Genomic DNA, 57,671 nt, shown 5'->3' on the forward strand with positions numbered 1-57,671 from the left:
CGGCGAACGCGCCATGGTGCGCTACACCTCACCGCGGTGGCAGCGGTACGTAGGTGTTGGCCCGAACCCGACAGTGGCCGCACTCACCGATGACTTCGGCCGGGTGGCCCTGCGCGACGCCGCAGAAGGCGACGCGCGCAACGGCAACGACTTCTGGGCCCGTTACTACAACGAGCGCCACCGCGTACCCGCCCTTGACGCGGATCACTTTGAAGACACTGCTATCTCAAAGCTTGAAGACGACTCCCCGCGCGACATCTGCTTCCACCCCGTCGATGCCGATTACGACCCAGAGCTGATCACCTACGCCAAAGCCCGCATCGACGGAAGCTACGACGGATCCCAATACCCCACCCGCGCCGACGCCGACCCGCGAATGTCGGAGATCCGCAGCCGCGAGCCGCAATCCATGGACGACATCACCCAGATGTTCCGGGACATGATGGCTCTCGCGCAGGACCCCACCGTCGACCCGCAGTTGCGCAGCACCATCGAGATCAATTTCCTCTTGGAGGGGCTGTTCCCGGAGGAGTACCTCGGGGACGTCGGCAAGCACGCGCTGCCGTTCGTGGCCTCGTTCGATCCAGACACGGCTATCGAGAAAACCTGTGGCCTGCTCGCACGACTCATCGAGCTCGACGAGGAGGACTCCGGCCGTGCCCATGAGCTCCTCGATTTCGCTGTTTCACTCGCCGCCGCAGAGAAGATTTCCTACCCGCTGCTGCGCGACCTGACGTCCGGCACGATTCAAACAGGGCGCCAAATGGATGCCATCGCGATGATCGACAAGACACTGACTGAACAGCGCGTCCACCCGGACGTTATCGACGACCCGGAGGCTGCCGAAGTCATGCTGCGTCCACTCAAGGGCATTCGGCTCGGACGCCTTGGCAGTGAGCTACGCGGTGCGCAGGAAATCCTCAGCGCCGCCTTCCTCGCCGAACGCACAGGCGACATCACACAGCACGTCGTGCTCATCGGCACCGCGCTCAACCTGCTTATCGACGCCCAACTCGCCTCCGCCGCCGAAAACCTCGCCGGCACCGCCGAACATCTCCTCAACACCACCGCAGACACAGCGGAACCGTGGGCCCGGCTCGAAGCTGCGGCAGCAATGGCACGCTTCATCACACGCACCGGCGACGACTTCTTCGCCCAAGAATGGCCTGCCACCAGTCAGCGCTTCCAATCCCTCACCGAGCAGGTCTTACGCCACGACGAGGACGCCCCGCAGCTCCTGGTGAAAAACTACGATTGGATCTCCGACCTGGTCGAACTGCTCAGCAGCACCGGCCGCCATGCAGAGTCCATCGCGCTGACCACCTGGGCAATCCCCGTGCTCACGGAGGTGGGAAACCCCATGGTGTCCACACTCATTCGCGGCCGCAACGCCTTCGCGCTCGGCAGCGCCGGCCACCACGACGAAGCAGCGCTGGTCTTCGAGAACGTTTGGGAGCGCGCCCGCGACATCGACCGCTCCGACATGATGCTCTGGGTGGAACTCCACCTTGACGAGTTCAGCGACCGCACCGGCGCACCCGCCTACGGCAACCTGCTTGCCCGCCTGCGCAGCGAAGGCAGCTACGGCGGTTAAAGCCGCGTTATTTCTTCCAGCGGCCGCGGTAGGTCAGCCCGCCGGGCAGGTTGACCCAGACGCCGCCGCGCGAGTTCACGGTGACAGGTCCGAACTTCTTGGACAATGATGCGCCCGAGCCCGACGTGTTCACCCAGGTGTTCTTGTTCAGCTTCTTCTTGCCGCGGTACGTGATTCCCATGGGTCATGATCGTACGAGACGTGGCGGCCACCGCGCCCGTCAACCCGCACTCTTTCTCGATTTTCCAGCGGGCGCGTAAGGGGCCTAGCTAGGATCCTGGAGTATGACGCATATTTTCCCTCGGCTAAGTTTCAAGGCGGCGGTTGCAACTGCTGCTGCGGCGGTGGCGCTTGCGGCAACGGGTGTGCCGGCGGCGGGCGCTCATGCCGCGGTCGACCAAGCGCATCGCGGCCTGCAGCACGCGGCGACCACTCCGGCCGGCAACCCGACCAACACGTATGACCCGTTTTACGACGACCCGGTGCCCGCCGACCAGCTCGACCGGCCCGGCAAGATCCTGCGCACCCAGCCGGCACCACACCTACTGAACATTCTCGGTCCGGAGTTCCCCGGTTACGCCGAGCGGATCCTCTACACCTCCACGACTGTCGACGGCCGGATCGTGCCGGTCAGCGGCGTGGTCATCGAACCGGCTAATCCGTGGCAGGGCGGCGGCCCCACCCCGACAGTCGTGTTCGGCCCCGGCACCCGCGGCGCCGGCGACACCTGCGCGCCGAGCCGTGGGCCATGGATGCTCGGCCAAGTCGACCCCAACCTGCCGGCTGTGGCGACGAACTACGAGATCGCCCACTACCACGCCGCATCCCTGCTGGGCATGCGCGTGGTGGTCACCGACTACATCGGCCTGGGCACACCCGGCGCGCACACCTACGTCCTCCACGACGAAGAGGGCCACGCCATGCTCGATGCCGCCCGCGCCACGACCACGCCCGGGGCTCCGGTCGGGTTCTGGGGTTACTCCCAAGGCGGCGGTGCCTCGGCGGCCGCGGCGGAGATGGCCAGCACCTACGCGCCGGATCTCAACGTCAAAGGCGCCTACTCTGGCGCGCCGCCGGCGGACCTGATCGAGTCCATCCGCGGAGTCGACAACTCCTCCATCGGCGCCGTTATCGGCTACGCGTTGCATGGGTGGACGGAGAGGTATCCGGAGTTTGGGGCGGTCGTCGATAAGCATGTCAATGCGCGTGGCCGCGAGTTCATCGCCACCACCCGCGACTCGTGCATGCCTGACGGCGCGCTGCGCTGGGGCCTGCAGGATTCGCGCACGATGACCACCTCAGGGCGCAGCCTGAGCGACATTGTCACCTCGGAACCGGAGATCCGCCGCGAGCTCGAAGCGCAGAAGCTCGGCCGCCGCAAACCCGCAGCCCCGATCATGGTGTCCACACCCGGCAACGACGACCTTGTGCCCAGCAGCCAGGTAGTGCAGATGGCGCGCGACCACTGCAGCCTCGGCGCGCAGGTCACCTTGCTTGACGACGCCCTACCCCCACTCACCCCGGGCGTGAAACTCGGCGCCAACCACGCCGTAGGAATTTTCAGCCAAGCTCCCCCGTCCATGACCTGGCTCATGGACCGCTTCAACGGTCTGCCAGCCGGAACGAATTGCGGCACATTCTAGATCTCCTGGACCGCCCTAAGGGCTGGGTGAGTCCTGGCGCAGGGTGCGACCGAGGCCCAGATATAGATTGCATGTGGGCGTCGCACGGTGCCTAAAACACCAGGTCATTTTCTCTTGCCACAGTAAGGATGCAATCTATATCTTGCGCGGGGCGTGAAACGCCGAAACCCGCGCTTCCCCTCTCGCGGTGTGAGGGGATGCGCGGGTACTTCGGCTCGGGCTGACGGCCCGACGGCTTAAGGGTTAGGCCTTCTCGCCGTCACCATCGGACAGATCGTCCGGGTCCGGGCCGTCAGTGTTGTCCGGGCCGTCCGTGTGGTCACCGTCATCACTGTCGCGACCGTCACGCGGGCGGTCAAGCAGGGCGGTGCCGGGGGCGCCGTCCTCACCGAAGTTGCTCTCAGAGTCAGCATCGGCGTCAGCGTCAGCCGCAGGGTCCGAGTCCGGGCCGGGCTCGTCGGTCTCATCCGGGTCAACCGGCGTGGTCGCGCGGACCTGGTAGTCCTCCTGGCCGTCCTTCGGAGCGATGTCGCGGACATCATCATCCTCAAGCTCACCGAAGGTGTCCTCCGGCAGCGGCTTCGGCTTCGGGGTGAAGGTGAACTCGGCCGATTCGTAGTCGCGCGGCGAGTCGGTCTTGCCGTCCCAGTTGGTCACACCGACCTCAATGATCTCGCCGGCACCGATCTCGCCGAAGAGGATCTTCTCCGACAGGACATCCTCGATCTCGCGCTGGATGGTGCGGCGCAGCGGGCGCGCACCGAGCACGGGATCGAAACCGCGGGCTGCCAGAAGGTTCTTGGCATCCTCGGACAACTCGATACCCATGTCCTGGGTCTCGAGGTTCTTCGCCAAGCGTCCAGCGAGCAGCTCCACCATCTCGACGATCTGCTCCTGGGTGAGCTGGTGGAAGACCACGATCTCGTCGATACGGTTGAGGAACTCGGGGCGGAAGTGCTTCTTCAGCTCGTCATGAACCTTCTGTTTCATGCGCTCGTACTGGGCATCCGAGTCGGTGGCGCTGGCGCCACTGAAGCCCAGTCCGACAGCCTTGGAGATGTCAGACGTACCCAAGTTGGAGGTGAAGATCAGCACCGTGTTCTTGAAGTCCACGTTGCGGCCCTGGCCGTCGGTGACGTGGCCTTCTTCGAGCACCTGCAGGAGGGTGTTGTAAATCTCCTTGTGGGCTTTCTCGATTTCGTCGAAAAGCACGACGCTGAACGGCTTGCGGCGCACCTTCTCCGTGAGCTGGCCACCCTCTTCGTAACCGACGTATCCCGGAGGCGCACCGAACAGGCGCGATGCGGTGAAGCGGTCGTGGAACTCACCCATGTCCACCTGGATCAGGGAGTCCTCGTCGCCGAAGAGGAACTCGGCGAGCGCCTTGGACAGCTCCGTCTTACCCACACCGGACGGACCGGCGAAGATGAAGGAACCGGACGGACGCTTCGGGTCCTTCAGGCCGGCACGCGTGCGGCGGATAGCGCGGGAGACTGCCTTGACGGCGTCGTCCTGGCCGATGATGCGCTGGTGCAGCTCGTCCTCCATGTGCAAGAGGCGCGAAGACTCGGACTCGGTGAGCTTGAACACGGGGATGCCGGTCCAGTTGGCCAGCACGTCCGCGATCTGCTCCTCGCCGACCTCAGCGATGTCCTCGAGCTCGCCGGCGCGCCACTGTTTTTCCTTCTCAGCACGCTCTTCACCCAGCTTGCGCTCGGTGTCGCGCAGGCCGGCAGCCTTCTCGAAGTCCTGGGCGTCGATAGCCGCTTCCTTCTCGCGGCGCACCTCGGTGATGCGGTCGTCGACATCGCGCAGACCCTTCGGGGCGGTCATGCGCTTGATGCGCATGCGTGCGCCGGCCTCGTCGAGGAGGTCGACAGCCTTGTCCGGCAGGAAACGGTCGTTGATGTAGCGGTCCGACAAGTTCGCAGCTGCGGCGAGCGCGTCGTCGGTGTAGGAGACGCGGTGGTGCGCCTCATAACGATCACGCAGACCCTTGAGGATCTGGATGGTGTTCTCCACCGACGGCTCGTCGACCTGCACCGGCTGGAAACGACGCTCAAGGGCGGCGTCCTTCTCAATGTGCTTGCGGTACTCGTCGAGCGTGGTGGCACCGATGGTCTGCAGCTCACCGCGGGCCAGCTTCGGCTTCAGCAGCGATGCAGCATCAATGGCGCCTTCTGCGGCACCCGCACCGACGAGGGTGTGAATCTCATCGATGAACAGGATGATGTCGCCGCGCTGGTTGATCTCCTTGAGCACCTTCTTCAGGCGCTCCTCGAAGTCACCGCGGTAGCGGGAACCAGCCACGAGGGAGCCCAAATCGAGCGAGTAGACCTGCTTGTCCTTCAGGGTCTCCGGAACCTTGCCGTTGGCGATGTCTAGGGCGAGGCCCTCCACGACGGCGGTCTTACCCACACCCGGCTCACCGATGAGCACCGGATTGTTCTTGGTGCGGCGCGACAGCACCTGCATGATGCGCTCGATCTCCTTGTCGCGTCCGACGACAGGATCGAGCTTGCCTTCCTTGGCAGCGGCGGTGAGGTTGCGGCCGAACTGGTCCAGCACGAGCGAGTTGGAGCGCTCGCCCTGGTTGCCTCCGCGACCGGAGCCCATGCCACCCATGCTGCCGGAGCCAGCACCGGCGCCGGTCAGGCCCGGGCCGCCCTGCTGGCCTTCGGCGATCTCGGGGTTCTGGCCCTCGCCGCCCTCATAACCAGACAGCAGCTGAATGACCTGCTGACGCACGCGCGGCAGATCCGCACCGAGCTTGATCAGCACCTGCGCGGCCACACCTTCACCCTCGCGGATGAGACCGAGGAGCAGGAACTCCGTACCGATGTACTTGTGCCCCATCTGCAGTCCCTCACGCAGGGAGAGCTCCAGTACCTTCTTGGCGCGCGGAGTGAACGGCACGTGGCCGGTGTGTGGCTGGGAGCCGCGGCCGATGATCTCTTCGACCTCACGTCGGACGTCGTCAAGGTTGATGCCCATGGATTCAAGGGCCTTGGCTGCAACGCCCTCGCCCTCTTGGATCAGGCCGAGCAGAATGTGCTCAGTACCAATGTAGTTGTGGTTCAGGTCGCGTGCTTCCTGCTGGGCCAGCACGATCACGCGCCGTGCACGGTCTGTAAACCGCTCGAACATGTGGCAACCCCTTTATGGCTAAAGACAGCTAATTTTTGTTCCACCCACCATAACGCGCAGGTGCGAAACCCCTTCCCTGCTTGCAGTCTCATTCCGCCACGGAGACACAAAAGTCCAGCTCACAGTAGTGTTCGCCAGTAGCGAACAGCCCTCGATTGCCTTTTAGCAGGGATCCAGGGCGAGACGGTCTTCATCGACGTCGACATAGGCGTTGGCGGGGAAGTTTCCGTTGACAAGCGGCCGCGCATTCCCGCCGTACCGCGACTTCGCGTCGCACACCCCGGATTTGTTGGCGCCGTAATCGAGGTAGACGGGATAGATGTCGTACCCGTGGACGCGCGGGCGTAACGACGCACAGTGGCCCGGCGTGGTGAATTCCGCCCCGCTCGGCGCGGACGCGAGCGCGTCGGCGAGACGCTGGCTGGGGTCGCCTAATGACGGATCCGCAACGATCGAGTCGATGATGAGAATGTACCGGCCGTCGCAGTTCGGCTGGGACGCGCGCGTTCCACCAGCCGTGGTGATGTAGTTCCCACCGTCATCGCTCGGCTCGTTGGCCGCAGAAGAGCTGGACGATGGGGACTTCGTTTCCGTCTCCTCCTCTGTCTCTTCGGTTTCACTTCCACGGTCTTTCTTCTCGGTAGCTTCCTTCTTCTCTTCGTTCGCGGACTCAGTCTGCGTGGGCGCCACTGTTGTGAATGCCACTTCGTCTTCAGTTGAGACATCGCCAGAGCATCCGGCCAGACCGGTAGCCAGCGCGAGAATCCCGCACGCCGCAGCAGCGCGGACAGTGCGAACTCCACGGGTAGCGGGCACATTCTGACGGGAACGCATAGAGGTCATCATGGCTCATACCTTATTCCCGCAATCGAGCAGTGTGGGTGAGGCGTGGACCAGTCCCCAGTTTTGCTGTGAGTGAACTGCCAGCAAGCTTAAAGTCTGGATGTACGCTGAATTGAGCACGACAGACAGGATTTTCACATGACTGGCCCTCACGGTGATTGGCAGCCGACTCCGAACTCGGGCGGCAGCTACAACTGGCAACTTCCTCAGCAGCCTCAACAAACCCAGCAAGTCCAGCAACCCCAACAAGCCTGGCAACCCCAACAAGCCTGGCAACCCCAACAAGCCTGGCAACCCCAACAAGCCTGGCCGTCTCAGCCACAACCGGCGCCGGATGGAGGCCCCGCCTCCAAGCGCACCGGAATATCCCCGATTGCGAAGGGGCTCCTCGCTGTACTGGCAGCCATTGCAGTGGCGTTGGCGGGGTTGTGGATTTTCCAGTCCACCCGCTCGGAGCCCATCGGCCCGCTGGGGTGGAGCAACGAGACACTGATGTCCAAGCTCAATAGCGGCATCATCACCGACTGCGCCGTGGGGCAGGATTTCTACGACTCGGTGGGTGTCCATGACGTCACGCGAGATGCGGGTCGGTGCACCGGGTTCATCACGACAGCGGACGGCAGCAGGGTGAAAGCGGAGATCGGAACGACCGATTATCCGTCGGGGGATACCACCGCACCGTCCGATGAAGCCCTTATGAGCTGGGAGGAAACTGCCGACCCGGAAGCGGCGCTTGCTGAGGATGTCTTCTCTTTGGCCAGCTACACCCAGTCCGGAATGCGGTGCACCATGACTACGAGCAGTAGCATGCTCAAGTCTTTGGAGCTGTCCGTCGCTGGCCCATGCGAGGCGCTGTACCCGATGGCGCGGCAGTTCCAGAACTTGCAGACTCAGTTCGACGCAGCGCGGGAAGACCGCGGACTGTTCGATTTCTCCAGCCCGGAGTTCCTCGATGTCGAACCCGCCACGCCAACGGTGCGGGCGGCGCTGTATGCAGAGGAGGACTCGGAACTCAGTGAGTTCGGTGAGGAACTGCCGGTCGACGACGATCAATTCGACAGCTCCTACAGCATCACGGATGCCACAGTGGAGCTCTCCGAAGACGAGGGAGAGATCTGCGTTGAAAGCACTTTCCACTTGCATGAGCAACTTGACAGCACCGCGACAGAGTTCGCCATGCCCATGGAACCCGTGGCACTGTTTCCCAACGGCCAACTGGTCGTGCTGCAGAACCAGGATTCAGGCTATGTCCGCTTGGCGGAAGGTGACTCGATCGACGAGAAATTCTGTGGCACGTTTCAACCGGAAATGCTCGACTCCGAGGTGTTGATCATCTCGGTCGATGCGCTGAGCTACGCCTCGTTGAAGATCGAGAAATAGCTGTTCCTCACTAGCCCGCCGGTTACGATGAGGCGCCAATCAAGGTCGTCTAACGAACGCTTGCTCCAGGCGCGCGCGATACAGTCACCAGATAAGGTGTCCGTTATCGCGTGAAAGGAGTCTGGCTCGTGCTGCCGAAGGGGCATTTGCTTATCGACGACCTTGTCGGCCACGCCATTTCCCTCTCCCCCGACCGCGAACTCACACTCGGCCGGGCCGCGGCATTCCCCGTCGGTGAGGATGACCCCGCTATGCACCGCCGTTTCCTGCACATCTGGAACACCGGTGGTGCGTGGATGATCAAGAACACCGGCTCTTTCATCACCGCCCGGATCATTGCGCGCGGCAGCAACCGGTTCAGTCCCCAACGCTTGGCACCTGGGGCGACATTGCCGCTGCCGCCGGGTGAGGTGTCGTTGACGTTCGACACGAAGAACATGGCCTATGAGATCGCTCTGGTCAACGCTGCTGCTGGTCGCAGCCCGGACCTTGGCCCGGTTCCTGACGCACCGTTCACAGCCGAGCAGTTCGAGCCGTCCTATGAGCAGCAGCGCCTCCTTTTTGCCCTGGCTGAACCGCTGTGGAAGGACCCTTCCGCGGAACCGCACCTAGTCGTGCCCAGCAACGAGGAGCTCGCCGCGGAGTTGGGGTGGACCCCAAAGCAGACCAACCAGCGCATGCAGCGCATCGTCGAGGCTCTTGAGCGCGCCGGTGTGCCCGAGTTCCGCCGCGGCCCCACACAGGTGCCGCGCCGCATCCAACTGGCGCAGTACGCCTCCGAGCACTTCACCCAGCCCGACGCGCATGACGTTCGCCAGAAAGACGTGCGCCGGTGACCGCAGCCGAATACCCGCTGAACTCCGCGGAGTACAACAGGTTCGTCGTCGAACTCGCAGGCCTCGGTTACGAGATCGAGAGCATGATCGGCCGCGGCGGCATGGGCACGGTCTTCCGCGCCCGCCAGCGCCACTTGGACCGCACTGTGGCAGTCAAGGCCATGTCGCGCGACCTCATCGCCGATCCCACCGCCCGGATGCGTTTCGATTCAGAGATGCGCACCATGGCCGCCTTGAAGCACCCCGCTATCGTGCGTGTCGAGTACGGCGCGATCACTGCCTCCGGCATCCCTTTCTTCGTGATGGAGTTCATCGAGGGACAGTCGCTGGACAAGGCGCTCGCTTCTCGACGGGGCCGTGGGTGCGGGGTGGCGGCGACCGTCGATAAGCTCGCGCCGATTGCTCGTGCGCTGGACTTTCTGCACTCTGAGCGCAAGCCCATCGTCCACCGCGATGTGAAACCCGCGAACATCATGATGTCTCCGGATGGGGCGGTGCTGACGGACTTCGGGATTTCCTACATCGCCGATGACACGCGGTTGACGCAGGAAGGCACGATTATCGGGACTGACGCGTACCTCGCGCCGGAACTGTTCTCCGCGGGCGCGTTCCGCAACGGGTCGGCGCCGCAGCCGACCCCGGCAAGTGATAACTACGCTTTCGCGCTCATCGCACTGGAAATGATTTCCGGGGTCACCCTGCGCTCAACCATGTCCGGACAGGCGTGGCGCGGGTCCCGCGATCTGGGGGCGCTGCGCGACGTGCCGGCCGCCGACGTTTTCGCCCGTGCCCTGTCGAACAACCCTGGTGAGCGGTACGATTCCGCGTCAGAATTCCTCCGCGCGCTAGCGAAATCGGGCGGCCGTGGCTTGACCAAAACCATGCAAACGGCGGCGGAGCGCGCTGCTTACGATCCAACCAAGCGCACAAACCGCGTGGCGCGCGCCATTGCGGCGCTAGCGCTGGTGCTGGTTGTCGGAGGGGCCGGTACGGCTGTGTGGTTCCAGACCCAGCGCTCCTGGAGTAGTGCGGACCGCGTGCTTGTCGACGCCTTCCCCGGCCTTTTGCCCAGCCACAACAATGCGGCAGGATGGCGCGGCACCAAGTGCGCTAGCGCGCAGCCCGATGAGGGCCAGCAAGCCAAGATCGTCTGCCGAGGCGACGACCTGGTGTACGTCATCGCGGACTTTGGCACGTCGGAAAACCGCGAGCGGTTCACCCCCTCCGACGACATGGGAGCGTTCGAAGCTGGCTCTTGCCGGATGCGCACCGGCAGTTTGACGGGCAGCGACGGCACATTCGTGGTGGTGCCGTCGGCACCTCGCGACTTCGCAGCGGTCGTGCTCAATGGAGCGGACGCCGATGACGCCCGCTTCCACATCCCTATCTGCCGCTAATCCTGCAACCCTGCGCTAGCAGAGGTTCAGGTATGCGCGATCTTCCTTCGCCGACTCGCCGTAGATGACGCCGAGGAAGGACGCCTTGTCGCCCTGCGGCGCCTGGTAGAAGGCGGGCGGTTCCTCATCGGGCATCTGGTGGGAGTGGATCTGGCAAGAGCCGTCGCGTTCGAGCACATCAAAGTCGGAGTCCGGGAGCGCGGCGTCGCGGTCCTCTGGGGAGTCGTACTGGATGAGCGACACCCCGAGCTCGCTGTCGGCGCAGCGGATCCGCGCCTTCTGGTCGCCCTCTGGTTCGACCGACTGGCAGGTCAGACCGCGCCAGCCCTTTCCGCCATCCTTCTCGGAGACGATGTCCGGGTACGCCTCGGCGATCTCGGCCTCGGGGCCGGACCACGGCTCACCTTTGCCGTTGTTGGTCCACCACCAGTAGCCACCGGCACCAGCTGCGGCGAGAAGCAACAGGCCGGCAAGCGCGAGCGCAATGCCTTTGCCGGGGCCATTTTTCTTCGGCTGCTGCTCCTCTGCCTCGTATTGAGGCTCGTATGTAGCGTCGTAGTCAGAGTCGGATTCCCAGTCGGAGCTGGTGTACGCGAGAGTGCTGCCGCCGCCCTTCTGCACTTCGGGTGCAGTCGTGGACTCATTGGGCACAGCCGCCCACGACGTTGTGGGAACTTCAGTTTGCGCGGCATCACGGCCCCAGTTGTCTCCCTCGGCTGCGTCAGGGGTCGGTTCAGACTGCGCAGTTGCCTGCCACTCTGGGAAGAGATGACGGTTGAGGTAGTCGGCAGCACTCTCGCTTTCAGCGAGCAGCGTGCGGTCCACCGGCGCACCCATCAATTCACCGACGAAGACGGCGAGCTTCTCGCGGTTCTCTTTTGCACTCACGTCACCGTCATCGACCACCGGGCCGACCTGCGCGAGCTTGATCTGGCCGTCGCTCTGCTGGAGCATGTTGTCAGGATCCAGCGCCCGGGACACCCACGATGCTTTACCGGAAGAGTTGAAGGTGTCCACCGCGTCGGCCACGGGACCGAGAAGTGCTGCGACTTCTTCGCGGCTGTAGGGGTTGCCCCACTGCATCCGGTTGGCCACCACCTGCGGCATCGGCGTGCCCTCGGCGACATCGCGGACGACGTAGAGCTTGTTGTCGCTCGTCAGCCCGATGTCGCGCAGCGTCACCACCGCTTGGTGGGAGTTCCACTGTGCAAACGCAGCAAGGTCTGCAACGTCCTCGCGTTGGAACTCCGGTACCTCCTCTTGAGATACCTCAACCTCGGCACGATTCGTCCCCCACGAGTTCTGCACCCGGTAGATCTCCGCACCGCCGATTTCGATCGGATCACCCACGGGCGCGAGCGCGTACCGTTCCTTCAACAGTTGCTCGAAAGACTGGTCAGTCATGTGTCACCTCGACCGGGTAGGACTTAGAAGTCCAGGTAGTAGTCGCCGATATCCGTGTGATCGATCCCGAGCAGCTTCGGCTTTCCGTCGATGATGCCGAACAGCAGGATGCCACCCGTGGCGGTCCCGTCCTTGTTGTCGACAGCGACAAAGTACATTTCGCTCATGCCTTCGCGTTCAAGTTCTGCCCTGTAGGCGTCTTCGTCGTAGTAGGACAAGATCTCCGCGAACTCGGTGCCCGGTGTCACTCGCCCTGCACGGGGATCGCGTGCGTCGAACTCGTTATCCACGCCTGAGTAGTCGTCGCCAATCTCGAGGGAATCCTTCATGTCGGAACGGTAATCCGGCGCCGCGTTCTCCACCAGCCACTGCTCGGTCTCAGCATCGGTGCGCATGTTGAGGAACTCGTTCGCTTTCGAGCGCACCTTCCGCTCTTCAGAGAAACCCCACGAGCCCAGGGCAATCAGGCCCCACACCAGCAGCATCGTAAGCACCGTCAGCAGCGCGGTTGCGGCAACAATGCTTTTCGACGACCGGTTGAACTCCGACCGCGTCCGCGTCACAACCGGATTGAACTTCTCGGAGAAGTTCTGCTTCGCGGCCGACACATTGGCGAACTTGCCTTGCTCCGGCTGACCCGGCTGCCCGGGTTGGCCTGCCCCGTACTGCGGCTGCCCCGGCTGTGCAGTCGGAGCGGCCTGTCCCGCCTGTCCAGCACCACCGGTCGTGTCGAGAGCCGCGAGTTCGCGGAGTGCAGCAACGTCGATGTCCGGCGCGGTCGGGTCGTCGAGACGCTGATCGTACATAGCGCGACGCTGCGGGTCGCCGAGAATGCTGCGTGCGATCTTCAGTTCCTCGATGCCGCCAGGGTTAGTTGCGACGCCGGATGCGATGCGCTGATCCAACTCAGCAGCCAAGGACGCAGCGTCCTTCGAGCGGTCAGAACCGACCGCGTTGTACAGGTTGTAGTGGGGCATGACAGCAATCACCTTTCTCGGTCACGGGATCAACAGTTCTCATCGTATTCAATGCCGACTCCATGCTCAGCCGAAGGAGGGGATCACTCCCCACACTTCGGTAAGTGTGACCCTGCCGACATGCCCCCTACTCCAAGGGCACACCATTACCGTCGCGGTCGTAGCCCGCCGCGCCAGTGAGGACCAAGATCATTTCCACCAACGGCCAGATCGCTAACGCAATGCCCATAGGGATAGCTACGACGAGCCCGATGATCGTGATCGCGAAGAAGAAGGTCGCGGCAAGAAGGACCAGTTTTGCTACTCCTCGGCCCGTCTGCCCCATGTAGAAGTTTCCGATCCCGAACTCCCCGAGAAAGAAGAACAACAGAGCAGCGATGACCTTGTTCTTCGGCTTAACGGCGTACGGATACGGCTGAGCCATGTACGGTGCCGGCGGATGATACGCCGGCTGGACGTAATGCTCCTGCGCATACGGTTCGGAGAAATATTGCGGGGATTGACCGTAACCGTAGCTCTCGTAACCCGGGTGAGCGCCCGTGACAGGCAGGCCATCACGATCATACTGCTGGCCATAGGGGTAGCCGTTCCACATGGAGCTCATGGGGAGAACCTTTCTTGAATCGCTGACCGTTTGAAAGTGACTACTTGCGACAATATCCCATCTCGGGAACGCCCACCGGCACGCTCTAGCAGGGATCGAGAGCAAGACGGGCTTCGTCGACCGATTGGTTGTTGCCCGAGGCGAAGTCGCCGTCGATAAGCGGGCGGACGTTACCGCCGTACCGTGACTTCGCTGAGCACGCCGCGGACTTGTCTTTCCCGAAATCCAGGTAGACGGGATAAATGTCATGGCCGTCAACCTGCTTGCGCAAGGAATCGCACTGGCCGGGCACGGTGAACTCCTTGCCCTCCTCACCGTCGGGCCCGACGAAAGCGACAGCTTCGGTCAGCCGCTGGCGAGTGTCGCCGAGCGACGGATCGTCGACGATCGAATCCAGGATCAGGATGTAGCGACCATCGCACTTCGGATAGGAGACCGGGAAGATAGCTTCCCCGAGGCCAACCGACGTGATGTACTCGGCATGGTCGGCGGGGACAGCGTCGTTATCGAACGTGGTGCCGGTGGCGCAGTTGTACATGTGGGACCGAACCTTCGGACCGATGCCCAGCCTGTCCACAGTTGACTGGTCGTAGCAACCCGACAACAACGCATTCTGAAGCTGACCGTCTTCCGGGATCACCTTCCATCCCCCGTTCTCCCAGATGATCGGGACCAGGTAATCGCTGGACTTGTGGGCAACAAACGCAAAGTCGCCCTCGCACTCGAGGATTGTCCACCCCAGCGCGTTTCCTTCACCGAGATCTCGCTCGAGCGCGGCCTCAGTACACTCCGGTGCAGACTCTTTGGAATTCTCTTGGGTAGCGGAAATGTCTTCCTCTTCCGCGGCTTCCTCAGTGGTGGAGGGTGACACGGTTGAGAATCCCGGCTCTTCCTCCCCCTCTTTGGAGCAGCCGACAACAGTGACGGCGAGCAGAAGGGCACCGCACACGGCGGCCACGGAGCGGGTCAATGAGCGCATGGGCTCAGACTAACCCGGTTCTCCCTGCAAAGAGGTGCTTTTCGGCGCGAGCCGCGAGGTGGTTTAAGCCTCGGGGCGCACCATCGGGAACAGGACGGTCTCACGGATGCCCAAACCGGTCAGGGCCATGAGGAGACGGTCGATACCCATGCCGGTGCCGGCGGTCGGCGGCATGCCCTGCTCCATGGCGGCGAGGAAGTCCTCGTCGAGAACCATGGCTTCGTCGTCACCGTCGGCGGCCAGGCGGGCCTGGTCCTCGAAACGCTCGCGCTGGATCACCGGGTCGACCAGCTCGGAATAGCCGGTAGCCAGCTCGAAGCCGCGGACGTAGAGGTCCCACTTCTCGGTCACGCGCGGTTTCTCGCGGTGGTCGCGGGTCAGCGGGGAGGTCTCGACCGGGAAGTTGATCACAAAGGTCGGCTCATACAGCTGGTCGGAGCACAGCTCCTCCCAGATCTCCTCGACGAGCTTGCCGTGGCCCCAGCCCGCGTTCTCCGGAACCTTCAGGCCAATCGCGGCGGCGATGCCCTTGAGCTCATCGACGGTGGAGTCGATCGTCACCTCCGGCTGACCCGGGAACTTCCGCGCCAGCGCCTCATTCAGGGACGGGTACATCTCCAGGACTTTCCAGTCGCCGCCGAGGTCGTAGGAGGTGCCGTCGGCAAGCGTCACCGTCGTTGAGCCGAAGACTTCCTGCGCGCAGAACTGCACGGCGCCCTTGATGGTCTCCGCCCCATCTTTGTAGGTGCCCCACGCTTGGTAGGTCTCCATCATGGTGAACTCCGGCGAGTGCGAGCTATCCACGCCCTCGTTGCGGAAGTTGCGATTGATCTCGAAGACGCGATCAATGCCGCCGACCACACAGCGCTTCAGGTACAACTCCGGCGCGATGCGCAGGTACAGGTCGATGTCCAGGGCGTTGGAGTGCGTCTCGAACGGACGCGCAGCGGCACCACCGTGCAGAGTCTGCAGCATCGGGGTCTCCACCTCAACGAAGTCCAGGCCCGTGAGGTACTTACGCAGCGCAGCGATCACCTTGATGCGGGTCAGCGCGTTCTTGCGCGCATCGTCACGCATGATCAGATCGGTGTAGCGGTAACGCACGCGCTGCTCTTCATTCATGTCGGCGAAAGCGACCGGCAGCGGGCGCAGCGCCTTCGACGCCATGTGCCAGCTGCTCGCCATCACAGACAGCTCACCGCGTTTCGACGCAATGACCCGGCCCCGCACGGAGACAATATCACCCAGGTCGGTATCGGCCTTCCAGTTCGCCAGCGACTCCTCGCCGACCTCCGCCAGAGAGAGCATGACCTGGAGTTGGGTGCCGTCACCTTCCTGCAGCGTCGCAAAGCACAGCTTGCCGGTGTTGCGCTGGAACATGATGCGGCCTGCGACCGCAACCTCATCCTGCGTCTCCTCACCCGGCTCCAGCGCGAGCTCCCCCTCAGCGGTGGAGTACTTCGCACGCAGGTCCTTCAGCGACGTCGTGCGGTCGACAACGACCGGGTACGGCTCATGCCCCTGTGCAAGGAGCTTCTCACGCTTCGCGCGGCGGATCTGTTGCTGCTCTGAAAGGTCCTGGGTAGTCACGCTCTCCTACCGTAGTCGTTTACATGAAACTAGTAGTAGTCAGGCAACGTCCAGAATCAGCGCTCAGTCACTCGCGGGTCTTATCGCACATATTGAGGTGGAGGCGCTTGTTCTCTGCGTCCTCACCGTTGACCACGAGGAGAAACTGGCCATCCTGCCCCTGCGGCGCGAGGACATAAGCCGGCGGGCTTTGACCCGCGCGTTCGTACGAGTGCACTTCGCACTCACCCTGGGTGAGAACGACCGGATCCGCATCCGGAAGCATCCCGTCACGAGCCTCCACCGTGCCGTAGTCCATGACGCTCACGCCGAGCTGCTTGTCGGCGCAGCGGATCCGGGCGTCCTGGCCCTCCTCCGGTTCCTTGGACGTGCACCGCATCCCCAACCAGCCGCGCTGGCCGTTCTCCTCCCCGATGATGCGCGGGAACGCGTCAGCGATGACCTGGTCCTCCGGCTCCCAGGGCTCACTCTGGTTGTTCCAGAACCACCAACCGCCGGCACCCAGCGCGCCGAGCAACAGGAGAACACCCAGGATTACCGGCACTGTTTTTCCGCGGCGGGGCTTGTCAGCGCCCTGCACCTGCGGCGGGTAATACCCCGGCGGCGGGCCCGGATACTGTGCCGGATATGACTGGACCGGGTACTGCTGCACAGGGCTGACTGCCTCAGCATTCGGGTCTGTGTCCGGGTAGTACTGCTTCGGCTTGGGTTTGACCTCCGTCTTAGGCTCCTCATCGGCTGAGGCCTGCGGCGCTTCAGGCTCCGCCGCCGGGGCCGGTGCGACGGGGATGCTGGTGGTTGCAGTCTCGTCCGCCGCCTCGCCAGCCTCGGCCGGGCCGAAATCGATATTGGCCAGTTCGCGCAGGGAGGCGACGTCGATGGTCGGCGCGGTCGGGTCGTCCAAACGTGCGTCGTACAACGCTCGGCGGCGTTCGTCACCCAGGATTTTCTGGGCTACCTGCAGCTCATCACGCTGGGCGGGGCTGATGTTACTGTCCGCAAGCCGCCAGTCGATCGTCGCGGCGAGACCCGCAGCATCGCGGTCGCGGTCCAACCCGAGGGATGAATAGAAATCATGGTGGGGCATGCATTAAACATACCCCGGCGTTTTACGCGTCAAGGTTTCTAAAACCCACTCCGACCGGCACACCGACGTTGTCGATCAAGCGCACCCCACCCACGGTCGCAGCGACGAGCAGGCGGGCATCCCCAACACTTGGCGCTGGGCCGAACGCGAGCGACCGCAGCTCCACATATTCCGGGGTCACACCGCCAGCCTCGAGCACTCCCGACACCGTCTGCAGGATCCGCTCCGGCCCGTCTTCGGCGACATGCGCACCGGCGGTCAACGCAGCGCCAATGGCAAGGGCCGCGTCCTGGGATTCCGGTGCGACATGCTCGTTACGCAGTGACATGGCGATGCCGCCGCTGGCACGAACCGTCGGCAAGCTATGCAGCTGGACCTCCATGCGCAGCGCGGTGACTGCGTGCTGGAGCGCGACGAGCTCCTCGAAATCCTTCTCCCCGACCACCACATCCGTCGCGTGCGTGGCGTTCATCGCAGCGACAGTGCGCGTGACGGCACCAGCGATCGCGTCCGGGTCCTCGAGATGGTCCAGTTGCGGCGTGATGCGCACCGCCGGATCGAAGCTGCCGTGAAAGACCACGTCCACCCCCTCGCGGGCGAAGTCTGCGGGAACCTCCGCGCCGGAGTAGGTGACTATGACCATGCTGCCCAGCAGCGACTTCGCGGCGCGAATCAGGGAAATGTGGCCGGCGTGAATGCCCTCCCCCAACGGGACGAGCGTGACGCGCTTGCCCGTCTTGCGGAACGCGCGGCCGTAGGTGGCCAGCCGCGCTGGATCGGTGACAACAGTGGCTGTGCCCGGCGTGAACGTCATGGGACCCAAGCGTACGGGCCAGCGGATGCCGGGCCTACATCGGGCGTTTGCCCAGCGCCCACAACTCTTGGTCCGCAAGCTTGTTGCGCGAGGCGTAGCGGCGCTCTAACGCGGCGTACAAGGTCGCAATATCCGTGCTTTCAATCGCGCCGTAAATCGACTCGAGCTCTTCGACGTCGATCGTGTCTGCCATGGGCTCATCCTCTGGGCCCCAGAACTCGACCGCGTCCGGCTCGATCGCGCGAATGTTGCGGCGCAGGATGTTGTAGGCATCCATGTTCACCTCGTAGGACAGCGCCCGCATCCGCTCGGCGGCCTTGATCGCCGGGCGCTGGCGGTCCTCAATCAGTGTCACGTTGCCGCCGATTTCACTGATGAGCAGGTTGACCACGGATTCGCCGACTTCATCCGCCGCCGAGGTCACCCAGTAGTTCTTCCACACCCGGTGCGCCGCCATGACAATCGCGCCGTTGACTTCGAACGGATCGAGCGCCTGCACCCCGGTCTCCACCGCGGTGTGCAGCACCATCTGACCTTTGCGGATCCGCTGCGACATCCCCTCCGCAAGCACCGGAATGGCCCACCAGACTTGCTCGATGACGATGAGGTCGAACGGCTCCAGCGACTCCCCACCGGTAATCGGAGTGGTCCGGTGCCCGACACGAGCCAACTCATCGGCCAGGTCAGTCTTGCCCATATACCCGACGTGCAGGCGCGGTGCTGGCATTACTGGCCCCTGCTGCGCGCGAGCAGCTCAGCGACGGTCAGCGATCCATCGCCGCGCTCGTCTGCGCGGCGACGTCCGCGCGGTTCATCTCGTTCGCTGCGGGTCTCTGCGGCGGCACGTTCTTCCGCTTCTCGACGTTCACGAGCCTCCATCTCAGCCCGCTGCGCCTCCTGCGCCCGCGCCGCTTCCTCACGCTGGCGGCGTTCCAGCTCCTCGCGGTGGCGACGTTGCTCTTCTTCCCGCTGGCGGCGCTGGGCCTCCTCGAGCTGGCGGCGCTGCTCCGCCTCGTGTTGACGCTGTGCTTCTTCGCGCTGGCGGCGCTGCTCTTCTTCCCGCTGGCGCTGCTCGCGGGCTGCGCGCTCGCGGCGCTCAGCCTCAGCCTTTTCTTGCGCCTCGCGCGCAGCCTGCTCGCGCTCGATCTCTTCCTGACGCTCGCGGATCAGGTCGGTCAGCGGATTGCGGCCCTCCGGAGCGCGGTGCGATCCGACGCGGCCGGCGACAGCATCCGAGGACGGCGCGCCGAACAGAGAGGAGGAGCCGGGGCCAGTCTGGCGCGCGGTCGCGCGCGGCGGTTCAGGCTGCTCCTGGACGCGGACCGGCTCGATGCGGGAGGTGTCATCCTCTGCACCCGGGCCCTGCCAGCGGCGGGACGGCGTCTGCTGTGCTGACTGCGGGTGCTGCTGCGTTGGGCGCTGCTGCTGTGCGTGAGCCCGCGGCGGTTGCTGCTGCGCCTCGGAGCGGACAACGTGACTGGTGCGTGACTCGATCTCGCGGACGCGCCGCGCTTCGGCTTGGAGGGCAGCCGGCTCGTAGCCGAATTCCCGGCCGGAGAGGTCCTCAAGCTGTGCCCGCAGGTTCGCTAGCTCCTCGCGGATCTCGCGCAAGATCTCCGCATCGGCGGTGGTAGGCGGGAGGCCTTCGGCGGCACGGGCGGCTTCATTGCGGGCGTTGAGGGCGTCGATTTCGGCGGCGTGCTCGCGACGCTCAGCGTCGAGAAGCGCTTGGGCAGCGTCGCGGTCGTGTCGCGTGCGGGTGACCAGCAAGAAACCGAGGATTGCGGCCCATAGGGCGGCGAGCAGGGCGACCTGGAGCCAGACGGAGGAATCGCTGATCAGCATGATCACAGTCGCAACCAGTGCCAATGCGATGAGGAGCATCATCCACAGATTGCCCCCGTCGCGCGATCGGGTCCGTCGTGCCTGTTCAGTCATGCCCTTTACCTTAACCCGCACCTTCACCCTCATTAGGTGGCGACACTTCGCAGGAACGCTCAAGAATAACACCAGCAACGCTTAAGAAAACTGCGCCTGCGAGTCCCGCGAGCACCCCGGGCGCGTCTGCCTCTGCCGCAGCAAGCATATTTATCCGCGGCACCACCCATAATGTGATACCCAAAAACCAGCCGCCCAGTACCGCACCTGCCCAGGCGCCGGACTTCCCAATCACCAGGAAGTTAGCCACCATCATTGGGTTGAGTTGGGAGCGGTCCAAGCCCACGCGGCCCTCATCACGCCGGCGGCGCACCATCACCGCCAGGAAGACGCAGAGCGCGCCGACCGCCCACAACGGCAACGCCCACACGATGGACACTGTCTGCCATGAGCCGTAGAAGCGACGCACCAGGATCAGCGCGGCCGCGGCGAAGAACCCCGCGGTTCCGATGAGAGCTGCGATGTCGGTGCGTTTCACGGCTCCACCTTCCGCACCTCGGCGACCTCCGCGGGGGCGAGCGCAGCCAGATGCTTATCGACGTCCCCGCCGACCTCCCTCCACGGCACCAACGCAAAGGCTCTTTCGAAAGCGCGGGGATGCGGCACGGTCAGCGTCTCGGTGTCGCGGGTGATCGGGGCGCCGGTGTCGTCGAAAAGCGCAATGATGTCCACGTCGAGCGTGCGCGGACCCCAGCGGACGTCGCGCACGCGGCCCGCTTTGCGTTCGAGGCGCTGGCAGCGGGCGAGCAGCTCTTCGGGCGACTCCTCGACCTCAACGATGAGCACTTGGTTGAGGAAGTCCTGCTGCTCCACCCCACCCCACGGCGGAGTGCGGTAGAGGCTCGAGGCCTCCACGAGTTCAGCGGCGAAGTCCTCGGCCACCTTGGCCAGGTGCGCGCGCGAATTCCCCATGTTGGACCCGGTGGAAATGACAGCGCGCATCACGGTCAGGCCTCCTCGGTGCCTGCGTGTCCAGGCGCGCCGGGGGTGCTGGGGCGCACCATCGTTGGCATGGACGCGGCGGTCTTGCGGGAGCGGCGGGAGGTGACGGCGACGTCGTCAAGCGCAACGCCCACAGGCGCATGCGGCTTGTGCACAGTGACCTCGATGGCGTGGAGCTGGGTGAACTCGGCGAGCGCGGCGTCGGCGATCTCGGTAGCGACGGTCTCGATGAGCTGGCGCGGGGTGCCGCCCGCAATGTCTAAGGCCAGCTGCGCCAGCGCGGCGTAGTTGACGGTCTGTGTCAGATCATCCCCGGCTGCAGCGGCCGCGAAGTCGAGCCAGCAGGTGATGTCGACGGTGAACGGCTGGCCGAACTCCGTCTCATGCGGCAAGACACCGTGGTTCGCGTGGACCTGGATGCCGGTCAGTTGAATGCGGTCAGCCAATGCTACCTCCTGGGGTGTTCTGCGTGCTGGCGTAGTCTGCGCCGAGGCGCCATGCGGCGGCGACGTCGACCGCGTCACGCGACACATCGACTTCGTGCACCCGGACGCCCCATGCACCCAGGTGCGCGCTGATCGCCGTCACCGCGCTCGTCGCGGGATCCGCCAGGCCCGGGTTCGCTTCCAAGCCGCGGTTGGCCCGGACTTCCATGAGGAAGCGCTTGCGGGAGGCGCCGACGAGGATCGGCAGGTCCCCTGCGATGAGTTCCGGCAGCGCCTGGAGCAGAGCCCAGTTGTCGGCGGCGGTTTTCGCGAAGCCCAGGCCCGGGTCCAGCACGATCTGCGAGCGGTCCACACCCGCGTCGACCGCGTTGTCAGTCAGGCGCTTCAGGGTGTCGCGCACGTCGGCCACCACGTCTCCGCCGTGATCAGCCGCACCGGCCGCGTTGCCGAACTCACCGCCATTCAGGGTCCGCCAGTGCATGAGGCACACCGGCAAGCCGGTCTCCGCCATGACGCGGTACATGTCAGGGTCGGCCAGGCCGCCGGAGACATCGTTGATCATGTCTACGCCAGCTTCGGCTGCGGCAAGCGCCGTCGACGCGCGCATCGTGTCCACCGACGTGCGGATTCCCTCCGCGTGCAGCGCCGCGATGACCGGCTTCACGCGCTCGGCTTCGAGGTCAGCCTCCACGCGGGTGGCACCCGGGCGGGTCGATTCGGCACCGACATCGATCATGTCCGCCCCCTGTGCCACCAGGTCCTTCGCGTGCGCGATGGCGGCGTCGCGGTCCAGCCACTTGCCGCCGTCCGAAAAGCTGTCCTCGGTGACGTTGAGGATTCCCATGACCATCGTCCGGCCCGGGGTGGTCAGCTCCTTCACCGTGGTCATGCTTTTTACCCCCTGATCAGGCTCAACACTTCAGCCCGCGATGCGGCATTACGCTTGAAACCGCCGCGCACAGCCGAGGTCGTCGTCGTTGCGCCCGGCTTGCGAATACCACGCATGGCCATGCACAGGTGCTCGCATTCAATCACGACAATCACGGATTGCGCCTGCAGCTTATCGACAAGTGCATCCGCAATCTGACTAGTCAACCTCTCCTGCACCTGCGGACGCTTCGCGTACATATCCGCCAACCGCGCTAGCTTGGACAAACCGGTGACATGACCGTCACTGCCGGGGATGTAGCCGATGTGCGCCACGCCGTAGAACGGCACCAGGTGGTGCTCGCAGGTGGAGTAGATCGGCACATCACGCACCAGGACGAGCTCCTCGTGGTTCTCCGCGAACGTCTTGTCCAGGACCTCCGTCGGGTCGACGTGCAGCCCAGCAAAGACCTCTTCGTAGGCGCGGGCGACTCGGGCCGGGGTGTCCACGAGACCTTCGCGGTCCGGGTCCTCCCCCACCGCGAGCAGCAGTTCGCGCACAGCGGCTTCGGTGCGCTCGCGGTCGAACGCGGGGCGCCCGCTGCCATCCCCGGTGCCGGGCTCGACGATCGGTTCCACTTCTTCATCGCCGGCCAACAGGCCAGGATTGACGATGTCGTCGATGTTGTCGACGTTGTCTTCAGGCTTGGTCACTGTCACTCCTCCGGCTTCAGGGGTCGGGAGTTGCCCGGGTCAGCGTCTGGGCGTGGCAACTGCTGGGTCGGATCAGAATCCTCCGACGTCGGCTCAGCCACGCCAGAGGCGTCCTGGCTCGGCGCCGATTCTTCACCCGGTGCATCCTTCTTGTCGTCCCACTGGTGGTCCGGCTGCTCATTTTCCGGGAGACGGAAACCGATCAGCTCCTGCTGCGGCGGCTGGCCCTGCGGGTGCGCGGGGTAAGCGTTCGTTCCCGGGTGCTGCGGCTGCGGCTGACCCTGCGGTGCAGGCTGCGCAGCGCCGAACTGCTCAGTCGGCTGGTTCGGCAGAGTCTGCGGCTGTGGCTGGGGTGCCGGCTGCACAGGTGGGACCGGCTGGCCGGGCTGACCAGGCTGGCCAGTGCGTCCGTCGCCGGCGTAGGACCAGTCAGCCGGGGGCTGGGGACCGTCGTAACGCGGGCGGGGTCCCTCGCCGCCGGGGTACGGTGCGGAACCGTTCGGGCCTGCACCATTCTGGCCGTCCTGGTTCTGGCCGCGACGCCAGCGGGAGGATCCACCCTGGTTGTAACGCTTGTTGTAGTCCTGGTCCAACTCAGCCTTGCGCTGCGCCTGTCGGCGTTCGCGTGCCTGCTGGGAAGCCTCGAGCAAGGAGAACTTCTTCGGCGGTTCCTCGCCGCGTTCCTTGGCCAGCTCCACCGGGGTCTTCACCGGTTCATAACCGGCCTGGCGGGTAAAGCGCGAGTCCACGATGGGCAGGTCCGCATCCTGCGGATCGATCCCGTCGAGAATGGCTTCCAAGTCGCCGCGGCGCAGGGTTTCCTTCTCCAGCAGCTTCGAGGCCAGCGTATCCAAGTAGTCGCGGTGCTCCGCGAGGATGGAGTAGGCGCGGGCGTGTGCGACGTCGATAAGCTCACGCACCTCGCGGTCAATGGACTCCGCAACCGCCGGCGAATAGTCCAGCGAGCCGCCGCCCATCGCGCGCGCGAACGGATCGCCGTCCTCGTCGCCGTACTTCACGGTGCCGAGAGTGGAGCTCATGCCGTACTCCATGACCATCGCGCGGGCGATCTTCGTGGCCTGCTCAATGTCGGCCGACGCGCCGGTAGTGGGCTCGCCGAAGACGAGCTCCTCGGCGGCACGGCCACCCATGGCGAAGACGAGGCGGGCATAAAGCTCGTCACGGTTGTACATGCCCTTGTCGTCTTCGGCGGCCGTCATGGCGTGGCCGCCGGTGCGGCCGCGGGCCAGGATGGTCACCTTGTAGACGCGCTCGATGTCCTTGAGCGCCCACGCGGCGAGCGTGTGGCCACCCTCGTGGTAGGCAGTGACCTTCTTCTCCTTCTCGGAGATGATCTTCGACGAACGGCGGGGGCCACCGACGACACGGTCGGACGCTTCCTCGAGAGCGTCGGCAGTGATCACGTTGCCGCCGATGCGGGCGGTGAGCAGAGCGGCCTCATTGAGGACGTTGGACAGGTCCGCACCGGACATGCCGGCGGTGCGCTTCGCTAAGGAACCCAAGTCGACATCGGGGCCGAGCGGCTTGTTCTTCGCGTGAACTTCGAGGATTTTCTTGCGGCCGGCTAAGTCCGGGTTGGTCACCGGGATCTGGCGGTCGAAACGGCCCGGGCGCAGCAGCGCCGGGTCGAGAATGTCGGGCCGGTTCGTCGCGGCAATGAGGATGACGCCTTCGCGGTCACCGAAGCCGTCCATCTCCACGAGCAACTGGTTGAGGGTCTGCTCACGCTCGTCGTGACCGCCGCCGGTGCCGGAGCCGCGCTGACGGCCGACGGCATCAATCTCGTCGACGAAGATGATGCACGGCGAGTTCTCGCGAGCTTGCTTGAACAGGTCGCGCACACGGGAAGCACCGACACCGACGAACATTTCCACGAAGTCCGAACCGGAGATGGAGTAGAACGGCACCCCAGCCTCACCTGCGACAGCGCGCGCCAACAGCGTCTTACCGGTGCCGGGCGGGCCGTAGAGCAGCACACCGCGCGGGATCTTCGCGCCCAGCTTCTCGTAGATCTCCGGGTCCTGGAGGAAGTCCTTGATCTCCTGTAGCTCGTCGACAGCCTCGTCCGCGCCGGCGACATCGGCGAACGTGTTCGTCGGCATGTCCTTGGTCAGCTGCTTGGCGCGCGAGCCACCGATGCCGAACATGCCGCCACCCGCCTGCATGCGGTACATGAAGAACATGATCAAGCCGAAGATGAGCAGCATCGGCAACATGAAGCCCAACATCGACAGCAGGAAGGAATCCTGCGTCACGTTGGTGGTGTAGGTCTCCGTCTCCGACTCGCGTACCGCGTTGAAGATGTCCGGAGTCGTGCGCGCCGGGTACTGCGCCTGCACAGACTCAATGCCTTCGCGCTCCTCGACGGTGATGGGTTCGCGCAGGTCCAGGCGAACACGCTGCTCACGGTCATCGATCTGAGCTTCTTCGACGTTATTGTCCGCCAATTGCTGCAGCGCGATGGAGGTATCTACCTCGACGTAGTTGCGAGACTGATCACCGATCAAGGTGGTCAGGTACAGCAGAATCAGCAGGACGGCACCGATGATGCCGTAACGCACGACCAGTTTGTTATTCATCTAGCCCTTTTGCTTGGTGGGGAGGGGGTGAATGGTTTCTAGCTATTACACCCTACTCACGGGCTGGACATTAAATTCCCGGGCGGAACGTTCGCTCACAGCGTCGCCGTGAACGACCGGTCAGATCTCGACAGATTCCGGGCCTTCTTCACGCGCAGGAACCGGTTCTTCGCCCACATCCGAGTAGACCCGCGGGTGCAACGTGCCGATGTACGGCAAATCGCGGTAGCGCTCCGCATAGTCCAAGCCGTAACCGATGACGAATTCATTGGGGATGTCGAACCCGACGTCGAAAAGCTCTACTTGCGCACTCTGCACCTCAGGCTTGCGCAGCAGCGTGACCACCCTCAAGCTCTTCGGCTGGCGGCCCTTCAAGTTCTTCATCAGCCACGACAGGGTCAGACCGGAGTCGATGATGTCCTCCACGACCAGCACGTCGCGGCCGGAGATCTCTTTGTCCAGGTCCTTCATAATGCGCACCACGCCCGAGCTGGTGGTCGAGTTGCCATACGAGGACACGGCCATGAACTCCACCTGCGCCGGAATCGACAGCGCACGGGCGAAGTCGGTGAGGAAGTAGACCGCGCCTTTGAGCACGCACACGAGGATGAGGTCATCGTCGGCGTCCCGGTACAGCTCGGAAACTTTGTCCGCCATTTCCTGGATGCGGTGCTGCAGCTCCTCCTCCGGGATGAGCACTGCCTCCACGTCGTTGCCGTAACGGTGGTCCGAGACGTTGAAGTCCTTCTTGTCGTGCAAGTCAGCCATGTGCGCTATTGTGCCAAAACTCTGGGCGAACGACCCACTATTAGGCGGGAGAAAGTTGGCTAGCTACTCAACGTACAGCCGCCCGTTCGCCCGCCCCACCCGCGCGCCGGCGACATCGACAGGCCCTTGCCCGCGCCACTCAACGCACAGCCTATCGACGCTTCCTACCTGCCCCCCACCCAACTCAACCCCGTAAGTCCGTAGCCACGCCCTGATGCGGCGCTGCCGAATCGGAGCGGGGTCGGCGGCGAGTTCAGCACAGTCGTTCGTCGGGCTGAGGTCGTACGCTTCGTCGACAAGCGCGTTGTCAGCGACGATCCGCTCTGCCGTTTTGGCCAGCGGTGCCGCGGCGTCCCCGCCGATGAGGTCACTGAGGGCGGGGATGATGGACTTTCGGACGGCTACTCGCCGATAAGCGGTGTCGTCGTTCATCGGGTCGTGCCACGGCTGCAGCCCCAGTTCGTCGCAGGCACCGGCGGTATCCGCTCGTCTGATTTGAAGGAACGGCCGCACGAGACGGCCTCCGGCTGCTTCTGTCACCGCCGGCATCCCCGCAGGGTTTCCGCGCAGAGCACCGAGGAGCAGGGTTTCGGCCTGGTCGTCGAGAGTGTGGGCAACCCACACGTCGCTGCCGTCCGCTGCTGCCTCAGCAAATAACGCCTGGTAACGAGCCTCACGCGCAGCGGCTTCGACGCTTTCCCCCGGCGCAGTCTCCACCTCGACCCGCGCAATTGTGGCCGGGACACCGAGCTTTTCCGCTTTCGCCCGCGCCTGCTCCGCCACGCTTGCCGTCCCCTCCTGCAACCCGTGATCCACCACCACCGCCCGCACATCGCAGCCTTCCGCCGCCGCAGCAGCGACCAACGCCAAGGAGTCCGGCCCGCCAGAGAGGCCGATGATGGCGGGGTGCGCAGCGTCGGTGTGAGGTCTCGCGGCATCGGTGTGAAGGCGCACAGCGCGCCGGCACGCGAGGAAGTGCGGTGAGACCCGCGGCCAAAACGGTTCAACCGGTGGCATCAGGCCGCCCCCGAACCCGATTGACTAGAAACAAACGACTGGAATGTTCCTTTTGGGCTCATATTTCCGGCATTCTAGTCACCTGTTTCTAGCTAACCGGGATTTTGAGGGGCGCGGAACGGCACGTAGCCGAAGGCCCGCCCCAGCGCGGCCCACACCGCCGCCCCCGCGCGCCCCGCGCCGCCCCGGCCCTGCGGCGCCCGGCTAGTACTCCCGCAGGGTGGAAGCGAACTGGTCGAGGGCGGCGCGGGCAGCCAGGAGTTCGGAGTCGTTACTGATCATCGCGAAGGTGTACACGTTGCCCGCTTTGGAGGTGACGGTGCCCACCAGCGCGGACGTCCCTGTCAGCGTTCCGGTTTTGGCGTGGACCCAGCCGCGACCGGAGAGGTCGCCGTACCTGTCGATAAGCGTGCCGTCACCGCCGGCGACAGCCAAGGTGGTTAGCAGGTCGCGCAGTTCGTTGGTGGAGGTGGCGCGCACCATGACGTCGTCAAGCAAGCGCGGAGGGATGAGGTCAAAGCGCGACAGACCCGACGAGTCCGCGAGCGTGACTCCATTGATGTTGAAGCCGTGCTCTGTGAGCGCATCGAGCGTGGCCTGCGGCGATGTACCTCCGCGTGCGCGGGCGATTTCTCGGCCGATCGCTTCCGCCATGACGTTGTCGGAGTCCTTCATCATGTCGCGCAGACGCTCGGTCAGCGGCGGCGACTCGACCGTGGCCACGACTTCGCCGTCCGCTGGCGCGGGACCGAAACCGACGGTCTCCGCCCCCACGCGGTCGGCGATGCTTTGCGCGAGGTCGAGCGCTGGCGTGTGCGTGCGCGGCACGTCACCAACCGGCTCACCGAGACGCCCGCCGTGCACCATGATCGGCTCCATCGGCGCGATGTAACCGCCGTCGATGTCCTCCGGGTCCCAGCCCGGCATGAACGTCTCCTCGGGCCAAATGCTCTTGTCCACGTACACGGCGGATGCGGAGCCGACCTTCGCCGCGAGTTCATCTACGTCGCTCGGCGTGAGCCACACGTCGCCCGCGGCCTTTACCGTCACGGCATCGCCTTTGCGCAGCACCTGCGTGCTCACAGTCGCGTCAGGCTCCAGCGTGTACAGCGCAGCGGCCGCGGTGAGCAGCTTCGTCGCGCTCGCGGGCTGCAGCGGCTCGCCCGCGCGCTGCTCGAAAACGGTCTCCCCCGTCAGGCCGTCGCTGATGCGCACATGCAGCGTCCCCAGCGCGGGATTCGCGGCTTGCGCCGCGAGCTTATCGACGAGCTCCGCCCCATCAACCCCCTCCGGCGATGCCTCCTGCACTGCGAGCGGAGCAGGCTGCGCCATGCTGTAGGCCGGCGCGTGGGTGAGATCCCCCAGCTCGTGCTGCACCCACACACCGGTGCCGGCCACTCCGACGACGGCCGCCAGCGCTGCCGCGCCGACGGCCCACGGCCATTTCTTGTGCTTCTTGTCGCTGCCCATCAGAGACTGATGGTATCGCGACAGAGGCTATTTACTACTTAGAGCCCTTGTACAGGACCAGGAGGCTGCTGAGGAAGGCCCACACACGGCCCCAAGCCAGCGCGGCCTCATCCTTCCTCGCGTCGCCGTTGTCCGAGCCCTTGTTCGGCTTTGGCTTCTCCGGTGCCGGGGCAGGCTTCTGCTCAGGTGCAGGCGCTGGTGCCGGCTTTTGCTCCGGAGCCGGTGCAGGCTTGTCTGCCGGAGGAGGCACAGGAGCACCCGGGTCAACCGGTACCGGTGCCGGTGCCGGTGCAGGCACTTCCGGCGCCGGAGCGGGCGGTGCAGGCGGTGCCGGCGCTGCGGAGCTCTTCATCTCGCGGACGCTGCTGCCGAGGATCTGCGCGAAGTCGTAGTTGTAGTGATCACCGCTCACCAGCTCCAGCGTGGTGTTGTCGAAGCCGGTCCGCTTGTACTCGGTTTCAGAACGCTCCGCTGCGTGGCGGGCAGAGAAGGTGGGCTGCTCCCGCAGCCAGGTGTCGTTGTGGCCGACAACCCAATCCAGTTTCGTGCCTGCCTTACCGGGCGCCGGCGGGTTAACGGAGTAACCGCCGATGCTGCCGCCACCGATCATGGTGAAAGAGGTGTTGTCGGGCACCCAGGTGGTGTCGTCGAGCATCAGGTGACGGCCGATGAACTCGGCTCCGCCGGAGTATCCGGCAACCTCGATAGCTGGGGTCTGCAGCGTGTTCAGGTACTCGCGCACGGCGTCGCACCAGGAATCGACATCGCGGGTTCGCCACCAAGAGTCCTGGTTGTTCGGCGGGAGCAGGAACAGACTGTCGACGTTCTCGTTCTTGACTTCGTTAACAATACCCTGAATGAAGTGGCTATCCGGCGTGGTGTAGCGGCGGGTGCCGTCACCATTCAGGAACACGAGCGTTCCCTGATTACCCTCGGATGCTTTGATGACGGGGATGGTCACCCCGTTGGAGGCGGTGAAGTAGTTGACGTCGTTAGCAGAGGCGTTTGGCGTAACCACCAAAGACAGCGCGACGGTGGTTGCAGCGGTGAGAGCAGTCAAACGTTTCATCGGAGCAAGAATCCTTATTCTGGGTTAGGAAGATTCAATCATAAGATAAATCCGACGTTAAGATTTGGCAACTGATTGATAACGGCTCAATCGCTCGGCCTGCAGGCTTCGCACTCGGACCGGCTGGTCAACCTCCGCCCACCCATGCGAAAGTGCACACTCCCCACTTAGCGAACTGATTTCTCGGTACTCCTAATGGGGAGTCCTCTTCTCCGTGCTTTTACACTGCGCTACATCGACGCACCGTGACCGCTCCCGCCAGCATGAGCACCAGCCCAAACAGCATCTGCGCGTAGACACCGTGACCACCGGTCTTCGGAAGGGTGCCACTCTTCGTGTTGGCGACCTTCATGGTCACCTGGACCTCGTTGCCAACCGTGGTCTGACCGAAGTGGGTCACCGGGAACGTCTCGATCCTGTCCGGGTCAGTCACTTCCCTGCCCGTGCGATCATCCTTACCTGCGAGGAGGTAGAGCTTCGTGAGCTCTCTATTCCCTTCCTTTGCTGTAGCGACGCGAAAGTACACCGGTCCGCCGAGCATGACATAACCGTTGTCAGCTGGTTTCGTTTCCCGTAACTCGTAACGTCCGGTGGCGAGCTTGTCCCAATGGAACTCATCTTTGCCAGCACCTGGAACCGTGATCGGCTTCTTTTCACCTGCGTTGTCCTTGTCCAGCCCAGTAAGCGTGAACTGGGCACCGTCAAGGCTGATGGAGTTGTCCGTGGAATCAACCTTGTTGAGCTTGAACTTGAACGGCTGCCCGGGCGGCTTGGCCTGGTAGTACACGATGCAGTGGGCTCCTGAAACTGGAACATTGGTCAGTGAGAAGTCATTTGTCAGACCATTGTCCTTTGTGTTCTTCGGGTACTGGGCGGGGTTTTCCCCAGCGGGGAGATTATTCACCGCCACCGGGTTACCCCTAGGGTCGAAGCACTGTGCGCGCTTGCCGCCCTCAGCATCCATGCGGACCCAGCCTTCTGGAATCTTCGAAGGGTCCTCGCGTATCACGACCTTCGGATAAGTAGCTTGCTCCTTCAGAGAAAACTCCGAAACGTAGTTGTCCCTGCGCTTGTTCCAGACACTGGGAATCTTGTCTTCGATTGCTACATCACGGCTTGGGGGTGTTTTCTCTGAATGGAACGACCATTGGCCAGACACCGTCTCCTCATTCGTCCCTCGAGTGTTTTCCGGCGTGGGAAGCGCATTCGGGTCCTCTCCTCCGTAGAACCGGCGCTCGACTGTGATTGCGCAGGAGTTGAGGGAGTTGATGATCGCTGTCTGCATGACCTCGCTGTCCTCAAACTGGGCGAAGTCGGCAGCGCGAAGATTGTCTTTACCACCCTGGTGTCCACTTCCACCAGAAATTGCCTTCAAGTTTTCGTCGGAAACAGCGAGCTGATCATCCCGGCTGGTGATCACGCCTCTCCAGTTGGACGGAATACCAACAGCCACGATGCGCGTGCCTTGAGCTTTCACCATGTTGGCTGCACCGATTGCACCCTCAACATCTCGAAACTCTGTTGCAGCACCATCCGGCGTCAGAAAACCTTCTCCGGCATCGGCATTGCCGAACGCGTCATCCTTTCGAACAGTTGGATTGCCGTCGGTGATCATGTACACGACGTCGTATTGGTTACTGGGATTCTGCTCGTTATATTGCGCTACCTGATATAGAGCTTCCTGCCAGTTAGTGGCCTGCCCCTCACGTTCGGTGGGAATAGCAAGCCCATCTACCCATTTCTTAATCGCGGCTTGACCGCTTTGCGTGCTCACACTGACCGGAGAACTGAGGTTGGATCCATTTCGTTTAGCGGGTGAGTTCTCAGCGAAGTTGAACAACCCGAGATTCGTATCAGTGCCCTGCAAACGAGAGGCCACGGAGTTGACTACACCCTTAATCGTTTTAAGACCTTGCGATCCCATACTTCCGGAAAGGTCAACGACTAGCGCTACATTCAACCCGCAGCGTTCGGGCATAGCCGGATTATCGCGCACCTGCTGGATAACGCCGAGGGAGCTTCGGTGGTTTGATCCGTTGCCTTGGACCTCGTACATGAATGCTGCTGAGTTGCCTATGCCCTGCCAGTCTGCACCGTAGCCAGTGTTGCGCGAGCGGGTGACGTTGACCCCTGAGTAGAACGTGGACCCTGGCGTTAAGTTTGGGGTGGCGTAGATGTAATGCATAGCCTGCCCGGTGCTCGTGAAAGAGTTACCCGAGCCACCGATTCTCACTAGTGGTTGCGCCGTGTAACCCGGCGAAGCTTTAGACATGCCAATCCAGTAGTAGGGTCGAGCATCCCTACCGGTAGCGGGAATATCGAAAACACACTCTCCGTTAGCATCAGCGGTGCACGTTGCCCATGGCTCGTTGATCGGAACGAGGGGGTCAGCGCTCGTCATCTCAGAGTGAGCCTCCGAATTGCCGAACCTACCGTCGCGCGGTGCGTAAAGCTGCAACTGCGCCCCCTCGCCGGCAGTGAAGCCGTAGGTACTCGGAAGTCGTCCTGGCACACGCGTGGCACCGTTGCCGTTTTGCTCCCAGTATGCTGCGTTTCGGCCGGAGGGTCCGTAGATCTGGTCCCCACCAACCTGCACGACGACTCGCGCGTGGCCTGCCGGGACAGCCCCGTACTCCGGAGCCAGACGCGCTCCCGAATCAACGGCAAAAGCGGCACTGTTGAGGGTGAAAGCATCAGCAGTACCTGTGTAGAGCTCCCACGTATACCTTCCGTCTACCGGAGTTTCTTCCGGGAGGTGCACCGTCATGGAGACTGTGAACGATTGGGGCAGGTCAATCCCGTGGGTGTCGACAGTGATCAGGTCACCAGTGACATCACTGGGAATGTCGACCGCGTAGTCTATGCCGGCTTCCGCGTAAGAATCTAAGTCCGGGTACTCGAACACCTCGGCCTTGTCGTCACTGAGCGACACACCGTTCACGGTGATGTCCTCAACCCACTGAGTGGGAACATCGTATTGGTTACGGACGAAAGAAAGACTGTCCAGGGAGATTGTCTGGTCGGGGTCCTCCAGGCCGGTAACTTCAATCTCCGAGCGCAACTCGAACTTCTGGGTGCCAGCCTCACTGGCTCCGACGTGTTTGAACGTGGTGTCGGCGCTTAGGGAGGATGCGTCGTCAAGCGTCTGCGCACCTTGAACTTGAGCAATCCTCCCGTCGGCCCGCTCCTGTAACCACGGAGTGTCGAGCGGGCTGGGTGACAGCTCGGCTTCGTCGTCGGGATGTGGTTGAGCATCAGCATTCGTCTCGCCGGAAACTGGGGCGGGCACGGAATCCTGCTCAACCGCCAGGTCCTGGGCTTGTACCGGGGCCAGAGGCATGACAAGGGCAGCAGTAGCGACGAGAGCCGACAGCTTAACTCCTGCTTTTCGGCAAACATTCCTCATTAGCTCTTCTTCCTCCTTGTCATGAAAACTCCGAGACCGAGGAGGATCAGGCCCGCAATGATGCTGAGCACAACATTCGCGCCGGTCGATGCCCCTACGCCTCGCGGTAAGCGCGGTCCGTCTTCAAATGGTTCCTCAGGCGGCTGTCCCGGGACTGGGCTCGATGAAGTTGTGGGGGTCTTGTTCGGCGGCGGTGCACCCGTGGTGGTTGTTGGCGGTGTGGTCGTTGTTGGCGGCACCACTGGAGGAGGAGTCGAGATGGGCGCTGGCTTGACCACGACAATGTTCTCGTGCTCGAACTCCTCCCCCATAGCGTCGGCCACCGGGAGCACGACCCAGCGCGGCGACGAGGTGAGATAGTTGTGCTCGGTATCCGGCCGGATCTCTTCGAGGAGGTACAGGCCGGGTTTGAGGTCCGTGAACGTCGCGACGCGATGAGCGTTCGTTTTCTCCCTCGCGACCTCGTAACGGTTGATCGCATCCCATTCTTCTTGGGAGCGGACGCGGCTGGCTTCTTTGCGCCCCTCATCCGTAGTCACATCGAAATCAGGCGCCAGGTAAAGCACGAAGGTGATGCCGGTGAGATCGCCTGGAGGGAGCGCTCCGGGGACTGGATCATCGAAGGCGTTGAACCCCTTCTTGCGCACTTCAAGCGTCATCCGTTCATCGGCGCTGACCTGCGATCCGTTCAGAGTCCGATCGTTGCCCGTCACAGGTCGAATCTGCGCCTCCGCGACCCCGCTGGACATCGCGCCCAGCACGATCATCACGGCGGCGCCGAGCGCCACCCCTCTAGACTTCATCGTCCGACTCACCTTCGACGTCAGTTTCAGCATTTGCAGCCTGCTTTTGCTTACGCAGCCACCACATGATTCCGATCAGTGCTGCGGCCGCGATCGCGAGGATGAGCCACATCCACCACTGCATGAGCTTGGTCGACTTGTCGAACACATTCTCTTCCGACGGATCCATCGGTACTCGGTGTGCATGCACGAGCAGCCGGTGCGTGTTGACGCCGTACGGGGTACAGGTGATCAGCGTCACCAGATCCTCCCCGTCGCGCGCTTTCAAACTGTCGGTTTCGTCCGGCAGAACAACTTCGATGTCGTGGACCTCATACTTCATCGCGCGTCCGAAGGTGTTGATGTAGATCGCGTCGCCTTCCTTGACGTCGATGAGGTTGTCCCAGAGCGTCGCGTTGGTCAGGCCGGTGTGGCCCGTCAGCACGGTGTGGTTGCCTTCCCCGCCGATTGGAAGCGCGGAGCCGAAAAGGTGGCCGATGCCCTTTTGCAGCACCTCTTCAGAACTGCCGTGATACACCGGCAGGTTAGAGTCAATCGCCGGGATAGCGACCTGGGACATGGCCGGGTAACCGCTGAGTTCCTTCAGATAGTCCTGGTACTCGACGTTGTCTTTGGAAATGCGCGCGAGCCACGGGTCGAGGATTGGCCCGTCGGTGTGCGTCTCATTGTAGTAGCGGGCGGATTCGAGGGCGCGCTCCATGGCACCCGGGTCCTCCTGTTCACCGTCCTGAATGTCGCTTTGGTACTCATCGACGGCGCGCTGCTGCAGCCAGTTGTTCCATTGCGTGGCGAACACCGGGTATACAAGCACGGCAAGCCCCAGCAACATGATCAGCAGCGGCATGAGAACACGGCGTGATCCAGCCGGCTTGGCTGCGCCTTCCTGGCCCTTATCGACTGGCACCAGCGTTGACATCGACTCTCCTTGAAAAATGGGTGGGGATACTTTGTTTTCGCTTATCGACGCCTCCCCACGTGGGTGCGCCCACCCCCGCCCGACCGCTCAAAGTCCGGCGGGGGCAACAGGTTTCTCAGTGATCCCTGTTGGGGTTGAATTACCTAGCACTTAGGCAGTCTTGCGGCGTGCGGCGTAAGCACCGCCACCCAGAAGTGCCAGACCAGCCAGGATCAGGGCAATGACACCCATGCCACCGGTGCTCGGCAGCTGCGGGATGCCACGCTTGACGTTCTCAACAGTCGCCGACTTGTTGAAGACGTACGTGGTTCCGCCGTCAGTCTCACTCGTTGCGGGACCCTTAACCTCAGAAACAGCGAGTTTGAGCTCAATCGGCTGCACCAACTTGGTGTAACCGGACGGAGCCTCAGTCTCCTTCAGGCAGTAGGTGTCGGTGATGGTCTCAGTGTTGTTCTGCAGATCGGTGACGTGCAGAGAATTGATCACGAACTTGCCCTGAGCATCGGTGACCAATTCACCAGTGTTCACCTTGTTGCCGTCGTTAAGGTCAGCGGCCGAGCATGTGGCGTTCTCGCCAGAGATCTTGTGCAGCTCGAACTTGGCGCCCTCGAGCTTCTCCTGGTTCTCACCGGTCTTGACGATCTGAACTGCGCCGAAGTAGCTCTTGGTCTTGGACGGCGGAGTGTCGAACGGCTCGTCCTCGTTCTCGCTGCCACCCGTCGGCCTCGTAGTACCGCCAGTGTCGGCGCTGTTGATGACCTCGCCGTCCTTCAAGCCCTTGCCGTCTGCGTTCTGTGCCGCGGTCTTGGAGATCTTACCGCTGAGCACAACCTCAACCTTCGCGCCCGGGTTGTTCTTGATCGTAGCCAGGCCTTCTCCGGTGAAGTTGACAACGATCTTGGTGTCGGCGTCCGGAGTATTACCCTGTTCATCAGCAGCGTTGATGCGGGCCTTCTCTGCGTCAGTCATAGGCGCAGCAGCTGCGGACCAGCCGCCATTCAGTGGCGTACCGTCAACACGCACCTCGGTGACGTCGAGCGAGTCGAACTCATCGGCCTTGTGGTAGTCACGCACGCTGAAGGAGGTCACCTCACGCCCTGCCGGAGGGGTCGGTGCGGTCGCGTTAATGGTGTAGGTCACCGCGTGGTCGCCGTCAACCGGGTGCTGGTTCGCATCGACAACCGTCTTCTCGGTCTTCGTGGTGGTGTTCTTTGGGTAGGCGTGGACAGTCTTGTTCCACGTCTTATTGGTTGCATCCGGCATCGGGGCGAAAACGATGAACGGAGCCGAGTTGATGTAACCAGCCGGAGTCTTCGTCTCGGTGATCAGGTACGCACCTGCAGGAAGATTCGTGAACGTCACGTCACCGCCCTGAGTCGCCACCGGATTCAGGTAGTCACCAACAGCCTCGGTGCCGTATTTGTCCAGCTCGACACGATTCACGCCGTCCGCAGTGGTCTGCAGCTTAACAGCGTTAGCGAAGCCCTCATCAGTGGTCATGTCGATCTTGACACGCTCGATCTTGAACTCAGCACCATCAAGTGGATTGCCCGGGGCATTGGAAGCAGAACCGTCTGCATTCGGGGTACCGGTTTCGGTACCGGCACGCTTGTGGACGATGATCGTATTGTCCTTTTTGAGGACCTTCTCATTGTTATCGTTAACGGTGTACAGGTCGGAGAGCTGCTGCGCCTGCGCGACCGGCGCAAAAACTGCCCCGGCCGAGCCGGAGAATGCCAAGCCTGCCGCAAGGGCGATCGCGGCGGTCTTCTTGGTGAAGGTGTTTGCCATGTGTGTCTGCCTTTCAGAGACGTTAGTTGTGTGCCGCCCAGCAGGCTTGCCGGCGGCAGGCGGTGCCAGGAAGTTCAACGAGCTTGAACAAAGAATGCTCCCGCTTATACCCAAATGTGGGATGGTTCCTAGCGCCCTTGCGGGCATGTGCTCCTGTGAAGAATACTTTTGAGAGACAATGCAGTTGACAGCTATCTCCCCGGACTCTCCGAGCAAACACACATATTAAACCCATTACTTAACGCGTCAACTTTGAAGGATCAACTAACCCGTTTGGACGTAGTCGGGTCCCTCTTTTGGGGTTAGCCGGTGAGAGTGGCTATCAGCGACTGCACTTAACAGCCACACGAATGGGGCGCGCTACGATGGTGGACGTAAAACCGATCAAGCACCACCAAGGAGCAACCATGGCTGAAGTGACCATCGAGATCCCGAAGGGTTCCCGCAATAAGTACGAGGTCGACCACGAGACTGGCAAGGTCTTCCTTGACCGATACCTGTTCACGTCCATGGCCTACCCGCTCGACTACGGCTACATCGACCACACCCTCGGTGATGACGGTGACCCGTTGGATGCCCTCGTAATCACTCCGGAGCCGGTTTTCCCGGGTGTCATTGTCAAGGCTCGCCCGCTCGGCGTGTTCAAGATGACCGATGAGGCTGGCGGCGACGACAAGTTGCTCTGCGTGCTTGACGACGTCCGCTACGACAACTACCAGGACATCAACGACGTCTCCGACTTCCTGAAGGACGAGATTGAGCACTTCTTCGTCCACTACAAGGACTTGGAGCCCAACAAGGACGTCACCGGTTCCGGCTGGGGCGACAAGGCTGAGGCAGAGAAGATCCTCGAGGCAGCCATCGCCAACTACAAGGGCTAAACCTAAGGGCCTAAAGCCGAGAAGGGGCTCAGCCGCAGTGGCTGAGCCCCTTCTCATCAAGCGCTAGGTGCGAGCCCTACGCCCGGAGTAGAACCCGACCGATCCCATCATCACCGCGACCAGCACAGCGACCATTGCCTGAGCGGCATCATTGGAACCGGTCTGCGCATTGACACCGCGGTCGGTGGTGGGCTTGTCATCATCGCCCACAACACGCACGCCTGCTGTTTCCGCAGCCAGCGGGTCAGCGGCCTCGCCCGGGTAATTGGGATCTTCCATTTTTTCGAAGTGTTCCTGGGCTCGCTTTGCCTGCTCAAGAACCTCGTCGGCATTAGCGTTGAGCACACGTTCAGAAGCTTTACGCTCCGCTGATGTCGGCTCTTCATTCACGCGCTTGGCATCGAGAAGGTAAGTGGACCCGTCCTTGTTCAAGTGCCACTCTTCACCGTCGAGCTCGAGTGTCAGGGGCAGAAGGCCAAGAGTATCGGTGACTGAACGGGACTCTTCGGCCACGGCACCCTGGCCGACGGCGAGTGCCAGTGCGCCTGCCACTAGAAAGGGAGCGATAGCGGAGCGGATGGTGGTGCGACGCATAGTTCCTCCAGCTTCTAATCAATTTCTCAGCTACCACATTAACTCCTAATGCCCCCGTGCGCACTATGCGCGCACATTTTCTCCGGACACAACCTCTTGAAGTTGCCACCCCACCACCGCATTACGCGTTGATTGCTGGAACGGATTGTTTGGTTGCACACAGGAGATAGTCAACAGCCGTCCTGGCATTGGCGCGTCGCCCCAGATCTCCGCAGCTTGAGACAGCCCTTCTTTCTCCGGGCTGTGGAGGTCGGTCGCCTGGTATTTCAACCATTTGTCACCCGATTCCTCGGTACGCAGATATAGCGCGTCGCCGGGAGCGACGGTGTGACGGTCGGCTCGCACGTCATAGAGCGCGTCGAAGACCGCGGGCACTCCGGCCGCCGCGTGTCCGGCGATGACCACAATGTCATCGGCGTTCGTGCCCGGCAGCGAGTAGGGTTTTTCCTCCGTAGTGAACGCGCAGGCTTCGGTGAGGGATGCAGGATCGATGGCCCCATCCATGAATCGACAATCGGCTTCCTCAAAATTGGCGTTCAAACCGATGGAGGGAATGGTCATCTCAACAGGTCGCGACACCGGGATATCCTCACCCGCGACCTGGTTTTCCTGAACCACGGACGGTATTTGCGACTGCTCTTGCCACGCTTCCATCTCCCGGTCGTGCTCGCTCGGCACGCAAGCGCGGATGAACGCAACGACAAGGAAGAGGAGGATGAGCACGGCCCCCCAGCGCCTCATTTTGTACACCCACATCGGCTTCGGCGGGTACTTGCGCGGGGGTGGAGCGGGCCGCGGCTGCACCGGCTTGCGCCGGCGGTCGTCGTTACGCTGCCCAGTCATACAGGGAACTTTACATCTACACTGGGCGCATGCAGTCAGTTCAGGTCACCGATGTCCCCAACGACGCACAGCTTATCGACGTCCGCGAGCCCGACGAATTCGCCGACACCCACGCCGCCGGCGCCGTCAACCTGCCCCTGTCCAACTTCGCCGTGCTGGCGCAGCAGATCGACACGACCGAGCCCGTCTACGTAATCTGCCGGTCCGGCGGCCGTTCCGTTGAGGCGTCCCAGTACCTCGAGGAGATCTTCGGCGCGGATGTCTACAACGTCCTCGGCGGCACACAGGCATGGGTCAACGCTGGCCTGCCCACCGAGTAGCCCCTCCCATCTTCGGTTAGCTAGTTCCAGACGACTAGAACGTCGGTTTCTGTGCCGAATAACGAACAATCTAGTCACTTGCATCTAGCTAAGCGCCGCCCCGGCGTGCAGCTCCCCGTTAGTCCCCCACTTCAACGATGGGCGTACCCCACGGATGCTAGATTGGGTACATGCCCGAATCGCTCGACCTTCCTGACGCTCTGCTGCAGTCGCCGTCTTTCCAAATCGAACGCATCCGCCGCGCGACTAAAGACACGGTGGAGACCGAGCTGACCAAGCGCGGCACGACCATGCGCGAGTTTTGGGTTCTCACCTGCACGATGACGCACGCTGCCAGCCAGACGCAGCTGTCGGAACTTCTCGCGATCGACGCCTCCGACATGGTCCGCCTGATCGATTCGCTGGAAACGCACGGTTGGGTCGCCCGCGAGCGCGACGCCAAGGATCGTCGCCGTCAGATCATCATCCCCACGAAGAAGGGGCGCAAGATCCAGACCGATCTCGCATCACTCGTGGCTTCCGCGGAAGAGCGCGCGCTTGACGACGCTTCCAACAAACAGCTCAAGCACCTCCGCAAACTCACCAAAGCCATTCTCAATGGGCACGATGCTCCTGCCCCCGCTGGAGCAGGTGCCACGACTGAATAGGCCGCTACTCAGGAAGCCGCTACTCGCCGCGAAACTCGGGGGTGCGCTTCTCGGCCACAGCCCGGGCGGCTTCCCGGATGTCCGCCGAATCCCAGGGGGCCTGGCGGGCGGACTCCAACTCGCTCTCACTGAACCGCTCGCCCGAGGAATGCGCGAACTCCATCTTCACGTTCCGCATCGTCAGCGGCGCCTTGCCCGCGCATAGCTCTGCAAGAGCGACGGCGAACTCGGCGGAATCATGGGCCTCGCTCCCCACGCCCCCGCCCGGGAGCTCAAGCCGCGGGAACATCGACGGCCGCACAGCGAAACCGGTGGCATCGGCATCGGACGCCGACATGGTCGCGCCGGCGAGCTGCATCGCCCGCGCCCATGATCCGCCCATCTGTAGCTCAAAGGACTTCACCAGGACGTCGTTGACGCCGATCGCCATGTCGGCCACCGGGACCATGAACCGCGCGGTCGGAGACACGACCCGCAGGTCACACACGGCGGCGAGCATCGCCCCCGCACCGATCGCGGGGCCGTTCACGTAGGCGATGACGGGAACGGGTGCGCGGCGGATCGACATAAAGAGCGACTCCATCGCGGGGTAGAACTCGCCAACATCCCCGCCGCTCAGATCCGCGCCGGAGCAGAAGGCGGAGCCGGCGCCGGTGATGAGGATGGCGCGGGCGTCGATAAGCGAATCGTTCAGCGCGCGCTCGAGTAAGGTGCAGACTTCCGTATTGAGCGCGTTGCGTTTTTCGTCGCGGTCAATGGTGAGTTGCGCGACGCGCGGCACCGGGCGGGAGACGCTAATAGTCACACCTTGAGGTTAAAGCCCCCGGCCGTTCCGCACAATGGGAAATTAGTCCCCGATCTGGTCGCGGCCGCGCTTGACGATCAACGGGTCCGGCTCGCCCACAACATCGTGATCCTTGTTCGTGTACTCGAACTTAGACAGGATGTAGCGCATCGCGTTGATGCGGGCGCGCTTCTTGTCGTTGGACTTGATGGTGATCCACGGGGATTCGTCGGTGTCCGTGTAGCGGAACTGTTCTTCCTTGGCGCGGGTGTAATCGTCCCACTTGTCCAGGGAGGCGAGGTCCATCGGCGACAGCTTCCACTGGCGCACCGGATCGACCTGGCGGATGGCGAAGCGGGTGCGCTGCTCCTTCTTCGTCACCGAGAACCAGAACTTGGTCAGGGAAATGCCGGAGCCGAGAATCATGTTCTCCAGCATCGGCACCTCGCGCAGGAACTCGGCGTGCTGCGACTCGGTGCAAAAGCCCATGACGCGCTCAACGCCGGAGCGGTTGTACCAGGAGCGGTCGAAGAAGACGATCTCGCCGCCAGCCGGGAAGTGTTCGATGTAGCGCTGGAAGTACCAGGAGGTGGACTCGCGCGGGCTCGGTTTCTCCAGGGCGACAGTGCGCGCACCACGCGGGTTGAGGTGCTCATTGAAGCGCTTGATGGTGCCGCCCTTACCGGCTGCGTCGCGGCCCTCGAAGATGATGATGTGACGCTGGCCGGTATCCTTCGTCCAGTTCTGCCACTTCAGCAACTCAATCTGCAGAGCACGCTTGACCTTCTCGTACTCGTCCCGGCTCATGCGCTCGTCGTACGGGTAGTTCTCGCGCCAGGTCTCAATTGGGGTGCCGTCTGCCTTCAGGAGCACCGGGTCGTCTTCGTCAGAATCGTCGACGTAGTATCCCTCGGTCTCCGTCAAGTCGATCATGGGCATGTCATCATCGTTTGCCATGCGGTCGAGTGTAGTCGCGCACGGGCAGGAGCGCTCGGCATGCATTTCGCTTATCGACGCCCCCATCTCATTCCCAGCGAACCACAAACACTGGGGAAACCTTGGGGATCTATCACCGTACGCTTGTTGACGCATCCATAGTTTTGCTTGCATGAGTCAGGGCCTGTTGTTACGTCTATTAGTTTGACTGCATGAATAGCGCGAATCGATTAGGTACGAAATGCAAAAACCCTGCCGCTGAAGCGACAGGGTTAGTGAATCCCGCCCAAGCGGGAAGGAAGCTACTACGGGAGCAGCTTGAGGAGCTTCTCAGCACCCTCAGCAGCCTTGACGAGCGGCTCCATGAACTTGAAGATCGGCTCCCAGATGGCGCCGAGTGCGGATGCGAAGTCGGAAGAACCTGCGAAGAATTCCATTGTTTTTCTCCTGTGATGTGTTAGGGCTGGTGGGTGAAATTAGTTGTTAGAAGACAGGGACTCGAAAGCGCCCTTCAGCTTCTCAGCGTCGTTAGCGAAGAGGTCAGCGATGTCCTGAATCGGGTTGCCACCGAAGAACTTGGTCAGGTTCTCGATGACCAGGTTCCAGCCCTTCCAGGTGTCCTGGAAGTTGGACAGGTGGGTGATGATTTCCTTCACGTCCATGTGAAAATCTCCTTGAGTTCACCGGCTGACGCCGGATGAGGTTTCTGGTGTTCAGACACCCCGATCGGGCGTCACAAGAGCAATATTGCCATAGATCTCACAGCCGTCAACACATGCAATTCATTGCCATGACCAGCACATTATTCCTTAAGCTCGCCTTAAAACATTAACGGTTGGTTAAGTGATGGCGGTTATGTCAAACTACCTGCATATTTTGACGGTCAAAAATTTACTTTTAAGCGAACAACCCCTCAGTCTGTAACGCGTTTTGCAAGGCGTTCGATATGCCGAATTCAGCAGGAAAATTCTTTTCCTGAAAGTTTGGACACCCCTATTCCGGGGGTGCCTCACAGCTTTACTCCAGCCACACTGGCCCGGCGCCGAACTGGAGCTCACAGCGCAGCGTTGCCGAAACGAGACCTAAGAAACCTGCTGGTTGCACGCAAAATCCCCACCGTCCAGGCTTGCGCCTAGGGGTGGGGATTCAAAGGGACGCGGGAGGGTGCGTCGATAAGCGAGAAAGCGTGCCTACATCATGCCGCCCATGGCCTCCGGGTCCATTGCGGGAGCTGCGGGCTCCGGCATCTGCGCGACGACAGCCTCTGTGGTGAGGAAGAGGCCAGCGATGGACGCGGCGTTCTGCAGCGCGGAACGGGTTACCTTCGCAGGGTCAGCGATACCGTTAGCCAGCATGTTGACGTACTCGCCGGTGGCGGCGTTCAGGCCCTCACCAGCGGGGAGGTTAGCAACCTTGTCAGCGACAACGCCCGGCTCGAGGCCAGCATTGAGCGCGATCTGCTTCAGCGGGGCGGAGAGGGCTTCGCGGACGATCTTGACGCCGGTAGCCTCGTCACCCTCGAGGCCGAGGTCGCCCTCGAGCTCCTTGGATGCCTGCAGCAGGGCCACGCCACCGCCAGCGACGATGCCCTCCTCGACAGCAGCCTTGGCGTTGCGGACAGCGTCCTCGATGCGCAGCTTGCGCTCCTTGAGCTCGACCTCGGTGGCAGCACCCACCTTGATCACAGCGACACCGCCGGCGAGCTTAGCCAGGCGCTCCTGGAGCTTCTCGCGGTCGTAGTCGGAGTCGGAGTTGTCGATCTCAGCGCGGATCTGCTTCACGCGGCCCTCGATCTGAGCCTGGTCGCCAGCGCCCTGGACGATGGTGGTGTCGTCCTTGGTCACAACGACCTTGCGTGCCTGGCCGAGCAGGGAGATGTCAGCGGTGTCCAGCGACAGGCCAACCTCCTCGGAGATGACCTGGCCGCCAGTGAGGATGGCGATGTCCTGCAGCATTGCTTTACGACGGTCGCCGAAGCCCGGCGCCTTCACAGCCACCGACTTGAACGTGCCGCGGATCTTGTTGACCACGAGGGTGGACAGAGCCTCGCCCTCTACATCCTCAGCGATGATCAGCAGCGGCTTGCCGGACTGCATGACCTGCTCCAGAACCTGCAGAAGCTCCTTGACGTTGGAGATCTTGCCGGACACCAGGAGGATGTACGGGTCCTCCAGGACAGCCTCGCCGCGCTCCATGTCAGTGGCGAAGTAGGCGGAGATGTAGCCCTTGTCAAAGCGCATACCTTCGGTGACCTCGAGGTCCACGCCGAACGTGTTGGACTCCTCGACGGTGATGACAGACTCCTTGTTCACGGAGCCGTTGCCGACGGCGTACATCGCCTGGGCGATCTTCTTGCCGATCTCCGGGTCAGACGCGGAAATGCCGGCGGTGTTAGCGATCTCCTCCTCGGTCTCGACCTCCTTGGCGGAGTCGAGCAGGACGGTGGAGACCTTCTCGGCCGCAGCCTGGATGCCGCGCTTGATGCCCATCGGGTTGGAGCCGGCAGCGACGTTGCGCAGGCCCTCACGGACCAGTGCCTGAGCCAGCACGGTTGCGGTGGTGGTGCCGTCGCCAGCGACGTCATCAGTCTTCTTGGCGACTTCCTTGACCAGCTCAGCACCGATCTTCTCGTACGGATCCTCGAGCTCGATGTCCTTCGCAATGGTCACGCCGTCATTCGTAATCGCCGGCGCGCCCCAGGACTTCTCCAGGACAACGTTGCGGCCCTTTGGGCCCAGCGTCACCTTCACAGCGTCAGCCAGGGTGTTCAGACCCTGCTCGAGGCTGCGACGTGCTTCCTCATCGAATGCGATCATCTTTGCCATGTGAGTTTGTTGCTCCTCTTTTTAAGGTGGCTGTTTTTTGCTTTACGACGCCACTCTCACGCCTCAAAGTCCCAACCCGGCGCCCGCGACGGCACGGCTGGCGAGTGCTGCTCGGGCGCGTTGTCTTTAGCCCTCGCAGACCAGCCTCATCCCGGTCAGGATTGACGTTCTTAGCACTCACTTGGCGGGAGTGCTAAAGCCATTTTTAGCAGTCAGGGGTAGGGAGTGCAACGTCGGGGCCCGCGCGTGGAGTGCGCTTTGAGCGAACATGGGTGTCCGACTTTTTCACGTCTGCTGCCGAGCTCCGCTTGAGTTGCGCTCGGGTTGGGCCTGGCCGGGGAAATATGTTTGTGAATATTTTCGAACAGTCTTGCGCTCATGGTTTGGGGGTGGGTACAATGGTGGCATCGGTTGATACGCTGCACACAGTATCGAGGGGAGGGGACCATGGCGGGGCGCATCGCACAGCTTGTGGACACTATCGGCGATGCTTTAGCGCAGCTTCGCGACGAGTTCGCCGACCCGTCTCTACTATCGCTGCATGATGTGGCCGCCGAGATGGAAAAGCTCGAGGAGCACCTTAACGCCAAAGCGCTTATCGACGCTTCATTCGCCTACCTGTGCGACCGTGACAACGCCGGACGACTCGTCGGGGCAGTCCACCCCAACGCCTACCTGACCACCCGACTAGGGCTCTCGGCCGGGGAAGCCTACGACCGGCTCGCCCGCGGACGCGACCTCTTCGCCCCACCAGTGACACCTGATCCTGAACCGGCTGACATCAGTGGTGACGACGACGGTTCCGGTGGTTCAGGGTTTGAGCTCGAGTTCGGTACGGATAATGAGGAAACCGAACACGCTCGCCGTGAGGCTGAAGAGCAAGCCCGCCGCAGCCAGGAAGAAGCACGCACCAAAGCAGCTGGCGTGTCCGCGGAGAAGCAGAACATCATCCGCCGCGAACTCGACAAGCTGCTTGCCCCCGCCCGCGGGGACCGCACCCGCATCCACGCCCAAGCCATGGATGAAGCCGCCACCCGGGACGTACAAGACCTCCGGATGTTCGTGCGCCGCAACGTCGACGCCGCCAACCGTAAGCACGCCCCACGAAACAACCCGAACGCAGGCTTTGCCAACCGCGCGGTCCACATCGGGCACCGCAAAGCTGACGGCACCCACGAGATCACCATCACCGCCACCGCCGGTGATACCGCATTGTTCAAAGCGCACCTGGATAAAGGACTCGCCCCGAACACCAACACCGGTGATGCTCAGCGCGGCACCGATGGCGCCGGCGAAACCGGTGGTGTGGCGGATTACCGCACGCCACCCCAACGCCACTACGACCAATTCACCACCATCCTCAAAGCTTTCGAATCAGGCCAGCAGAAGCTCAGCGGTGGTGCGGCATCTGTCGTCATCGCCATGACAATGGACGATCTTGCCGATGCTGACGGCTACGCCGCCGGCGGTGGCCTGTTTGCCACCAACACAGGTATCGACATTGATGTCATCGACATGGCCCGCCTCGGCCTGGGCACCCTGGACACCGCTGATTCAGACCAGGCGAACTTCATCCTCCAGCTCGACTCCGTCACCGCAGTCCCGCTGTCGATGGGTAAAACCCGCACTGCTTCGATCGGGCAGCGCATCGCGATGCTCGCCGTCCAAGGCGTCTGCTCCTGGACCGGATGCACCAAACCACTGACCGAATGCGAAGCCCACCACATCTTCGCCTGGATCCTGGGTGGTTTGACCACGATGGATAACCTCACCGGATTATGCCGGCAGCACCACAGATGCAACAACGACAACCGCGACGGCACCTGGGGCAAAGGACACATGGACTACGACCCCGACACCGGACAAGCAGGACTTGTCACACCCGGGGCTACACACATGCAGTTCAACACCACAGACCCCGCCCACCACTGCGCAGCCAACCGCATCCGCCGCAGAACCACCACCACCAACACCGGCACTGGCACTGGCACTGGCACCAGTGGGCCCACAACACCCACACCCAAAACCAGACCCGACCCACCCCTGTTCCCACCAAACAACACACCAACCCGCACCCGAAAACAGCCCAGACCGCGAGCACATACCCATGCCCGCGAATAGAGAAGCGCTTCTCCCGATGCCACGCCCAAACCCGCATGCTCCAGCGCCGCGGTTCGCGCAGACGCGCACCGTGGACACAGGCATGCCTGCACCTACTTCTCCTTCTCGGCAACCATTGCGGAAGCCGCACACCGTCGGCACCGCGAGTACGGTCGCGAACATGAACACCGACAACACCACAGCACAGCTCGACCCCAACCGCGACAGGATCTTCAAGGACCTGTCCGGCCTCGTGTCGTTCAATTCCCCGCACTCCACACCGGAACTGGCCGACCAGCACTCCGCCGCCGCGGACTGGGTCACCGCCGCTGTGGCCGAGCATGGATTCGAGGTGGAGCGGCACCCCACCGTCGATAATGCGGACGTCATTATCGGCCGCCGCGCCGGCACCGATGGTGCGCCGACCGTGTTGCTGTACTCCCACTACGACATCGTTCCGGCCGGCGACCCCGCCGCTTGGACATCGGACCCGTTCACCCTCACTGCGCGCGACGGTCGCTGGTACGGGCGCGGCGCTTCCGACTGCAAAGGCAACATCGCCATGCACCTTGAAACTCTGCGCATGCTCGAGGCCGCCGGCGGCACCGACGCGAACCTGCTTGTCGTGGTCGAAGGCTCGGAAGAACTCGGTGGCGGTGGCCTGGAGAAGCTGATCGATGAGAAGCCGGACCTGTTCCGCGCCGACGTCATCCTGATCGCTGACTCTGGCAACGTTGCGGTCGGCACGCCCACCCTGACAACCGCCCTGCGCGGCGGCGCCCAGGTACGCGTGACCATGAAGACTTTGGAAGGCGCGATCCACTCCGGCACCTTCGGCGGGGCCGCACCCGACCCGGTGGCGGCGCTGATCCGGACGTTGGATTCGCTTCGCGACGAGCACGGCCGGACCGTCATCGACAGCCTCGACTGCACCCAGACATGGGAAGGTGAACCATACACCGCCGAGACCTTCCGCAAAGACGGCGGCGTCCTCGACGGCGTGGGCTTGATGGGCGATGCCGAGGCCGGCGAGCAGCCTTCCGACCTCGTATGGGCCCGCCCCGCCGTGAGCGTCACTGGCTTCACCTCCACCCCGGTGGACCAAGCCGTGAACGCGATCGTCCCCCAGGCGCAGGCGCAGCTCAACCTGCGCGTGCCCGCGACGATGGATCCGGCCGAGGCCGCCGAGGCCCTGAAACAACACCTGATCGACCACACTCCGTGGGGCGCGCATGTGGAGGTGGAGATCTTTGACATCAACCACGGGTTCGCCACCGACCCGGACCGCCCGGCCATTGGGCTGCTTGGCGCGTGTCTCCGCGAGGCCTACGCCGAGGACGACCCCGCCGTCGAGCTGGCCGTCGTCGCCTCCGGCGGATCGATTCCGCTCACGGCGACGTTGCAGAAGCACTTCCCCGACGCCGCCATCGCCATGTTCGGCGTGGAAGACAACGCAGCCGGCATCCACTCCGTGGACGAATCGGTGCACCCGTACGAAATCGAGCGGGTCGCCGTGGCGGAGGCACTCTTCCTCCAGCGGGTCTCACAGCTCTAACTCGCCCGAAACCACGCCACCCATCCCGCCCCACGGAACATTCTCGGGCCTTTTCTGCGAGAGTTTTACTCGAGAACCGAGACCGCAGAAACAGGGGCTGAGATGGGAGAACGGCGGGCGGGGGCGTCGATAAGCGAGTGGCGCGCGGATATGAATCGGCGAAATGTGTTGCGCGTCACGTGAAGCTCGCTTAAAGTGACTGTCATGCAAAAGCGCATTCTTCTACTAGCGGTACTACGGGCCACGGACCCCGACGCGGAGTAACCGACTCCACGCGGCACGGGTGAGTGGTCGTTAGCCAACCAGTACAAGCGAGTCGGTACTCCTCCCCCACACAACACCGCGAAATGTAGAAGGACTCGACATGTCGAACACGACCGCCTTTGCCACCCAGACTCAGACCCAGCAGACCCGCACCGGGGAACTCGATCCGTTCCAGCTGCGCTTCGAATCCCCCCGCCGCCTCCCGCGCGAACTGCGCGAGGAAGCCATGGGCATGAGCTGGTCGCTGTTCACCGCCACCTACGCGCCGACCCCGACGCTGCGGATCTCCGACATCCACACGGATAAGGCGAACTGGTGCTACAACAGCTACTCCGCTGACGTCACCAAGACCTCCAAGACGTTCCCGCCGCAGACGACCCACCACGAGGTCACCGCCTCCGGCCCGGCCCACGCGTTCGCTGCGATGCTGGCGACCGAAGGCCGCTACATCGAGATCCTCGAATTCCACCAGATCGAGCTGTACGAGGCAACGTTCACCGCGATCAAGGTCGCCCACCAGATCAACGAGCGCAACACCGCGTGGGCCATCGGCTTCGGCCCCACCTCCGAGGCTTCCATCGCCGCCGCCATGTCCTCTGGCGCCCAGCGCATCTACGGCTAACCCGCGGTTCTGCGGCTAACTCCGAATCTACGGCTAACCCCGATATCCTCGAATCCACGTCGAACCTCCGGATTACGGCCGCGGCAATAAACCGGTAAAGTAAATCCCGTTGGCCGCGCCAGCGATGACGCGCCTTTTTTGATTTGGTCTCATTATTTCCCAAGTTGAGCTGGGTGTTTCTGTCCTGTCAGCGCGCCGGAAAAACGTGCGAAAACTAGATTCGAATCTTGGGAGGCCCTGTGATCACGCTGCTCTTCGCCCTCGTCGCAGCCACCGCGGCCGCCCCGTTTTTGCTTCGCGTGTTCGGCCGCCCCGCCTTCGGCATCCTGGCCCTGGTTCCCGGGGCCGGTTTCGCGTGGATGGTGTACCAGTTCGCCGACGGCACCTTCAAAGATGGCGGCGAGATTCTGGCCAGCTATCCGTGGATGCCCGGGCTGTATCTCAACCTGGAGTTCCGGCTCGACGCCCTAGCGGGCCTGTTCTCCCTGATCATCCTCGGCGCGGGCGCCCTGGTGCTGCTGTACTGCTGGGGGTACTTCGACACGAACCCGATCCGCCTGAGCATCTTCGCCTCCCAGCTGACTATGTTCGCCATGGCGATGTACGGCTTGGTCATCTCCGACAACTTCCTGGTCATGTACATCTTCTGGGAGATCACGTCGGTATTGTCGTTCCTGTTGGTCTCCTACTACGGTGAGCGCGCGTCGTCACGCCGCGCCGCCAACCAGGCGCTGCTGGTCACCACTTTCGGCGGCCTGGCCATGCTGCTGGGCATCGTCCTTTTCGGCACCCAGACCGGCATTTGGCGGCTGTCCGAAATCCCGGCCCGCACCGAGCTGGCGGACGTGCCGTGGATTTCCGCCGTCGTGGTGCTGCTACTCCTTGGCGCCCTGACCAAGTCCGCCCAAGCCCCGTTCCACTTCTGGCTGCCCGGCGCGATGGCCGCCCCGACACCGGTCTCGGCCTACTTGCACTCCGCAGCCATGGTGAAGGCTGGCGTCTACCTCATCGCCCGCCTCGCACCCGACTTTGCACCCCTCCCGGCCTGGCACGTGGTGGTCATCCCGGCCGGCATCTTCACCATGCTCCTCGGCGGCTGGATGGCTCTGAAGCAAGTCGACCTGAAACTCATCCTCGCCTACGGCACCGTCTCGCAGCTGGGCTTCATGATCGCCGTCATCGGCATCGGCTCCCCATCCGCCACCATGGCGGGCCTGACCTTGGTGTTCAGCCACTCGCTATTCAAAGCCGCCCTGTTCATGATCGTCGGCGCCATCGACCACACAACCGGCACCCGCGACATCCGCGAACTGTCCGGCCTGGGCCGGCGCGAACCACTGGTCGCCATCCTGGCCACCATCTCCGCGGCGTCGATGGCGGGCATTCCGCCGCTGTGGGGCTTCGTCGCTAAAGAAGCCGCCCTCGAAGCGACCCTGCACGAGGAACTGCTGGTCGGCATGCCGCGCAACATGATGCTCGTGGCGTTCGTGGTCGGCTCCATCCTCACCATGGCGTACTCGCTGTACTTCCTGTGGGGCGCCTTCGCCCGCAAAAAAGAGCACGAGCTCAGCGAAGACACAGAGCTTATCGACGGCTCCACCCCCGCCGTCCGCGACCGCGACCCCATCCAATTCCTCCAGTGGTTGCCTCCTGCGGTCCTGACCGTCCTGACGGTTATCTTCGGACCGTTCCCGGGCCCACTCTCGGACGCGTTCAACCAGCACCTCGACGTGCGCTTCCCCGGCGACCCCGGCGAAGACCTGAAGCTGTGGCACGGCATCACGGTGCCGCTCATGCTCACGATCGTCATTGTGCTGGTGGGCACGATCATGTTCCTGCAGCGCCAGCTGGTCGCCCGCGCTCAGTTCGACCGCCCGGCGCTGGGCGATGCAGATGCTCTGTGGGACAACATGCTCAAGGCGTTGCGTCAGGCGTCGCTACGCTTGACCGCGTCCACGCAGCGCGGATCGTTGACCATCAACCTGGCCACGATCTTCGCTGTGCTCATGGTCGTGCCCATCGGCGCGCTGATCATCGGCGGCGCCAACGACATCCGCATGATCCTGTGGGATTCTCCATGGCAGGGCATGGCCGCGATCATCCTGATGATCTGTGCTGTCGCCGCGACCCGCGCCCGGAACCGTTTGTCCATCGTGATCTTGGTGGGCATGACGGGCTACGCCCTGGCGTTCATGTTCGCTCTGCACGGCGCGCCGGACCTGGCGCTGACGCAGGTGCTTGTGGAGACCATCGTCATGGTCGTGTTCATGCTCGTCCTGCGCAAGCTGCCCACCGACGTCGATGTCCGCAAGGACCTGGACAACCGCCTGCGCGCCTGGCTGTCCGTCGGCACCGGCCTGTCCGTCGTGGTCGTGGCCATGGTGGCCATGTCCGCCCGCACCGCCACGCCGATCTCCGAGTTCATGCCCGACCTCGCCTACGACATCGGCCACGGCCGCAACACCGTGAATGTTTTGCTGGTGGACCTGCGCGCCGCCGATACCCTCGGCGAGATCAGCGTCCTGGTCATCGCCGCGACCGGCGTGGCCTCCCTGATCTACCGCACCCAGTCCTTCCAGCGCAGCTCGCGCCGCCCGACGCTGAGTTCCCGGCAACCGCGCTGGCTGGCCTCCGGCGTGGACACGGAGAAGTCGCAGAACCGCTCGATCATGGTGGACGTGGTCACCCGCATCCTCTTCCCGTCGATGATCCTGCTGTCGGCGTACTTCTTCTTCTCCGGCCACAACGCGCCCGGCGGCGGCTTCGCCGGCGGCTTGGTCGCTGGCCTCGCCTTCACGCTGCGCTACCTCGCCGGCGGCCGCGAGGAACTCGAAGAGGCCCTGCCGGTCGACCCGGCAAAGATCCTGGGCACCGGCCTGCTGCTCTCCGGCGCCGCGGCGATCATCCCCATGTTCATGGGCTACCCGCCGCTGACCTCGGGTTATATTGAGCCGGAGCTGCCGCTCATCGGCCCGGTCACCATCCCCAGCGCCCTGCTTTTCGACGCCGGCGTCTACGCCATTGTCATCGGCCTGGCCATGCACATCCTGCATTCCCTGGGCGGCCAGCTCGACCTGGAAGAGGACGAGCGCAAGGAGCGCGCCCGCGACCGTGCCCGCGCCCTGCAGCGCAAGAACGAACAGCGGCGTGCTGCCCGCGAGGAAACCCTCGCCCAGCGCGAACGAGAACGGGAAGCCGAGAAACAGAAGAAAGCCGAGACATCTCGTGGGGGCGGCGAGGAGCGAAGCGAGGGCCGGCCCCACGCGTCGATAAGCGGAAAGGAGCTGTAGGTGGAAGCGAACCTATTTTTGCTCATGGCGTCTGGCGTGATGATCGCGTGCGGCGTGTATCTCATGCTGGACCGCGCGATGACGCGCATGCTGCTCGGCGTCATGCTCATCGGTAACGGCGCGAACTTGCTGCTGCTGCAATCCGGCGGGCAGGCAGGCTCGCCGCCGATCAAAGAGCGTGAATCCTTCATCTTCGGCGACGTGATTGCGGATCCGTTGGCGCAGGCGATGATTCTCACCGCGATCGTGATTTCGATGGCGATGACCTCATTCATCCTCGCGCTGCTGTACAGGCAGTACCGCTACCGTACTGACGACGTGATTGAGCACGACGCCGAGGACCAGGCGATTGCGGCGCGCCCCGCGACGCCGTCTGCCGCGCCGGACGCTGACGCTTCCGACGACCCCGAAACCGGCCGCCTGTCCCGCGGCGGCGACGCCTTTGGCCCCCGCTCCTTCGAGGAACCTGTGAAGGAGGCGCAAGATGGGCGCTAACGTCGACCACACGTGGTACACGTCCTACGTGGACTGGCTGATGCCGTACATGCCGTACATTATCCCGCTGCCGGTACTCATTCCGGCGCTGGCCGCGGCGCTGATTCTGCTGGCCGGTAAGCACCGCGTGCTGCAGCGCAACATCGCGTTCTTCACGTTCCTGGTGCTCGCCGTCATCGCGGCGTCGATGATTCTGGTGGCTGACATCGAAGGCATCCAGACGGTGCAGCTAGCCGGGTGGGACGCACCGATCGGCATCACCTTCGTCGCCGACCGTCTTTCCGGCATCATGCTGTTCGTCTCGGCGATCGTGCTGTTCTGCGTGATGTGGTTCGCCATCTCGCAGGGTATCCGCGACGGCAACGAGAACGACCCCGTGGAAGTCTTCCTTCCCATCTACATGCTGCTGTCCATGGGCGTGAACCTCTCGTTCCTGGCAGGCGACCTGTTCAACCTCTACGTCGGCTTCGAGATCTTCCTCGTCGCGTCCTACGTCCTGCTCACCATGGGCGCGTCCCCGCTGCGTGTGCGCGCCGGCATCGGTTACGTCATGGTATCCATGGCGTCATCGATGGTCTTCCTGTTCGCGCTCGGCTTGGTCTACGCGTCTGTGGGCACGATCAACATGGCTCAAGCAGGCATCCGCCTCGAGGAGCTTAACGACGGCACACGCGCCGCCATCTTCGCAACCCTCCTGGTCGCCTTCGGCATCAAGGCTGCGATCTTCCCCCTCGACGCCTGGCTGCCCGACTCCTACCCCACCGCCGCGTCCCTGGTCACCGCCGTCTTCGCCGGCCTTTTGACCAAGGTGGGCGTGTACTCCATCATCCGCGTGCGCGTCACCATGTTCACCGACGGGTCGTTGGACATCCTGATGATGTGGGTCGCGCTGGCCACCATGATCGTCGGCGTGATGGGTGCACTGGCCCAGAACGACATCAAACGTCTTTTGTCGTTCACCCTGGTCAGCCACATCGGCTACATGATCTTCGGTGTCGCCCTGGGCTCCCAGCACGGTCTCAACGGCGCGATCTTCTACGCCGTCCACCACATTCTGGTGCAGACCTCGCTGTTCCTGGTGGTCAGCCTGATCGAGCGCCAGGTCGGCTCCTCGCAGCTGCGCCGCCTCGGCTCGCTGCTCTACACCGCACCGTTCATCGCCATTTTGTACTTCATCCCGGCGCTGAATCTGGGCGGCATCCCGCCGTTTTCCGGCTTCCTGGGGAAAGTCATGCTGCTCCAAGCCGGCGCCGAGGACGGCACGTGGCTGTCGTGGGTGCTCATCGTCGGCGCCGTGGTGACATCACTGCTCACCCTCTACGCCATGATGATCGTCTGGTCGAAGGCGTTCCTGCGCGACCGTTCCGACGCCCCCGAAGGCAACGTCACCAGCGTGCGCGTCAGCCCGCTGGCTGACATTCACGACACCGTCGACGCCTCCGAACGCTCCGACGTCGGCCGCGTCCCCTTCGGCATGATGGCCTCCACCACCACGTTGATCGCCGCGTCCGTGAGCATCACGATCCTGGCCGGCCCGATCTCCGCCATCACCAGCCGCGCCGCCGACTCCGCGATGGACCAATCCATCTACCGCACCGCCGTGCTCGGCAACGACTGGTCGAACCCCTCGCGCACCCTCGAGCAAGACAGGCTTGACGACGGCTCCGACACCATCGACCAGCGACGCCACGACATCCGCACCCCCGACGCCGGTGTCTCCACCACCCCCGTGCCCTCCCCAGCCGACACGGGCGCACGGGCTGACAACGGCGGCACCAACCCCTCGTACAAAGAGGAGAAGGCCAGCGGCGGGGTGCGCCCCGAGCGTGAAGACTCTTCCGTTGTCGGGGAGGCTGAGAACGAATGATGCAGAAATTCCGCAGCCGCTTCCGACCCTGGTTCATCATCTGGCTGACCCTCATGTGGATCCTCCTCATGGGCGAGCTGAGCTGGGGTAACTTCTTCGCCGGCCTCGCTTTAGGCATCCTGATCACCGTGCTGCTGCCCCTGCCGCCGCTGCCCACCGGCGGCATCAGCATCGACTTCTGGGAGCTGAGCAAGTTCGGTATCCGCTGGGTCGGCCAGCTCTTCACCGCCGCCATCCAGGTGTCGTGGCTCGCCATCCGGCCCGCTGACCCGCCGAAGAGCGGCATTTTCAAGGTGCCCATGCGCTTGGGGTCCGAGCTGGAACTCTACTTCGCCACATGCGCCTACAACCTCCAACCCGGCGGCTGCGTCACCGATATCGACCTGGCTAACCGCATCTGGACCATTCACGTGCTCAACGCCGGGTCCCAGCAGGCCATCGAGAAATCCCTCCAGGACGTTCGTGACTTGGAGGCCTCCATGATCGCCATCTTCGAGAAGAGAAAGGCCCACTGATCTGCCATGGACGACACGATCTACAACTCCGTGCTGGCCGTCGCGGCCGCGTTCCTTGTCGCCGGGTTCTTCGTCACCACCTGGCGCCTCGTGGTCGGCCCCAACTCGCTCGACCGGGTCATCGCCATGGATGGCGTTGTCGCCTCACTCCAGTGCGCGCTGGCCACCTACATCTGCTGGACCCTCGACACCACCGTGGTCAATGCGATGTTCGTCGTCGCCCTGCTAGGCTTCATCGGCTCCCTGTCGGTGGCCCGCTTCCGCAAGAGGGACGGTGCACTCTAATGACCTGGGAATTCATCTCCGACGTCCTGTCGCTCATCTTCATCAGCTTCGGCGCCCTGCAGGTCTTCTTCGCCTCCGTCGGCATCGCCCGCTTCGGCAACACCCTCGCCCGCATTCACGCTGTCACCAAACCTCAGACTGTGGGGCTGGTGCTGGTGATCATCGGCGTCATCTTCCGCCTCACCGGCTCCGACAGCTTCGGGCCCGGCCAGCGCGGCGACATCGGAATGCTCTTCCTCCTACTCCTCTTCGCCCTCATGACAAACCCGGTCACCGCGCAGCGCCTCGGCCGCGTCTCCCGACGCGAAGCCCTCTACGGCGGCGACGACCAGATCGCCGTCAACGAGAACCCCGCGAAGTACTAGCCGCGCAGCTCAGCAACCGTGGCGTCGACCACGTCGCGCCAGTCCCCCGTCCGCTCGTAGATCGCGCGCTGACGCTGATACGCCGCGCCCTGCTCGATGATCCCCGGCACCAGATTCAGCTCATCAACGCACCCCAAACGCTGCGCCACCGGCTGGAGCTCCTCGACCATGTCATACAGCTCATCGGTGACGAGGCGCTCATCCGTCGCACGACTCGTGATCACCTCGGCCTCCAGGCCATAACGAGCGCCCCTCCATTTGTTTTCTGCGACGTGCCAGGGTTGGAGGGTGGGCAGGTCGCGGCCGTCGTCAAGCATCGCGTCGTAGTGCACCACCAAACAGTGCGTGAGCGCCACAACCGCCGCGAGCTCGCGGAGGGTCGGCGATGCGTCCGAAATACGCACCTCGATGGTGCCCCACTTCGCCGCCGGGCGGACGTCGAAATGCATTGAGCCGGTGTGCGACGTGACGCCCGAGGTGGTCTGGTCGCGCATGAACTGCACCCACTCCGACCAATTTTGGAACTGGTACGGCATGCCCGCGGTGGGAAGCTGCTGGTACAGCATCGTGCGGTTCGACGCGTATCCCGTGTCCAGGCCCTCCCACGCAGGGCTCGCCGCGCTAATCGCCAAAAGGTGCGGGTACTTCGTCATGATCGCGTTGATGATCGGCCACACCCGCTCCTCATGCTGAATGCCCACGTGAACGTGCGTACCCCACAGCAACATCTGCTGGCCCCAGTACTGCGTGCGGTTAATGATCTCCTGGTACGTCGGCTTATCTCCCACCGCCTGCTCGCGGAAATCCGAGAACGGGTGGCCGCCGCTCGCCCACAACTGCAAGTTCTTCTCGTCCGTGACGGCCTGAATCTTGTCCTTCGTGGCGCGGAGATACTCGATCGCCTCCGCCGTATTGCGGCACACCGGGGTGACCAGCTCGACCGTGTTCTGCAGAAACTCCTTCTCCAGGTGCACATCCGGCCAGCGATCGTCCACCGCCTGGATCACCTCCGGGCCCCGCGCCACCAGGTCGCGGGTGGCCGGATCAATCACACCAATCTCCCACTCCACGCCCAACGACGGGCCCTCCGAGCGGTTGAAATCGCGGAACGGGTCCATAACGGAGTGGGCGGCGGGGTTGTGCGTGGGGTTCGCGTTGCTCGCGGTGTTCGCGTTGGGCTGCATTGTTTCTGAATACGTCATGCGGGGCGGTTTTACAATTTTAATACCGCCTTCTGGCGGATTTCAGCAGCATTTTCCCAGGTCGGATCTTAGCGAACTCAGTAGAAGGCGATACTAAAACGACAAAACCGGCCTTTCGGGCGGTCGGGCGCCGCCACAAGGCCGGTTTTCGTGAACTTTGTCGGCTAGAGGTTCACCGGGCCGGTCAGAACCAGCGTCAGGGAACCAGGGTTGTTCGCTTCGCTCGGCACGGTCGGGTC

At 63.1% G+C, this 57,671-nt stretch carries 52 protein-coding genes (2 of these 52 running past the window's edge); 17 read left to right on the forward strand and 35 right to left on the reverse strand.

Annotation, left to right across the window (positions count from 1 at the left end; all coding sequences use genetic code 11):
- Nucleotides 1–1,594: the 3' portion of a hypothetical protein gene (locus KBX07_RS09325; protein WP_005288556.1), read on the forward strand. It extends 959 nt beyond the left edge of the window; only the last 1,594 of its 2,553 coding nucleotides appear in the window; its start codon lies off the left edge, out of view; it ends in the stop codon at nt 1,592–1,594.
- 7 nt (nt 1,595–1,601) lie between these two features.
- Here the strand turns inward: KBX07_RS09325 and KBX07_RS09330 are convergent, their stop codons facing one another.
- Nucleotides 1,602–1,775: a DUF4236 domain-containing protein gene (locus tag KBX07_RS09330; protein WP_005288553.1), complete on the reverse strand. Its 174-nt coding sequence runs from the start codon at nt 1,773–1,775 to the stop codon at nt 1,602–1,604.
- A 103-nt stretch (nt 1,776–1,878) separates the two neighbouring features.
- Between KBX07_RS09330 and KBX07_RS09335 the strand changes: the two genes are divergently transcribed.
- Nucleotides 1,879–3,237: a lipase family protein gene (locus KBX07_RS09335; protein WP_256023899.1), complete on the forward strand. Its 1,359-nt coding sequence runs from the start codon at nt 1,879–1,881 to the stop codon at nt 3,235–3,237.
- Between the two features lie 243 nt (nt 3,238–3,480).
- Here the strand turns inward: KBX07_RS09335 and KBX07_RS09340 are convergent, their stop codons facing one another.
- Both KBX07_RS09340 and KBX07_RS09345 read right to left on the reverse strand, forming a co-directional pair.
- Complete coding sequence (locus tag KBX07_RS09340) at nt 3,481–6,384, reverse strand: ATP-dependent Clp protease ATP-binding subunit (RefSeq protein WP_256023900.1); 2,904 nt, start codon at nt 6,382–6,384, stop codon at nt 3,481–3,483.
- A gap of 162 nt (nt 6,385–6,546) precedes the next feature.
- On the reverse strand, nt 6,547–7,230 hold the full coding sequence (locus tag KBX07_RS09345) for a hypothetical protein (RefSeq protein ID WP_256023902.1): 684 nt from the start codon (nt 7,228–7,230) through the stop codon (nt 6,547–6,549).
- A gap of 135 nt (nt 7,231–7,365) precedes the next feature.
- On the opposite strand from KBX07_RS09345, the gene KBX07_RS09350 reads away from it, so the two are divergent.
- The 3 genes from KBX07_RS09350 to KBX07_RS09360 all read left to right on the forward strand — a co-directional run bounded on the left by KBX07_RS09350 (nt 7,366) and on the right by KBX07_RS09360 (nt 10,840).
- Nucleotides 7,366–8,607: a hypothetical protein gene (locus KBX07_RS09350; RefSeq protein WP_256023903.1), complete on the forward strand. Its 1,242-nt coding sequence runs from the start codon at nt 7,366–7,368 to the stop codon at nt 8,605–8,607.
- 110 nt (nt 8,608–8,717) lie between these two features.
- Nucleotides 8,718–9,443, forward strand: coding sequence for a hypothetical protein (locus KBX07_RS09355; RefSeq protein WP_256023905.1), 726 nt, complete (start codon nt 8,718–8,720; stop codon nt 9,441–9,443).
- Nucleotides 9,440–10,840, forward strand: a complete 1,401-nt coding sequence (locus KBX07_RS09360; protein WP_256023907.1) for a serine/threonine-protein kinase — start codon at nt 9,440–9,442, stop codon at nt 10,838–10,840. Before KBX07_RS09355 ends, KBX07_RS09360 begins: the two co-directional genes overlap by 4 nt.
- Before the next feature lie 15 nt (nt 10,841–10,855).
- On the opposite strand, the gene KBX07_RS09365 is transcribed toward KBX07_RS09360, so the two are convergent.
- The 23 genes from KBX07_RS09365 to KBX07_RS09475 form a co-directional block, all read right to left on the reverse strand.
- Nucleotides 10,856–12,244 (reverse strand): hypothetical protein, encoded by a 1,389-nt coding sequence (locus KBX07_RS09365; protein WP_256023909.1) that lies wholly within the window; start codon nt 12,242–12,244, stop codon nt 10,856–10,858.
- Nucleotides 12,245–12,267: 23 nt separating this feature from the next.
- Nucleotides 12,268–13,221, reverse strand: a complete 954-nt coding sequence (locus KBX07_RS09370; protein WP_256023910.1) for a hypothetical protein — start codon at nt 13,219–13,221, stop codon at nt 12,268–12,270.
- A 127-nt stretch (nt 13,222–13,348) separates the two neighbouring features.
- On the reverse strand, nt 13,349–13,825 hold the full coding sequence (locus tag KBX07_RS09375; protein WP_256018967.1) for a TM2 domain-containing protein: 477 nt from the start codon (nt 13,823–13,825) through the stop codon (nt 13,349–13,351).
- An 85-nt stretch (nt 13,826–13,910) separates the two neighbouring features.
- Entirely contained in the window at nt 13,911–14,804 is an 894-nt protein-coding gene (locus KBX07_RS09380; protein WP_256023912.1) for a hypothetical protein, read from the reverse strand.
- 63 nt (nt 14,805–14,867) lie between these two features.
- Nucleotides 14,868–16,394: a lysine--tRNA ligase gene (gene lysS, locus KBX07_RS09385; protein WP_255998425.1), complete on the reverse strand. Its 1,527-nt coding sequence runs from the start codon at nt 16,392–16,394 to the stop codon at nt 14,868–14,870.
- Nucleotides 16,395–16,461: 67 nt separating this feature from the next.
- Nucleotides 16,462–17,481: a hypothetical protein gene (locus KBX07_RS09390; protein ID WP_256023913.1), complete on the reverse strand. Its 1,020-nt coding sequence runs from the start codon at nt 17,479–17,481 to the stop codon at nt 16,462–16,464.
- Between the two features lie 22 nt (nt 17,482–17,503).
- Nucleotides 17,504–18,295 carry a pantoate--beta-alanine ligase gene (locus KBX07_RS09395; protein WP_256023915.1) on the reverse strand — a complete coding sequence of 264 codons (792 nt, stop codon included), beginning with the start codon at nt 18,293–18,295 and terminating at the stop codon, nt 17,504–17,506.
- 34 nt (nt 18,296–18,329) lie between these two features.
- Nucleotides 18,330–19,022 (reverse strand): hypothetical protein, encoded by a 693-nt coding sequence (locus tag KBX07_RS09400; protein ID WP_256023917.1) that lies wholly within the window; start codon nt 19,020–19,022, stop codon nt 18,330–18,332.
- Nucleotides 19,022–20,233: a DUF6779 domain-containing protein gene (locus KBX07_RS09405; protein WP_256023918.1), complete on the reverse strand. Its 1,212-nt coding sequence runs from the start codon at nt 20,231–20,233 to the stop codon at nt 19,022–19,024. The genes KBX07_RS09400 and KBX07_RS09405 overlap by 1 nt, the downstream gene beginning before the upstream one ends.
- Nucleotides 20,234–20,243: 10 nt before the next feature.
- Nucleotides 20,244–20,711 carry a DUF3180 domain-containing protein gene (locus KBX07_RS09410; protein ID WP_255995593.1) on the reverse strand — a complete coding sequence of 156 codons (468 nt, stop codon included), beginning with the start codon at nt 20,709–20,711 and terminating at the stop codon, nt 20,244–20,246.
- Nucleotides 20,708–21,175: a 2-amino-4-hydroxy-6-hydroxymethyldihydropteridine diphosphokinase gene (folK, locus tag KBX07_RS09415; protein WP_256023966.1), complete on the reverse strand. Its 468-nt coding sequence runs from the start codon at nt 21,173–21,175 to the stop codon at nt 20,708–20,710. The genes KBX07_RS09410 and folK overlap by 4 nt, the downstream gene beginning before the upstream one ends.
- 5 nt (nt 21,176–21,180) lie before the next feature.
- Nucleotides 21,181–21,621 carry a dihydroneopterin aldolase gene (gene folB, locus KBX07_RS09420; RefSeq protein WP_256023920.1) on the reverse strand — a complete coding sequence of 147 codons (441 nt, stop codon included), beginning with the start codon at nt 21,619–21,621 and terminating at the stop codon, nt 21,181–21,183.
- Complete coding sequence (folP, locus tag KBX07_RS09425) at nt 21,614–22,510, reverse strand: dihydropteroate synthase (protein WP_256023922.1); 897 nt, start codon at nt 22,508–22,510, stop codon at nt 21,614–21,616. The genes folB and folP overlap by 8 nt, the downstream gene beginning before the upstream one ends.
- A 5-nt stretch (nt 22,511–22,515) precedes the next feature.
- Nucleotides 22,516–23,118 carry a GTP cyclohydrolase I FolE gene (gene folE / locus KBX07_RS09430; protein ID WP_256023968.1) on the reverse strand — a complete coding sequence of 201 codons (603 nt, stop codon included), beginning with the start codon at nt 23,116–23,118 and terminating at the stop codon, nt 22,516–22,518.
- Between the two features lie 86 nt (nt 23,119–23,204).
- The gene (ftsH, locus tag KBX07_RS09435; RefSeq protein ID WP_256023923.1) at nt 23,205–25,802 is read right to left on the reverse strand and encodes an ATP-dependent zinc metalloprotease FtsH; all 2,598 of its coding nucleotides are present in this window, start codon (nt 25,800–25,802) and stop codon (nt 23,205–23,207) included.
- A gap of 120 nt (nt 25,803–25,922) precedes the next feature.
- Nucleotides 25,923–26,570, reverse strand: coding sequence for a hypoxanthine phosphoribosyltransferase (gene hpt, locus KBX07_RS09440; RefSeq protein WP_255995598.1), 648 nt, complete (start codon nt 26,568–26,570; stop codon nt 25,923–25,925).
- 63 nt (nt 26,571–26,633) lie between these two features.
- Nucleotides 26,634–27,587, reverse strand: a complete 954-nt coding sequence (gene tilS, locus KBX07_RS09445) for a tRNA lysidine(34) synthetase TilS (protein ID WP_256023925.1) — start codon at nt 27,585–27,587, stop codon at nt 26,634–26,636.
- Between the two features lie 204 nt (nt 27,588–27,791).
- Nucleotides 27,792–29,057, reverse strand: coding sequence for a D-alanyl-D-alanine carboxypeptidase/D-alanyl-D-alanine-endopeptidase (gene dacB, locus KBX07_RS09450; RefSeq protein ID WP_256023927.1), 1,266 nt, complete (start codon nt 29,055–29,057; stop codon nt 27,792–27,794).
- 34 nt (nt 29,058–29,091) lie between these two features.
- The gene (locus KBX07_RS09455; protein WP_256023928.1) at nt 29,092–30,126 is read right to left on the reverse strand and encodes a hypothetical protein; all 1,035 of its coding nucleotides are present in this window, start codon (nt 30,124–30,126) and stop codon (nt 29,092–29,094) included.
- Nucleotides 30,127–30,346: 220 nt separating this feature from the next.
- The gene (locus KBX07_RS09460) at nt 30,347–33,532 is read right to left on the reverse strand and encodes a VWA domain-containing protein (protein ID WP_256023930.1); all 3,186 of its coding nucleotides are present in this window, start codon (nt 33,530–33,532) and stop codon (nt 30,347–30,349) included.
- A complete protein-coding gene (locus KBX07_RS09465) occupies nt 33,532–34,335 on the reverse strand; it encodes an LPXTG cell wall anchor domain-containing protein (RefSeq protein ID WP_256023931.1) in 804 nt (267 codons plus the stop codon). The genes KBX07_RS09460 and KBX07_RS09465 overlap by 1 nt, the downstream gene beginning before the upstream one ends.
- Nucleotides 34,325–35,251, reverse strand: coding sequence for a class C sortase (locus tag KBX07_RS09470; protein ID WP_256023933.1), 927 nt, complete (start codon nt 35,249–35,251; stop codon nt 34,325–34,327). Before KBX07_RS09470 ends, KBX07_RS09465 begins: the two co-directional genes overlap by 11 nt.
- Nucleotides 35,252–35,401: 150 nt before the next feature.
- Complete coding sequence (locus KBX07_RS09475) at nt 35,402–37,042, reverse strand: SpaH/EbpB family LPXTG-anchored major pilin (protein ID WP_005288497.1); 1,641 nt, start codon at nt 37,040–37,042, stop codon at nt 35,402–35,404.
- 407 nt (nt 37,043–37,449) lie between these two features.
- Between KBX07_RS09475 and KBX07_RS09480 the strand changes: the two genes are divergently transcribed.
- Nucleotides 37,450–37,923 carry an inorganic diphosphatase gene (locus KBX07_RS09480; protein WP_255998447.1) on the forward strand — a complete coding sequence of 158 codons (474 nt, stop codon included), beginning with the start codon at nt 37,450–37,452 and terminating at the stop codon, nt 37,921–37,923.
- 63 nt (nt 37,924–37,986) lie between these two features.
- Here the strand turns inward: KBX07_RS09480 and KBX07_RS09485 are convergent, their stop codons facing one another.
- Both KBX07_RS09485 and KBX07_RS09490 read right to left on the reverse strand, forming a co-directional pair.
- Complete coding sequence (locus KBX07_RS09485; RefSeq protein WP_256023934.1) at nt 37,987–38,517, reverse strand: hypothetical protein; 531 nt, start codon at nt 38,515–38,517, stop codon at nt 37,987–37,989.
- Between the two features lie 63 nt (nt 38,518–38,580).
- Entirely contained in the window at nt 38,581–39,360 is a 780-nt protein-coding gene (locus KBX07_RS09490) for a hypothetical protein (protein ID WP_256023935.1), read from the reverse strand.
- Between the two features lie 29 nt (nt 39,361–39,389).
- Here KBX07_RS09490 and KBX07_RS09495 point away from each other — a divergent pair, with 29 nt between their 5' ends.
- Together KBX07_RS09495 and KBX07_RS09500 are read left to right on the forward strand one after the other, a co-directional pair.
- Nucleotides 39,390–39,680 (forward strand): rhodanese-like domain-containing protein, encoded by a 291-nt coding sequence (locus tag KBX07_RS09495; RefSeq protein WP_005288488.1) that lies wholly within the window; start codon nt 39,390–39,392, stop codon nt 39,678–39,680.
- A gap of 170 nt (nt 39,681–39,850) precedes the next feature.
- Nucleotides 39,851–40,327, forward strand: coding sequence for a MarR family winged helix-turn-helix transcriptional regulator (locus KBX07_RS09500; protein ID WP_256023937.1), 477 nt, complete (start codon nt 39,851–39,853; stop codon nt 40,325–40,327).
- 19 nt (nt 40,328–40,346) lie between these two features.
- Here the strand turns inward: KBX07_RS09500 and KBX07_RS09505 are convergent, their stop codons facing one another.
- From KBX07_RS09505 to groL, 5 genes are all read right to left on the reverse strand, one after another.
- Nucleotides 40,347–41,132, reverse strand: coding sequence for an enoyl-CoA hydratase-related protein (locus tag KBX07_RS09505; RefSeq protein WP_256023938.1), 786 nt, complete (start codon nt 41,130–41,132; stop codon nt 40,347–40,349).
- A 42-nt stretch (nt 41,133–41,174) separates the two neighbouring features.
- Nucleotides 41,175–42,068, reverse strand: a complete 894-nt coding sequence (gene ppk2 / locus KBX07_RS09510) for a polyphosphate kinase 2 (RefSeq protein WP_255995614.1) — start codon at nt 42,066–42,068, stop codon at nt 41,175–41,177.
- A 284-nt stretch (nt 42,069–42,352) separates the two neighbouring features.
- Entirely contained in the window at nt 42,353–42,484 is a 132-nt protein-coding gene (locus tag KBX07_RS09515) for a hypothetical protein (protein ID WP_256023940.1), read from the reverse strand.
- Nucleotides 42,485–42,523: 39 nt separating this feature from the next.
- Nucleotides 42,524–42,709, reverse strand: coding sequence for a hypothetical protein (locus KBX07_RS09520; protein WP_256023941.1), 186 nt, complete (start codon nt 42,707–42,709; stop codon nt 42,524–42,526).
- A gap of 528 nt (nt 42,710–43,237) precedes the next feature.
- The gene (gene groL / locus KBX07_RS09525; protein ID WP_005288447.1) at nt 43,238–44,872 is read right to left on the reverse strand and encodes a chaperonin GroEL; all 1,635 of its coding nucleotides are present in this window, start codon (nt 44,870–44,872) and stop codon (nt 43,238–43,240) included.
- A gap of 447 nt (nt 44,873–45,319) precedes the next feature.
- On the opposite strand from groL, the gene KBX07_RS09530 reads away from it, so the two are divergent.
- The 9 genes from KBX07_RS09530 to KBX07_RS09570 all read left to right on the forward strand — a co-directional run bounded on the left by KBX07_RS09530 (nt 45,320) and on the right by KBX07_RS09570 (nt 56,230).
- Nucleotides 45,320–46,993 (forward strand): HNH endonuclease, encoded by a 1,674-nt coding sequence (locus KBX07_RS09530; RefSeq protein ID WP_256023942.1) that lies wholly within the window; start codon nt 45,320–45,322, stop codon nt 46,991–46,993.
- Nucleotides 46,994–47,153: 160 nt separating this feature from the next.
- A complete protein-coding gene (locus KBX07_RS09535; RefSeq protein ID WP_256023943.1) occupies nt 47,154–48,527 on the forward strand; it encodes a M20/M25/M40 family metallo-hydrolase in 1,374 nt (457 codons plus the stop codon).
- 364 nt (nt 48,528–48,891) lie between these two features.
- Entirely contained in the window at nt 48,892–49,413 is a 522-nt protein-coding gene (locus KBX07_RS09540; RefSeq protein WP_005288441.1) for a hypothetical protein, read from the forward strand.
- Between the two features lie 239 nt (nt 49,414–49,652).
- A complete protein-coding gene (locus KBX07_RS09545; RefSeq protein ID WP_256023969.1) occupies nt 49,653–52,703 on the forward strand; it encodes a Na+/H+ antiporter subunit A in 3,051 nt (1,016 codons plus the stop codon).
- Nucleotides 52,704–53,198, forward strand: a complete 495-nt coding sequence (locus tag KBX07_RS09550) for a Na(+)/H(+) antiporter subunit C (RefSeq protein ID WP_255995622.1) — start codon at nt 52,704–52,706, stop codon at nt 53,196–53,198. It abuts the gene before it with no gap.
- On the forward strand, nt 53,188–55,065 hold the full coding sequence (locus tag KBX07_RS09555; protein WP_256023944.1) for a Na+/H+ antiporter subunit D: 1,878 nt from the start codon (nt 53,188–53,190) through the stop codon (nt 55,063–55,065). The genes KBX07_RS09550 and KBX07_RS09555 overlap by 11 nt, the downstream gene beginning before the upstream one ends.
- Nucleotides 55,062–55,580, forward strand: coding sequence for a Na+/H+ antiporter subunit E (locus KBX07_RS09560; protein WP_256023945.1), 519 nt, complete (start codon nt 55,062–55,064; stop codon nt 55,578–55,580). Before KBX07_RS09555 ends, KBX07_RS09560 begins: the two co-directional genes overlap by 4 nt.
- Before the next feature lie 6 nt (nt 55,581–55,586).
- The gene (locus tag KBX07_RS09565) at nt 55,587–55,865 is read left to right on the forward strand and encodes a monovalent cation/H+ antiporter complex subunit F (RefSeq protein ID WP_256023946.1); all 279 of its coding nucleotides are present in this window, start codon (nt 55,587–55,589) and stop codon (nt 55,863–55,865) included.
- Nucleotides 55,865–56,230 (forward strand): monovalent cation/H(+) antiporter subunit G, encoded by a 366-nt coding sequence (locus tag KBX07_RS09570; RefSeq protein ID WP_005288420.1) that lies wholly within the window; start codon nt 55,865–55,867, stop codon nt 56,228–56,230. Before KBX07_RS09565 ends, KBX07_RS09570 begins: the two co-directional genes overlap by 1 nt.
- On the opposite strand, the gene KBX07_RS09575 is transcribed toward KBX07_RS09570, so the two are convergent.
- Both KBX07_RS09575 and KBX07_RS11465 read right to left on the reverse strand, forming a co-directional pair.
- Nucleotides 56,227–57,348: a glutamate--cysteine ligase gene (locus tag KBX07_RS09575; protein WP_256019038.1), complete on the reverse strand. Its 1,122-nt coding sequence runs from the start codon at nt 57,346–57,348 to the stop codon at nt 56,227–56,229. The genes KBX07_RS09570 and KBX07_RS09575 overlap by 4 nt on opposite strands.
- 248 nt (nt 57,349–57,596) lie before the next feature.
- On the reverse strand, nt 57,597–57,671 hold the 3' end of the coding sequence (locus KBX07_RS11465) for a LytR C-terminal domain-containing protein (RefSeq protein WP_256004314.1). The gene runs 1,095 nt beyond the window's last position; 75 of the gene's 1,170 nt are visible here — the last part of the coding sequence; its start codon lies off the right edge, out of view; it ends in the stop codon at nt 57,597–57,599.

Origin of the sequence: Corynebacterium sp. CCUG 70398 (genome assembly GCF_024454055.1) — a bacterium.
Taxonomy (GTDB): domain Bacteria; phylum Actinomycetota; class Actinomycetes; order Mycobacteriales; family Mycobacteriaceae; genus Corynebacterium; species Corynebacterium genitalium.

Excerpts from the sequence above, each read along its gene's own strand:
- KBX07_RS09330 (WP_005288553.1), bottom strand. The coding sequence starts at position 1,775 with ATGGGAATCACGTACCGCGGCAAGAAGAAGCTGAACAAGAACACCTGG.
- KBX07_RS09335 (WP_256023899.1), top strand. The coding sequence starts at position 1,879 with ATGACGCATATTTTCCCTCGGCTAAGTTTCAAGGCGGCGGTTGCAACT.
- KBX07_RS09340 (WP_256023900.1), bottom strand. The coding sequence starts at position 6,384 with ATGTTCGAGCGGTTTACAGACCGTGCACGGCGCGTGATCGTGCTGGCC.
- KBX07_RS09345 (WP_256023902.1), bottom strand. The coding sequence starts at position 7,230 with ATGATGACCTCTATGCGTTCCCGTCAGAATGTGCCCGCTACCCGTGGA.
- KBX07_RS09350 (WP_256023903.1), top strand. The coding sequence starts at position 7,366 with ATGACTGGCCCTCACGGTGATTGGCAGCCGACTCCGAACTCGGGCGGC.
- KBX07_RS09365 (WP_256023909.1), bottom strand. The coding sequence starts at position 12,244 with ATGACTGACCAGTCTTTCGAGCAACTGTTGAAGGAACGGTACGCGCTC.
- KBX07_RS09370 (WP_256023910.1), bottom strand. The coding sequence starts at position 13,221 with ATGCCCCACTACAACCTGTACAACGCGGTCGGTTCTGACCGCTCGAAG.
- KBX07_RS09375 (WP_256018967.1), bottom strand. The coding sequence starts at position 13,825 with ATGAGCTCCATGTGGAACGGCTACCCCTATGGCCAGCAGTATGATCGT.
- KBX07_RS09380 (WP_256023912.1), bottom strand. The coding sequence starts at position 14,804 with ATGCGCTCATTGACCCGCTCCGTGGCCGCCGTGTGCGGTGCCCTTCTG.
- KBX07_RS09390 (WP_256023913.1), bottom strand. The coding sequence starts at position 17,481 with ATGCCCCACCATGATTTCTATTCATCCCTCGGGTTGGACCGCGACCGC.
- KBX07_RS09395 (WP_256023915.1), bottom strand. The coding sequence starts at position 18,295 with ATGACGTTCACGCCGGGCACAGCCACTGTTGTCACCGATCCAGCGCGG.
- KBX07_RS09400 (WP_256023917.1), bottom strand. The coding sequence starts at position 19,022 with ATGCCAGCACCGCGCCTGCACGTCGGGTATATGGGCAAGACTGACCTG.
- KBX07_RS09405 (WP_256023918.1), bottom strand. The coding sequence starts at position 20,233 with ATGACTGAACAGGCACGACGGACCCGATCGCGCGACGGGGGCAATCTG.
- folK (WP_256023966.1), bottom strand. The coding sequence starts at position 21,175 with ATGCGCGCTGTCATTTCCACCGGGTCCAACATGGGGAATTCGCGCGCG.
- folP (WP_256023922.1), bottom strand. The coding sequence starts at position 22,510 with ATGACCACGGTGAAGGAGCTGACCACCCCGGGCCGGACGATGGTCATG.
- ftsH (WP_256023923.1), bottom strand. The coding sequence starts at position 25,802 with ATGAATAACAAACTGGTCGTGCGTTACGGCATCATCGGTGCCGTCCTG.
- hpt (WP_255995598.1), bottom strand. The coding sequence starts at position 26,570 with ATGGCTGACTTGCACGACAAGAAGGACTTCAACGTCTCGGACCACCGT.
- tilS (WP_256023925.1), bottom strand. The coding sequence starts at position 27,587 with ATGCCACCGGTTGAACCGTTTTGGCCGCGGGTCTCACCGCACTTCCTC.
- dacB (WP_256023927.1), bottom strand. The coding sequence starts at position 29,057 with ATGGGCAGCGACAAGAAGCACAAGAAATGGCCGTGGGCCGTCGGCGCG.
- KBX07_RS09455 (WP_256023928.1), bottom strand. The coding sequence starts at position 30,126 with ATGAAACGTTTGACTGCTCTCACCGCTGCAACCACCGTCGCGCTGTCT.
- KBX07_RS09460 (WP_256023930.1), bottom strand. The coding sequence starts at position 33,532 with ATGAGGAATGTTTGCCGAAAAGCAGGAGTTAAGCTGTCGGCTCTCGTC.
- KBX07_RS09465 (WP_256023931.1), bottom strand. The coding sequence starts at position 34,335 with ATGAAGTCTAGAGGGGTGGCGCTCGGCGCCGCCGTGATGATCGTGCTG.
- KBX07_RS09470 (WP_256023933.1), bottom strand. The coding sequence starts at position 35,251 with ATGTCAACGCTGGTGCCAGTCGATAAGGGCCAGGAAGGCGCAGCCAAG.
- KBX07_RS09475 (WP_005288497.1), bottom strand. The coding sequence starts at position 37,042 with ATGGCAAACACCTTCACCAAGAAGACCGCCGCGATCGCCCTTGCGGCA.
- KBX07_RS09480 (WP_255998447.1), top strand. The coding sequence starts at position 37,450 with ATGGCTGAAGTGACCATCGAGATCCCGAAGGGTTCCCGCAATAAGTAC.
- KBX07_RS09485 (WP_256023934.1), bottom strand. The coding sequence starts at position 38,517 with ATGCGTCGCACCACCATCCGCTCCGCTATCGCTCCCTTTCTAGTGGCA.
- KBX07_RS09490 (WP_256023935.1), bottom strand. The coding sequence starts at position 39,360 with ATGACTGGGCAGCGTAACGACGACCGCCGGCGCAAGCCGGTGCAGCCG.
- KBX07_RS09495 (WP_005288488.1), top strand. The coding sequence starts at position 39,390 with ATGCAGTCAGTTCAGGTCACCGATGTCCCCAACGACGCACAGCTTATC.
- KBX07_RS09500 (WP_256023937.1), top strand. The coding sequence starts at position 39,851 with ATGCCCGAATCGCTCGACCTTCCTGACGCTCTGCTGCAGTCGCCGTCT.
- ppk2 (WP_255995614.1), bottom strand. The coding sequence starts at position 42,068 with ATGGCAAACGATGATGACATGCCCATGATCGACTTGACGGAGACCGAG.
- KBX07_RS09515 (WP_256023940.1), bottom strand. The coding sequence starts at position 42,484 with ATGGAATTCTTCGCAGGTTCTTCCGACTTCGCATCCGCACTCGGCGCC.
- KBX07_RS09520 (WP_256023941.1), bottom strand. The coding sequence starts at position 42,709 with ATGGACGTGAAGGAAATCATCACCCACCTGTCCAACTTCCAGGACACC.
- groL (WP_005288447.1), bottom strand. The coding sequence starts at position 44,872 with ATGGCAAAGATGATCGCATTCGATGAGGAAGCACGTCGCAGCCTCGAG.
- KBX07_RS09530 (WP_256023942.1), top strand. The coding sequence starts at position 45,320 with ATGGCGGGGCGCATCGCACAGCTTGTGGACACTATCGGCGATGCTTTA.
- KBX07_RS09535 (WP_256023943.1), top strand. The coding sequence starts at position 47,154 with ATGAACACCGACAACACCACAGCACAGCTCGACCCCAACCGCGACAGG.
- KBX07_RS09540 (WP_005288441.1), top strand. The coding sequence starts at position 48,892 with ATGTCGAACACGACCGCCTTTGCCACCCAGACTCAGACCCAGCAGACC.
- KBX07_RS09555 (WP_256023944.1), top strand. The coding sequence starts at position 53,188 with ATGGGCGCTAACGTCGACCACACGTGGTACACGTCCTACGTGGACTGG.
- KBX07_RS09560 (WP_256023945.1), top strand. The coding sequence starts at position 55,062 with ATGATGCAGAAATTCCGCAGCCGCTTCCGACCCTGGTTCATCATCTGG.
- KBX07_RS09565 (WP_256023946.1), top strand. The coding sequence starts at position 55,587 with ATGGACGACACGATCTACAACTCCGTGCTGGCCGTCGCGGCCGCGTTC.
- KBX07_RS09570 (WP_005288420.1), top strand. The coding sequence starts at position 55,865 with ATGACCTGGGAATTCATCTCCGACGTCCTGTCGCTCATCTTCATCAGC.
- KBX07_RS09575 (WP_256019038.1), bottom strand. The coding sequence starts at position 57,348 with ATGGACCCGTTCCGCGATTTCAACCGCTCGGAGGGCCCGTCGTTGGGC.